Here is a 56,854-nt window from a genome sequence, read left to right as displayed (position 1 = left end):
GATCGAAGACCTCGACCTGTCGGTCCGCTCGTACAACTGCCTCAAGCGCGAGGGCATCAACACCGTCTCGGAGCTGGTCGCTCTCTCTGAGACGCAGCTGATGAACATCCGCAACTTCGGTCAGAAGTCGGTCGACGAGGTGCGCGACAAGCTCATCTCGCTCGGTCTGTCGCTGAAGGACTCCGTGCCCGGTTTCGACGGCGCGCACTTCTACGGCGGGTACGACGACGAGCCCGAGAACGACTGATCTTCTTTCACACTGGAGTAACTGAGAATGCCTAAGCCCACGAAGGGTCCCCGCCTCGGAGGCGGCCCCGCACACGAGCGCCTGCTGCTTGCCAACCTGGCCGCCGCGCTGTTCACGCACCGCTCGATCAAGACGACCGAGACCAAGGCCAAGCGCCTGCGTCCGTTCGCCGAGCGCCTGATCACGTTCGCCAAGCGTGGCGACCTGCACGCGCGTCGTCGCGTGCTGTCGGTCATCGGTGACAAGGAAGTCGTGCACGTCCTGTTCACCGAGATCGCGCCGCTGGTCGCCGACCGTGAGGGCGGCTACACCCGCATCACCAAGGTCGGCAACCGCAAGGGCGACAACGCGCCCATGGCCGTGATCGAGCTCGTGCTCGAGCCCGTCACCAAGAAGGCGAGCGCGGCCAAGACCAGCACCAAGAAGGCCGCGCCGAAGGCCGAGGAGGCCCCGGTTGACGAGGCTCCTGCTGAGGCGCCCGTCGAGGACGCTGCTGCCGCTGCTGAGGATGCTGCTGCCGTTGACCCGGCCGCGGCGGATGCTGCGGCTGAGGATGCTGCGACCGTTGACCCGGCCGCGGACGCCGGTGCCGAGTCGCAGGAAGAGGGCGCAGCCGCTGCTGCTGCGGCCGATGACGCCGTCGAGGAGAAGGCCGAGTAGTCTTCGTCCCGATTCGAACGAGACCCGCGAACCATATGGTTCGCGGGTCTCGTCGTTTGTTGCGGTGCGTGCGGTGGCTCTGTGTTGCGTTATGCCGGGAAGGTCACGGCATTGCCGTCCGAAAGCGTCGCTTCGCCCCGGCGAAGCGACCATATGGGCCGGGCACGGCGGGGCGCCCGGCGCTCTGCCGTCTCATCTGGTCGCTTCATGCGCTCGAAGCGACCAGATGGAACGGGAGAACGGATGCTGCAGTGGGGCGCCGCGCAGCGCAGCCCCGCTCACCCGCGCTCGGGCGGGCGCCACGCGCCGTGCCGTCCCACATGGTCGCTTCATGCGCTCGGTGGTGGCGCTCGAAGCGACGAGATGCTGGGCCCCGGGGGTCGTCGCCGTTCAGAACTCAGCCCATCTCCGCGTCGCGCGGGCGCGACCGCGCGTGTGACCGTGCACTTCTGCGGGATGGGATGAGTTTTGAACGCCGGGTGCTCGGTGCCGGGCGCTTGGGCCGGGTGCTCGGTGCCAGGTGGCTCGGGCTGCGCGGCCGTGGAGGGCGGTGGTGGGGCGCAGAGCGCCGGGAGTGTGGCTGCGCGCCCGGCGGGACCGGGGCGTCGCCGTTCAGAACTCAGCCCATCTCCGCGTCGTGCGGGCGCGAGGGCGTGTGTGACCGGGCACATCTGCGGGATGGGATAAGTTTTGAACGCCGCGCGCTCACGCCGGGTGCAGAAACGCCGGATGGCTCGGTGCGGGGTGCTCCAGCGCGCGCTCGAGCCGCGCGCCCGGCGCCCGGTGCCTGGGCCGGGCGGGGCCGGCTGGCACGCGTCGGGTCAGACGCCCGGCGGCGTGGCGACGAGGTCGCCCACGCGCAGGATCAGCCGGGCCCGCTCGCGCACCCGCGCCCGCTGGTCGGCGCTGATCGCGTCGGCGACGGCGTCGGCGTAGTAGCGACCACCGGCCGGGCCCGGGTGGATGTTGTCGCCGGCGAGCAGATCTTTATGCGGCCCGATCGCCCCGGCCCAGTCCGCGACGATGACGTCGGGATGCGCGGCGGCATAGGCGCGCAGCGCCTTGTTCACCCCGGTGATCCACGGGCGGGGCGCGTAGGCGGTCACCAGCACGAGGCGCCGCTCGGGGCCCAGCGCGCGCGTGACGCGGTCGAGCGAGTCGGGGTCGATCGCGCCGTTCGTCCCGAGCCCGACCACGAGATAGGGGCGCAGCGCGCCGTCGCGCGCGAGCCGGTCGACGAGCCCGGGCGCCGCCCACATGGAGCGTGACACCTTCGCATCGATGCGGATTCCCGGATACTTATCCATCAACGCCGGCGCCGAGGCGAGCATGACCGAGTCGCCGATGGCGTCGATCTGGCGTCCGTCGATGGATGCCGTATCCCCGCGCATCGGCGCAGGTGACGCGTCGTCCTCGACCAGCGGAGGCCGCGGCCCGGCCTCTTCGAGAGCCTTGCGCCCCGCTTCGACCACAGCCTGCCCCGACGTCTGCCCGGGCGCCGTGGCGATCGCCGCCGTGGTGCCGCCGATCACCACGACCCCCAACACGAGCGCGGTCACTGCACGGAAGCGCGGCGCGGGGGCTCCAGAGAGGCGGGCCCGCAGCATCCCGAGCGTGCCGCGAAAGCCGTGTCGGCGCACGGGCTGTTCCACCCAGCGGTGTGAGAGGTACGCGCAGACGACGGTGAGTGCGAGCGTCGCGGCGCCGACCCGGGCCGGCGGGGCATCGGCGGTGACCCCGCCTGCGGCGGCCAGCAGCACGAGCAGCGGCCAGTGCCACAGGTAGATGCCGTACGACCGGTCGCCGATCCAGCGCAGCGGGGCGCAGTCCAGCGCGGCGCCGATCCATGAGCCGGGAGCCGTGGCGGCAACGATGGCGACGGCCGTGAGGAGGGATGCCGCAGCCAGCGTGCCGGGGAAGGTCGCGGCATCCTGCGTCTCGGGCAGCGTCGCCACGGCGATCAGCCCGAGCACGCTCAGCAGGCCGACGACCAACCCGGTGGTGCGCGCTGGCCGCTGCCGCATCCACGTGCCGGGAGCGGCGAAGACGTGCTCGAGCCCGACCGCGAGGGCGACGCCCAGCAGCAGCCCGAACGCGTGCGTGTCGGTGCCGAAGTAGGCGCGAGTGGCGTCGCCGCCGGTACCGACCAGGGCAGCCATCCAGCCGGCGGATGCCGCGGCTACGCCGACGGCGACGAGTACGAGCGCCCACCGCCGCCGAAGGAGGAGCAGCAGGGGGAGCAGCAGCGGCCAGACCCAGTAGAACTGCTCCTCGACGGCCAGCGACCAGAGGTTGCGGAACAGCTCGGGGCTGTCGGCCGAGAAGTAGTCGGTGCCGGCGGCGACCGAGACCCAGTTGTATCCGAAGGTGACAGCACCCAGCACTTGGCGCCCGAGGTGTACGAGCACGTCGCCGCCGATGAGCCACGCCCAGGTGGCCGTGACCGTGACGACGAGGCCGAGGGCCGGCAGCAGCCGGCGGGCGCGGCGGCGCCAGAAATCGACCAGGGCGATGCGGCCAGTCGCCGCGCGCTCGCGCAGCAGCAGCGACGTGATGAGAAAACCGCTGATCACGAAGAACACATCGACGCCCACGAAGCCGCTGCGCAGCATCCCCTGCGGGAAGAGATGGTAGATGACCACCAAGGTCACCGCGATGGCTCGCAGCCCGTCCAAACCCGTGAATCGGGCGCGCGCGGGCGAAGAAGAAGAGGGCTGTGTCATCGGTGGAGGGGGCTCGATCGGCTGCCTCCAGTCTATGCGGCGGGCCTGCCCGACTAGGCTGATTGCTGTGCGGATCCGCCTCGACATCGCCTATGACGGCACGCACTTTCGCGGCTGGGCGCGCCAGCCCGGCCTGCGCACCGTGCAGGGCACCCTCGAGCATGCGCTCGGCCGCATCCTCGGCGATGAGCCGCGGCTGGTCGTGGCGGGGCGCACCGATGCCGGCGTGCACGCGCGCGGGCAGGTCGCCCATCTCGACCTCGACGACGCGCAGCGCGAGCGCCTTTTCACGCAGACGCGGCGGGATGCGGCATCCGACCCCGTCGAACGCCTCGCGCATCGCGTGCGCGGCGCGCTGGGCGCTTATCCCGACGTGACCCTACACCGCACCTCGGTGGCGCCCGACGGCTTCGACGCGCGCTTCTCGGCGGTGTGGCGGCGGTACGAGTACCGGGTCGCCGATCTTGTGAGCGGCTACGATCCCCTCGAGCGCGCGCGCACGACGACGGTGCGGGCGTCTCTCGATGTCGAGGCGATGGATGCCGCGGCTCGGTCGCTGATCGGATTGCACGATTTCGCCGCCTACTGCAAGCCGCGCGAGGAGGCGACCACGATCCGCACGCTGCTCGAGTTCGATTGGCATCGCGCCGATGACGGCGTGCTGGTGGCCAACATCCGCGCCGATGCGTTCTGCCACTCCATGGTACGTGCGCTCGTGGGTGCGTGCGTGGCCGTCGGCGAGGGCAGGCTTTCGGTCGCGGATGCCGCGACCCTGCGCGATGCGGGGGAGCGCACGAGTGCCTTCAAGGTGCTGGCCGCGCGGGGCCTGACGCTTGCCGAGGTCGGGTACCCGGCCGACGAGCTGCTGGCCACCCGCGCCCAACAGACGCGCGCGCGGCGCGAGAAGGAGTAGCGCTTCGCACTGCTGCTCATGGGTGGTTGAGAGCCGGCGCTCTGGCCCGACCCAGGCTTTGCGGCCTACCCTGAGATGAACATGAAACTCATCTCGTACAACCTGCGCAAGCATCGCGCGGCGACCGAACTGGCCACACTCGTCGACGCCCACGGGGCCGATCTGCTGTGCCTGCAGGAGTGCGACACCGCCGACATCCCGGCTCAAATCGCCGGGCTGCGGCTGGCCGATGTCACGCACCGCAACCGGCTGGGGTTGGCCGTGTACTACCGCATCAGCATGTACCGCCCGTTGGAGGTGCGCTCGATCGGGTTGAAGAAATCGCTGCACGACCGGGTGCTGAAACCGGCAGAAGAGCGGATGCTGGGGGTCAGACTGCACGACATCGACCAGGGCCGTGACCTGGTCGTAGCATCCTTCCATGCCGCCCCTCTTACAGCGTTGAACTCACTGCGGCGGCACCAGATCCACGCCGCCCTCGACGAGCTGCGCGAGATCGGGCACGGCACGCTGCCGGCGCTCATGGTCGGCGACTACAACTACCCGGTGTTCAAGGAGAACCTCGGCCAGGCCATTCGCGAGCAGGGGTACGAGCTGAACCTCAGTGACACACGCACCTACACGCGGTATCGGTACTTTCGCGGACACTACGACTTCGCCACCTCGACCGGGTTCGACGTTGATCACATCCGCACCCTGCCGCAAGGGCTCAGCGACCACCTGCCGATTCTCGTCACGGCGCGAATGAGCACCCCGTCGGCTCGCACCAGGTCTGCGGACGCGGTAGCCTGAGAGGGCGGTAGCCTGAAGGGGCGCACCGGTTCGCCTGGAAGGAAACGCATGTTCATCCTCTGCTTCGTCTTGTTCGTTGCGGGATTCGCCGCGTTCGGCTACGCCCCGTTCGTGGACGGCTGGCAGTCGATCATCTTCGTTCTGGGTCTGCTGCTTGTTTCGACCGCGATCGGCATTCCGATGCACAAGTCGCGCCACGACCACAAGACGAGCGAACTTCCCTGAACTTCTGACCTCTTGATTCGTTCTTGTGGCACCCAAAGGCGGGTCTCATAAGCGGTCTCAACCTGTTGCCAGAACCGGTCCGTCCTCCGATGACGTGCACGACGTGGACACCCAGAGTCAGGCAACCGCTGAGCGCATAGGCTCGGTGATCTGCTCCTGATCCTCGGCGCTCATAGGAACGAGTGCCACTCGCATGCCCAATGCAGCCGCGATCTCTGTGAGTGTTCCGACTGTCGGGTTGACCGACGCCGAAGAGAACATACGCCGAACGACCGATGGATCGGAACCGATGGCGCGCGCAAGTTGGGCCTTCGACAGCCCTGCGCTCTCGCGCAGTTCATCGAGCTCTCGGACCAACGCGTCGATCGTCGCGATGCGCACTGACTCGGCCGCGTATGCCCGCGCGAAGTCAGGGTCTTTGAGATCGTCATTCAGATCTTTCCAAAACTGGCCGCTCATGGCTCCTCCCCATTGACCGTAACATAAATGCCACACGTTGGCGTGCTTCGACTCGCTGCGGTCGCTCGACGAGCTGAGAGGCGTTTCGACTCGGCGGCTTCGCCGCCTCGCTCAAGGCCCCGCGTCGCCGCGGCGCTCAACGGCCGGCGTGAGCGCGGCATTTGGCCGCGGCATCCGCATGCCGTAGACTCTCCCTTTGGTGCGTTCGCTCTGCTGACGCACACGAACGTGAGCCCTCCACTGGCGTGTTCACCTTCGCGGGTCCGTTTCGATTCGGCGGCTTCGCCGCCTCGCTCAACGACCGCGATGGGGAACCACCCCGGAGTGGGATTCACGAACCTCTCCGTTCGAACAAGAAAGCAGCACTACTGTGACGCGCACTTTCACTCCCAAGGCTGGCGAAGTCCAGCGCGAATGGCTGGTCATCGACGCCACTGACGTCGTGCTCGGCCGCCTGGCCTCGCACGCTGCCGCGCTTCTGCGGGGCAAGCACAAGGCCATCTTCGCAAACCACCTCGACACGGGCGACTTCGTCGTCATCATCAACGCCGGCAAGGTGGCCCTGACCGGCCAGAAGCTGCAGAAGAAGCTGGCCTACCGCCACTCGGGCTACCCGGGCGGGCTCAAGTCGGTCAACTATGCCGAGCTTCTTGAGAAGAACCCGGTTCGCGCGGTGGAGAAGGCCGTTCGCGGCATGCTCCCCAAGAACAGCCTGGGCCGCCAGCAGCTGTCGAAGCTGAAGGTCTATGCCGGCGCCGAGCACCCGCACGCCGCGCAGCAGCCCAAGCCGTACATCTTCGACCAGGTCGCCCAGTAAGCGCCGCAGACACTAAGGACACACTCGTGGCGAACAACGACTCCACCGAACTGACCAACTACTCGACCGAGAGCACGGCCGAGACGGCCGTCGAGACGACCCCCCGCCCCGTGCTCACCGTGCCGGGCGCGGCCGTCGGCCGTCGCAAGCAGGCGATCGCGCGCGTGCGCCTGATCCCCGGCGAAGGCAAGATCACCATCAACGGCCGCGCGTTCGAGGACTATTTCCCGAACAAGCTGCACCAGCAGCTGATCACCGACCCGTTCTCAGTGCTCGACCTCAGCGGCTCGTACGACGTCATCGCGCGCATCCACGGTGGCGGCCCCTCGGGCCAGGCCGGTGCCCTGCGCCTGGGCATCGCCCGTGCGCTCAACGAGATCGACGCCGAGAACAACCGCCCGACCCTGAAGAAGGCCGGCTTCCTCTCCCGCGACGCCCGCGTCAAGGAGCGCAAGAAGGCCGGTCTCAAGAAGGCGCGTAAGGCTCCTCAGTACTCGAAGCGCTGATCGGGCCCATGGCTCTCTTCGGCACCGATGGCGTGCGGGGGCTGGCAAACGGCCCCCTCACCGCCGAATTGGCGCTCACCCTGGCCCAGGCGACCGCGGTCGTTCTGGGCCAGGGTCGTACTGCCGAGGCGCGACGCGCCGCCGGCAAGCGACTCACCGCCGTCGTCGCGCGCGACCCGCGCGTGTCGGGCGAGTTTCTCTCGGCCGCGGTCTCGGCCGGGCTCGCGGCATCCGGAGTCGACGTGCTCGACGCGGGGGTCATCCCCACGCCCGCCGCGGCCTACCTGATCGGCTCGATCGACGCCGACTTCGGCGTGATGGTCTCGGCCTCGCACAACCCCGCGCCCGACAACGGCATCAAGATCTTCGCGCGCGGCGGACGCAAGCTGCCCGACATCGTCGAGCAGCGCATCGAGGCGGCCATGAGCCGGCCCAAGCTGCAGCCGACCGGCGCCGACGTCGGACGCATTCGCCGCTTCGCCGACGCCGAAGACCGGTACGTCGTGCACCTGCTGCAGTCACTGCCGCACCGTCTCGACGGCATCCACGTGGTGCTCGACTGCGCGCACGGCGCGGCCGCGGGCGTCTCGCCCGAGGTGTTCCGCGATGCCGGCGCACAGGTCACCGTGATCGGGGCCGACCCCGACGGGATAAACATCAACGACGGTGTCGGTTCCACGCACATCGACAAGCTCGCCCTCGAGGTCGTGCGGCTGGGTGCCGACGTGGGCATCGCGCACGACGGCGACGCCGACCGGTGTCTGGCTGTGGATGCCGCGGGCAACATCGTCGACGGCGACCAGATCATGGCCATCCTGGCCGTGGCCATGAAGGAGCGCGGCCAGCTGGCAGCGGGCACGCTGGTGGCCACCGTGATGAGCAATCTCGGTCTGCATCGCGCGATGGCTGAGCAGGGCATCCATGTCGAGCAGACGGCCGTGGGCGACCGCTATGTGCTCGAGCGTATGAACGAGGGCGGTTTCTCGCTGGGCGGGGAGCAGTCGGGGCACGTCATCATGAGCAAGTACGCCACCACCGGCGACGGGCTGCTGACCGGACTGCATCTGCTCGCGCGCATGGCCGAAACGGGCCAGCCGTTGTCGTCGTTGGCTTCTGTGATGACGGTGTATCCGCAGGTGCTGGTCAACGTGACCGGTGTCGACCGGACGCAGGTCGGGCATCCGCTTGTCGCCGCGGCTGTCGTGGAGGCCGAGACCAAGCTCGGCGCGACCGGACGCGTGCTTCTGCGCGCATCAGGCACCGAGCAGCTCGTGCGGGTGATGGTCGAGGCGGCCGATGCCGACATCGCGTCGCAGATCGCCGGACGTCTCGCCGACGTCGTGCGCGAGCACCTGGCGCTGTCGGCGTAGGGGGTTCGGGCGCTGGCGCGTGTCGGCGGGGCTGTGTCGGTCGCGCGTGTCACAGAAAGTGTGGGTTGCCGCGGCTGAGGTCGCCGGTTGTGTGACGCGCCGCGGGGGCGTGTCACAGAAGGTGCGGGTTGCCGCGGCTGAGGTCGCCGGTAGTGTGACATGCCTGGCGGTGTGTGACCGTAGACGCGCGGCGCGCACCTGCGGGCTCAGGGGTGTGTCGGTCGCGCGTGTCACAGAATGTGCGGGTTGCCGGTGGTTGAGGTCGCCGGTTGTGTGACGCGGCGCGGGGGTGTGTCACAGAATGTGCGGGTTGTCGGCGGTGAGGTCACCGGTTGTGTGACATGCCGTGGTGGTGTGTGACCGAAGGCGCCCGGGCACACCTGCGGCCGGGGGCGTGTCACAGAAGGTGCGGGTTGTCGGCGGTGAGGTCGCCGGTTGTGTGACATGCCCTGGCGGTGTGTGACCGTAGACGCCCGGTGCGCACCCGCGGCCTGAGGCGTGTCACGGAAGGTGCGGGTCGCCGCGGCTGAGGTCGCCGGTTGCGTGACATGCCCGGGGGAGGTGCGACCGAAGAGGCGCGGCGCGGCTCAGCGGCCGAGGTGGTCCCAGGCCATCGACTCGATGTAGCGCAGCAGCACACCCTCGCGCAGGGCCCAGGGGCTGACTTCGAGCTGGGTGGCGTCCATCATCTCCATCGCGGTGTGCAGCACGACCGCGGCGGCCACGATCTGGAACGTACGATCGGGCGTGATGCCCGGCAGCTCTTGCCGGGCGGATGCCGGAATGTGGGCGAGCCGCGGAATCCACGATGCGAGAGCGGCGCGGGGCAGCAGCATCCGCTCGCTTCCCGTCCACCCCGCTGCGGGATATCCGGCGAGCTTGGCGAGCGAGCGGATCGCCTTCGACGACCCGACGATGTGATCGGGGCGGGGGAAAGACGCGAACTGCTCGGCGACAGGCGCCAGGACCGAGCGCGCATGCGCGCGCAGTGCATCGACGGCAACGTCGCCGGGGGGATCATCGGGCAGGTAGGCGACGGTCATGCGGCCGGCGCCGAGCGGCACGGACGCTGCGATGTCAGGGAGCTCGTCGGCCCCGGCCGCGAGCTCGAGGGATCCGCCGCCGATGTCGAACAGTTGGATGCGCCCCGACGCCCACCCGAACCAGCGCCGCACTGCCAAGAACGTGAAGCGGGCCTCGGTCTCGCCGTCGAGCACCTGCAGGTCGTGTCCGAGCGTGCGCTCGATCTCGGCGATGACCTCGGGGCCGTTGGACGCATCGCGCAGCGCTGAGGTCGCTGTGGCCAGGACTTCGTCGACGTGGTCTTCGGCGATGAGTGCTCGGGCGCGGGCCGCGGCGTCGGTGAGCTGGGCGACGCCCTCGTCGCTGATCGCGCCTTCGGAGGTCAGAAAGCGCATGAGGCGCACGATGGAGCGGTCATGAGTCTCGGCGAGTGGGCGCCCACCCGGGCGCACGTCTGCCAGCAGCAGATGGACGGTGTTCGAACCGATGTCGAGGACTCCGAGGCGCACGGTGACAGCGTAGCGACGTGCGGGGTGGCGCGTCAGGGGCGGGTGTGTGCGCGATGCAGCGGTGGTGCGGGGTGGGTCCCTGGCCAGCCGGTACGCGGCGGCGGGGCGGCAGCCCAGCGTCGGTAGCCCACGTGCGCGCGTGGCAGGCGCTCGGCATCGCGACCGTCGACACCGCCTGCGGGTGAGACCGCATTCACGCGCGCGATTTCCTCGCCAACCTAGCCGTACAGCGCTCAGTCCATGACGCGCTTGGTGAGCGCGGCGATGTCGCGGTCGAGGGTCTCGAATCGCGTGTCCATCTTCTGCTGCATGTGGTCGATGCGCGCGTTGACGGCGTCGAACTTGGCGTCGACGGCATCGAACTTGGCATCGAACTTGGCGTTGACCGCGTCGAACTTGGCGTTGACGGCTTCGAAGCGGGCATTCATCTCACCGCGCAAGCCTCCGATGGCGGCGTTGAACGTGCGCGTGAGAAGAGTGGTCATGAGGGTCATGCCGCCGAGCATGATCGTGGTGAAGATGCCCAGCAGGGCCCACGTCTGCGGTTCGGTCATGATGTCCACCCTTCGATTATCGCGCCATGGCATCCACGATGCCATGGCGGGCCGGGACATCCGGTGCCAGAAGAGCAATCTGTGGACAAGGGCGCCGAACCTGGGCCTGTGCAGGAACCCGGGAGCGGCGGCGGGCCGCGGCATCCACCCCGATACGATGGCCGGGTGGCTACTGAAGACGCATCCGCGCCGGAGCTGTACCGCCAGATCGCCCGGGCCGACTGGGCGCGCCTTGCTGCCGGGATGGCGCAACCGCTGACCGAGACCGAGGTCGTGCAGATCCGCGGGCTCGGCGACCGGCTCGACCTGGCCGAGGTGCGCGATGTGTACCTTCCGCTGAGCCGCCTGCTCAGCCTCTATGCGACCGCGACGAAGCGACTGGGCAGTGCCACCGACACGTTCCTGCAAGAACAGGGGGATTCCACCACCCCGTTCGTGGTCGGAGTGGCCGGATCGGTCGCCGTGGGCAAGTCGACGATCGCCCGTCTGCTGCGCGAGCTCATGAGCCGGTGGTCGGACACGCCCCGGGTCGAGCTTGTCACCACCGACGGATTTCTCTACTCGAACGACGAGCTCGAGCGGCGCGGTCTCATGCACCGCAAGGGCTTTCCCGAGTCGTATGACCGGCGGGCGCTCGTCGAGTTCCTCATCCAGGTCAAGAGCGGGGCGCCCGAGGTGCGGGCTCCGTTCTACTCGCACGTGCGCTACGACATCGTGCCCGATGCGCACGTGACGATCCGCCGCCCCGACGTGCTCATCGTCGAGGGACTCAACGTGCTGCAGCCACCGCCCACCCCGAACGACGTCGCGGTCAGCGACCTTTTCGACTTCTCGATCTATGTCGACGCGGATGCCGCGCACATCGAGCGCTGGTACGTCGACCGGTTCCTCGCCCTGCGGCACGGGGCCTTCAGCAACCCGAACTCGTTCTTCAACGTGTTCGCCGGCATCAGCGACGCCGAAGCCGAGGCGCGGGCGCTCGGATTCTGGAACGACATCAACCTGCCCAACCTCGAGGAGAACGTGCTGCCCACGCGGCACCGTGCCTCGCTGGTGCTGCGCAAGGGACCCGAGCACGCCGTGGAATACGTGCAGCTGCGCAAGCTGTGACGTGGGTGGGATGCCGCGGGCTGCGGCATCCCACCGCTTTGTTCAGATCCCTAGCAATCACCTCTCCGTACGATTGACCCCATGTGTGGAATCGTCGGATACGTCGGCCCGCGCCCCAGCGAGGGCATTCTCATCTCGGGGCTCGCGCGGCTCGAATACCGCGGCTATGACTCGGCCGGCATCGCCGTCATCGACGGCGACGGCACGCTGGGCATGCGCAAGCGCGCCGGCAAGCTCAGTGTGCTGCGCGACGACCTGAAGCGCACGCCGCTGCCCGACGGCACCACCGGCATCGGCCACACCCGCTGGGCGACCCACGGCGGACCCACCGACCAGAACGCCCACCCGCACCTTGCCGACGGCGGCAAGCTCGCCGTCATCCACAACGGCATCATCGAGAACTTCGCCGCGCTCAAGGGCGAGCTCGAAGCAGACGGTGCCACCTTCCTCAGCGAGACCGACACCGAGGTCGCCGCCGTGCTGCTGGCCCGCGAGTACCACGCACACGGCGATGACCTTCAGGCAGCCTTCCGCGCGACGGTGCGCCGGCTCGAAGGCGCCTTCACCCTGCTGGCCATGCACGAAGACCACCCCGGACTCGTCGTGGGCGCGCGTCGCAACTCGCCGCTGGTGATCGGCCTGGGCGAGGGTGAGAACTTCCTCGGATCGGATGTCGCCGCCTTCGTCGAGCACACCCGCCACGCCCTGGCTATCGGCCAGGACCAGATCGTCTCGATCACGCCGGGTGCTGTGCAGGTGACCGACTTCGACGGCAACGAGGTCGAGGTCGAGCCGTTCGACGTGACGTGGGATGCCGCAGCCGCCGAGAAGGGCGGATGGTCGTCGTTCATGGCCAAAGAGGTCTCGGAAGAGCCCGATGCCGTCGCCAACACGGTGCGCGGCCGCATCCACGACGGCGCCGTGGTGATTCCCGAGCTCGATGGGCTCGACGACCTGTTCCGCGGCATCCATCGCATTCTCGTCATCGCCTGCGGCACGGCCGCCTATGCCGGTCAGGTCGGCAAGTACGCGCTCGAGCAGTGGGCGCGGGTGCCGGTCGACGTCGAGCTGGCGCACGAGTTCCGCTACCGCGACCCGGTGTTGGATTCGGGCACGCTCGTGGTCTCGATCAGCCAGTCGGGCGAGACCATGGACACGCTCATGGCGGTCAAGTACGCGCGCGAGCGCGGTGCCAAGACGCTGTCGATCTGCAACACGCAGGGGGCGACGATTCCGCGCGAGTCCGACGCCATCGTCTACACGCACGCCGGACCCGAGGTCGCCGTCGCCTCGACAAAGGCGTTCGTCGCGCAGATCACCGCGCTGTACCTGCTGGCCTTGCATGTCGGACGGGTGCGCGGGGTGCTCTCGGAGGGCGATTCGGCGCAGGCCGTCGCCGAGCTTGAGGGCGTCGCCGACAAGATCGCGTGGATCCTGACGCATGAGCAGGAGCGCACCACGCAGCTTGCGCGTTGGATGGCCGACACCCGCTCGGTGCTGTTCCTGGGCCGGCACGTCGGGTTCCCCATCGCGCTGGAGGGCGCGCTCAAGCTCAAGGAGATCTCGTACATCCATGCCGAGGGCTTCGCCGCCGGCGAGCTCAAGCACGGCCCGATCGCCCTGATCGAGCCCGGGCAGCCGGTGTTCGTCATCGTGCCGTCGCCGGTGTTCTCGCCGCTGCTGCATGACAAGGTGGTCTCGAACATCCAGGAGATCCGCGCGCGCGGCGCTCGCGTCATCGTGATCGCCGAAGAGGGCGATGCCGCGGTGCTGCCGTTCGCCGACGAAGTGCTGCGCATTCCGCTGGCCGGGCCCCTGTTCGAGCCGCTGCTGGCCGTCGTGCCGCTGCACATCTTCGCGATGGGCCTGGCCGAGGCCAAGGGCCTGGATGTCGACCAGCCCCGCAACCTGGCCAAGTCGGTCACGGTCGAGTAGCGCGGTCGGCCCCGGGTGTTTCGGGGCGGGTCGGTGTCGCTCGGCGGGAAATTCCATATGGAATTTCCCAGGCCACATGAATTTTCCGGAAATTTGATGTGGGCTGGGAAAATTGGTGTGGGCGGGCGCGCTGGCATGGTGCAGACGCGGTGGCGAGGTGCAGGCGCGGGATGCCGCGGGCCGGGCGCGGGCCGGGCGCGGGCCGGCCGCGGGCCGGGCGCGGGCCGGGCGCGATCCGGCGACAGCGCGGCAGGGCGGTGCCGCTCCCGCGCGGGTGTCTGAGCCGGGTTGCTCGCCGCCGCGACCGGCGGCCTGATGCGCCGCCGCGACCCGCGGCGCGGGTCAGCCCTGGGCGGCAAGCAGCTGCGCGAGCGCGGGCAGTTGCGCCGGGTCTTCGAGCGCCGAGCCGACGGCGACGACCCGCACGCCCGCCTGCAGGAAGGCCGGCGCGGATGCGGCATCCATTCCTCCGGTGGCCACGAACGTCACCTGCGGGAATGGGCCGCGGATCGCGCCGAACCATCCCGTGCCCAACAGCGACGCGGGAAACGCCTTCAGCCAGCTGAGCCCCTCTTTGACAGCCTGCTGCACCTCGCCGGGCGTGGCGACGCCGGGCAGCGCGGGCATGCCCGCCGCATGCGAGGCGCGCACGATCTCGACGTCGAACCCGGGGCTCACGGTGAAGGCGGCGCCGGCGTCTTTCGCCTGCCGCACGTGCTCGGGGGTGACAACGGTTCCGGCGCCGACCTGCAGACCACGGGATGCCGCAGCCTCGGCGACGACGCGGAGAGCCTCGACGTCGGCCGGGGTCTGCACCGGCACCTCGACGGCGGTGATGCCGAGGTCCCACGCCGTGGTGGCGACGGCGAGGCTGCGCTCGACGCCCATGCCGCGCAGGATCGCCATGAGGCGCACGTCGCCGAAGAGTTCGCTGAACGAGGAGTTGTCGGTCATGGTGGCCTTTCGCTGGGGTGTCTCCGGCGCCGGGCGCGGCGCGCTCGCCGCTGTCGCCGACGCGCATTCGGTTCCCTTCCATCATGGCGGCACGGGGCGGGATCCCGTGCACGCTAAAGTCGAAGGGCGCGAGGGGAGTGCGGATGATCGTCGGGATCGGCGTCGACCTGGTCGACATCCCGCGGTTCGAGCGCACCATCGCGCGCACGCCGCGGCTGCTTCCGCGCCTGTTCGCACCTGCAGAAAGGCCGCTCGCGGCCCGCTCACTCGCGGCGCGTTACGCCGCGAAAGAGGCCCTCATCAAGGCGCTCGGCGGGTCGGACGGCGTGCACTGGACCGAGATCGAGATCGTGCCGGAAGCATCGGGCAGGCCGTGGTTCTCGCTGACCGGCTCGACGGCCGAGGTCGTGGCGGCGCGGGGCATCGAGACGTTGCACCTGTCGATGTCGCACGATGCCGGTCTGGCGATCGCGTACGTCATCGCGGAGACGGGCATATCGGTGGGCGAGGATGCCGCCGGGAGCGTAGGCGGCGTCGCATGAGTCGGCTCGCCCCCGGCGTGCTGCGCGAGGCCATCATCGATACGCGCGCCATCACCGAGAATGTGCGGCACCTGCGCGCGCTGGTCGGGGTCGATGTGATGGCGGTGGTCAAGGCCGACGGCTACGGGCACGGGGCCGTGCGCGCGGCGGCGGCCGCGCTGGCCGGCGGGGCCACCCGGCTCGGCGTCACCGACCTGACCGAGGCGCTGCAGCTGCGCCGCGGCGGTATCGATGCGCCGATTCTCGCCTGGCTGCACGCGCCCGGAACCTCGTTCGATGAGGCGGTCGCCTCCGGCATCGAGCTGGGGATCTCCAGCATGGAGCAGCTGCAGCAGGCCGCGGCCGCGGCATCCGCCGATCGCTCGGTGGGCGTGCACCTGAAGGTCGAGACCGGGCTCGGACGCAATGGGATAGCCCCCGCCGAGTTCGGCCGCGTGTTCGCCGAGGCCGCCCGGCTCGAACGCATCGGCCGGTTGCGGGTGACGGGCCTTTTCAGCCATCTCTCCAACGCGTCGCCCGACGACGACCGGGCGGCGCTGGCGCGGTTCGACGAGGCGCAGGCTGCGGCATCCCACGCTGGACTCGCTCCGCGACTGCGGCACCTCGCCGCCACAGCGGCGGCGATCGACCTGCCCGAGACTCGGCTGGACTGTGTGCGGCTCGGCCTGGGGATCTATGGGCTCTCGCCGTTCGACGATCGCAGCCCCGCCGAGTTGGGGCTGCGCCCGGCGATGACGGTGCGCGCCGCGGTGGCAGCGGTGCGGCGGGTGCCGGCCGGGCACGGGGTGTCATACGGATACGCATACCGCACCGACCGCGAGACGACCCTCGCGCTGGTGCCGGCCGGCTACGCCGACGGCGTGCCGCGTCAGGCGTCGGGGGCGGGCCCGGTCGTGATCACAGGGCGGCGGTTTCGCGTGTCGGGACGTATCGCGATGGACCAGTTCGTGGTCGACGTCGGCAATGCGCCGGTGCAGGTCGGCGACGAGGTCGTGCTGTTCGGCGACCCTAGTATGGGCGTGCCCGGGGCCGAAGAGTGGGCGGATGCGGCATCCACCATCAATTACGAGATCGTGACGCGCATCGGCCCGCGCGTGCATCGGCGGGAGGCGGGGGCATGAGCGGGTGCGGGCGCGGAGGCGTTCAAAACTCAGCCTTTCCGTGCGCTTGCGGCCCGTATTCGGCGCTTATCGGGCGCTGCGGGCACGAATGGGCTGCGTTTTGGGTGGGGGAGAGGCGATGACCGGTCTGGACGCCATGGTCGGACGCTACGAGATCGCCTCGGCGAGCGAGATGGAAGACCTCGGGCGCCGCATGGGCGGGATGCTGCGGGCCGGCGACCTCGTCGTGCTGACCGGTCCGCTCGGAGCGGGAAAAACCACGCTGACCCGGGGAATCGCCGAAGGTCTGGGTGTGCGCGGGCCGGTGCAGAGCCCGACGTTCGTGATCGCGCGGACGCACCCATCGCTGGTCGGCGGCGCGCCGCTCGTGCACGCCGATGCGTACCGGCTCGGTTCGGCGCTCGAACTGGACGACCTCGACATCGACGTTGACCGCTCGGTCGTGGTCGTCGAGTGGGGACGCGGGATGGCCGAAGGGCTGCGGGAGCGATGGTGGGAGGTCGAGCTCGAGCGCGCGACCGGGGGGCACGGCTCCGACTCGGCGTGCGCGCTGCCCGACTGGGACCCCGAAGACCAGGATGCCCCCGACCCGCGCGTGGTGACGGTGTCACGCCGCGGGGCGTGAGGCGGCGCCGCGGGGCGTGAGGCGGCGCCGCGGGGCGTGAGGTCGGCCGGGGCCGCGCCTGCCGACGCCCGGCGCGCTGCCCGAGTGAGGCCGGGCGTGCGCCGCCGCCACCGCCCCTCAGGCTGTTGTCGATCGCTCGCTATTACGCTGGAAGGCGTGATCCTCGGCATCGACACCTCGCTCGGCACCACCGTGGCCGTCATCGAGGATGACGGCGTCGTCTGCGCGCAGGCAGACAGCCCCGACCCGCTCGCCCACGCCGAGGTGATCGGCACGCTGCTGCAGCAGGTCACGGCGGGTGGGTCGCAGCATCCCGTCGGGGCCTCCAGCCCACATCAAACCGCCCAGCCCACATCAAACCGCCGGCAAAATGATGTGGTCTCGCAAATTCCATATGGAATTTCCCACCGGGAGGGCATCTCGCACGTGGCCGCGGGCATGGGCCCGGGCCCCTTCACCGGCCTGCGCATCGGCATCGCCGCCGCGCGCGCGTTCGCGCTGGGCCGCGGCATCCCGGTCGTTCCGGTCATCAGCCACGACGCGATAGCGCTCGAGCACCTGCTGCACGATGCGCTGACGGATGCCGCGCCCGTGCGGTTCGCGATCGTCACCGACGCGCGCCGCCGCGAGTATGCGTACTCCGTCTACGACGGCATCGACGACGACGGGCTTCCGGTGCGCACGAGCGGTCCGGCCCTGGCACACCGCGACGAAATCGACGCCGTGCTCGCCGACGCCGGCGCCGAGCGGCGTGGCGCCCACGCCGTGTCGGGCGCGATTCTCGCGCTCGCCGCCGCACGGGCGCTGGCCGCGGGGCGCGAGATCGGCCCGCACGACGCTCTCTATCTGCGCTCACCCGATGTGGCAGTGCCGGCCCCACGCAAGAAGGTCGGCCTGTGAGCGGGGCGGACGCGCCGAAGAACGAGGCGGCCGTGCCCGTCACACTGCGCACCGCGACACTCGACGACCTCGACGCGATCATGGCGCTCGAGCGCGCATCGTTTCCCACCGACGCCTGGGGCGTGCGCACCATGCGCGACGAACTCGTCTCACCGCACGGTCGCTACCTCGTGCTCGAGCACGATGGCGCCCTCGTCGGCTACGCAGGCCTGCGCGCGGTGGCCGGCTCGCGTGACGGCGACGTGCAGACGATAGCGGTGGCGGCGGCATCCCGAGGCAACGGCTGGGGACGGATGCTGCTTCTCGAGCTGATCGCCGAGGCATATCGCCGCGGGGTGCGCGACCTGTTCCTCGAGGTGCGCGCCGACAACCCGGTCGCGCAGGCGCTGTATGTCTCGGAAGGCTTTCACGAGGTCGGCCGCCGGCCGCGGTATTACCAGCCCGACGACGTCGATGCCATCGTGATGCAGGCCGACTTGCGCCGAAGTGACGTCGCCCCGGCGTTCAAAACTCAGCCAGAATCGACGCAGACGGCCGAAAACAGGTCGGAATCGGCCGTGCGGGCCGAAACTCGAGGAGTTCTGAACGCCGCACGGCCGGACCTGAACGCCGCACGTCCGGAACGGAACGCCGAACGGCCGGAACGGAACGCCGCACGGCCGGAAGGATCGGCGCAATGACCCGCGAACCGCTTGTTCTGGGCATCGAGACCAGCTGTGACGAGACCGGCATCGGCATCGTGCGCGGCCGCACGCTGCTTTCAAACACCATCGCCAGCAGCATGGAGCAGCACGCGCGCTACGGCGGGGTGATCCCCGAGGTCGCCGCGCGTGCGCACCTCGAGGCGCTGCAGCCCTCGATCGAGGCGGCGCTGGCCGAGGCCGGTGCGAACCTCGGGCTGCCCGGCCCGCTGCCGCTGAGCGATCTCGACGCGGTGGCCGTGACCAGCGGCCCAGGCCTTGCCGGAGCCCTCATGGTCGGCGTCGGGGCCGCCAAGGCGCTCGCCGTCTCGCTCGAGAAGCCGCTGTATGCCGTGAACCACCTCGTCGGGCACATCGCCGCCGACATCCTCGACACCGAAGCGGGGCCCCTGGAGTATCCGACCGTCGCGCTGCTCGTCTCGGGTGGGCACACCTCGCTGCTGCTCGTGCGCGATGTGACCACCGACGTCGAACTGCTCGGCGAGACGATGGACGACGCAGCCGGCGAAGCCTTCGACAAGGTCGCCCGCATTCTCGGGCTGCCCTACCCCGGCGGCCCCGAGATCGACCGTGCGGCGGCATCCGGTGATCCGCAGGCCATCCGCTTTCCGCGCGGGCTGTCGCGGGCCTCTGACCTCGATCGCCACCGCTACGACTTCTCGTTCTCGGGGCTGAAGACGGCCGTCGCACGCTGGATCGAACAGCGCGAAGCGGCCGGCGAGGCAGTGCCGACCGGGGATGTGGCAGCGAGCTTCCGCGAGGCGGTCGTCGATGTGCTGGTGACCAAGGCCCTCGACGCCTGTGCGCGGCACGATGTGCCCCGGCTGCTTTTGGGAGGCGGGGTCATCGCCAACCGACGACTGCGGGATGTCGCGCTTGCGCGCGCCGCGGACGCCGGAGTGACGGTGCGCATCCCGCCGCTGTCGCTGTGCACTGACAACGGAGCGATGATCGCCGCACTTGCCGCGCAGCTGATCGCTTCGGGACGCGAGCCGTCCACTCTCGCGTTCGGCGCCGACTCGACCCTGCCGGTCACGCAGATTCAGGTGGCACAGCGATGAGCGACGAGAAGGAACAGGCAGCCCCGCACATCGAGACCTCGCCGGCGTCGCCCGAGATCGAACTCGGTATGGGTGATGCGGCACTTCCCGGTGCCCACAAGGGCGGGTTCCAGCGGCTGCCGACCGCCCCCGTCAACCTGCCGGCGACCGATGTCGGCCCCAGCGAAGACCTTCCCCCGCTGCCCGACGCCGAGTGGGTGGCGCCGGTCCGGGTGCGGCACGGAATGAGCGGCTGGGCGCTGGGTCTTGCCGTCATGGCCCTGGGTGCGTCGTTCTTCGTCGGCTGGACGTTCCCGCTCGGACTCGCCGCGGCCATCGTGTCGATTGTCGCGCTGCGCCGCCCGTGGGACAGCCGGGTCGTCGCCGGCTGGGCGCTGGCGCTGAGCATTCTGTCGGTGCTGTACAGCGCCGGATGGCTGCTGTGGCTTGCGCACCAGCAGCACCTGGTCAGCTGAGCGTCACTGCACCCGGTCGGCGAGGACGGCGAGGTGACGCTGGCCCACCCGGGTCAGGATCAGGGTCGCCGACCCCTCGCCGCGCAGCGCGAGCTTGCGGCGGAACGCCGCCGGGTCGACATCCATGCCGCGCTTCTTTATCTCGACGGTGCCGATGCCCCGCGCGCGCAGCGCGGCACTGACGGTCTTGGCGTGCGCGGGCATCGTCTCGCGCACCCGGAACGACTGCACGAACGGGCTGGTCAGCGCGGCATCCCCGGTGATGTAGGCGATGCGCGGATCGAGCATGCCCCCTTCGAGCTGCCGGGCGAGAGTGCCCACCAGCCGCGCGCGGATGACGGCGCCATCGGGCTCATGCAGGTAGGCGCCCAGCTCGCGCACCTCGGCGTCGGGTGCGTCGTCGGCGGCGGTCAGCTCGTGCACCTTGTCGCCGCGCAGCAGCAGCGCCGCGCGGCGCACGCCGTCGCGCGCGAGGGCGCCGGTCCACACGACGAGCTCGACGACGGTGCCGTCGGCGCTCACCCACTGCGTCTCGGCGTCGGCGGGCAGGGCGTCCCGATCGTGGCCCGGGCCGAGTTTGATGCCGGTGGGCAGCGTCGCGGCGACCTCGAAGGCCCACCCGAGCGGCGGCGAGTAGTCGTCGGGACCCACCCGCCGGGTCTCGCGATGCCCGGCCGCACGTCGCGCCGGATCGAGCCACAGCGCGTCGACGTCGTGGGGGAGGGATGCCTCGGCCCGGCCGTGTCGCACCGTGACGGTGTCGCCGAACACGGCCAGGTTGTACGCGGCGATCGCCGCCGTGACCTCGTCGGCGTCGACGGCCGTAACCTGAAGACCCGCGGCAGCGAAGGCGAGAGCGTCGCCGCCGATGCCACAGCCGAGGTCGGCGACCCGCGTGATTCCGGCGGTGCGCATGCGTGAAGCGTGGTGGGCGGCCACAGTCAGCCGGGTGGCCTGTTCCAGCCCCGCGCGGGTGAACAGCATCCGCCCGGCGAAGTCGCCGAACTTCGCGACCGCCTTCGCGCGCAGGTGCGCCTGGCCGACGACGGCCGAGACGAGGTCGGGGGAATGACCGGCCGCGCGCAGCCGCGAGACGGCGCGCGCGGCATCCGCCGTCGACACGACCGGATCGAGCGTGTCGAGCAGGCTCAGCCCGGTGGGGGTGAGCAGTGCGGTCAGCTCGCTCATCTGCATCGTCCCAGCGTATGGGAGAGGTTCGTTGGCACTCGCGTTGCGAGAGTGCCAATTCATTGCCTAAACTGATGTCAGCACTCTCGATGTCTGAGTGCTAACGAGTCTTCAGTCTCAACGAAGGAAGAGGTAGACCGTGTCGGTTTCCATCAAGCCGCTCGAGGACCGCATCGTCATCAAGCAGGTCGAGGCCGAGCAGACCACCGCGAGTGGCCTGGTCATCCCCGACACCGCCAAGGAGAAGCCCCAGGAGGGCGAAGTCATCGCCGTGGGCCCCGGCCGCATCGATGACAATGGCAACCGCGTTCCGCTCGACGTCGCCGTCGGCGACCGCGTGCTGTACAGCAAGTACGGCGGGACCGAGGTCAAGTTCGGGGCCGACGAGTTCCTCGTGCTGTCGGCCCGCGACGTGCTCGCGGTCGTCGTTCGCTAGCTCGATTCGCCGGGCGAGTGCTCTCGCCCACCCCGTACGAGGACCCCGGATGCTGCGGCATCCGGGGTCCTCGTCGTCTGTCTAGGCTGGTGCAGTGAGGCAGACCAGAAGCGCGGCGACCACGGGCGGGTTCTACGCCTTCGCTGCCTACCTGCTGTGGGGTCTGTTTCCGCTGTACTTTCTGCTGCTGCTGCCCTCGACTCCGTGGGAGGTTGTCGCCTGGCGGGTGCTGCTCTCGCTGGTCTTCTGCGTCGTCGCGCTGAGCGTGACCCGGGGCTGGGGAGCGTTCGCGCGCATCGCGCGGCAGCCGCGACTGTTGGGCTGGACGGCCGCGGCCGGCATCCTCATCTTCGTCAACTGGACCGTCTACCTCGTCGCGACTCTCACCGGACACGTCATCGAGGCGAGCCTGGGCTACTTCATCAATCCGATCGTGACGGTGCTGCTGGGCGTGCTTGTGCTGCGTGAGCGGCTGCGCCGGGCGCAGTGGGTGGCGATAGCGATCGCGGTGGTGGCGGTGGGCGTGATCATCGTCGGATACGGCCAGGTGCCGTGGATCTCGCTGGCACTCGCCTTTTCGTTCGGCCTGTACGGCCTGACCAAGAACCGCGTCGGCGGCACGGTCGACGCGGTGAGCGGGCTGACCCTGGAAACGGCATGGCTGACCCCGGTGGCGGCGGGAATGCTGATCTGGGTCGGCACGGGCTCGGGCCTCACCCTGGGCACCGCCGGGGCCGCCCACGCCGTGCTGCTCCTGCTGGCCGGGGTGGCCACCGCGGTGCCTCTGCTGCTGTTCGCCGCCGCGACTCGGCGCGCCCCGCTCAGCCTCATCGGACTGCTGCAGTTCCTCACCCCGATTCTGCAGTTCGTCACCGGCGCGGTCATTCTGCACGAGGCGATGCCGACCGAACGGTGGATCGGCTTCGGCCTGGTGTGGGTCGCGCTGGTCGTGCTGAGCATCGACTCACTGCGTGCGGCACGCCGCACCCGCGCGGCCGGCGTCGGCAACGACGTCGCCGAGATCGCCTGAGCGGTCGGCTCCCCGGCTCGCTACCGCCAGCGGCCGAGGGCCCACGGCTGCGGGTCTGGCGTGCGGTGTCGAGCAGCGGCATCCGGTTCGATGACCCGGCCGGCTTGCGCATCGCCGAAGCCCGGCTCGGTGACAGCTTCGGGCAGCTGCAGCGCGAACAGCGGGATGCTCACATGCACGAGCGGGCCGATGCACAGTGCGACCGCCAGGGTGCCCCAGCCGACGTTGCCGCCCAGCAGCCAGCCCACCGCCAGCACGGTCGCCTCGATGCCGGTGCGCACGAGCCAGATGGGCAGCCCGGTGCGGGCATGCAGTCCGGTCATGAGTCCGTCGCGGGGGCCCGGGCCGTGCTGGGCTCCGATGTAGAGTCCGGTCGCGGCGGCGATGAGCACCAGGCCGGCGGCGAACAGCAGCACCCGCGCCCAGAGCGCCTGAGGCTGCGGAATCACCCACAAACCGAACTGGGCGGCCGGCCCGATCAGCAGCACATTCAGCACCGTACCGATGCCGGGGCGCTGTCGCAGCGGAATCCACAGCAGCAGCACGAGGGCGCCGACGAGGTTGGTGACGAGTCCGAACGGGATGCCGGTGTGCAGCATGATTCCCTGGGCGAACACATCCCACGGCTCGATGCCGATGGTGGCCTGCATCATCGTGGCGATCGCGATGCCGTAGAAGAACAGCCCGACCAGCAACTGCACGAGTCGACGGCCGCGCGAGGCGGGGCGGCGGCTCAGCGGCTTGGGCTCGAACGCCGGCAGCGCCGGCCAGGCGCGGCGGCGCGATGTCGCAGGAGCGACAGAGTCCGACTGGATTGGCTGCATAAGAGGCATCCAATCGTGAAAATACCCTGGAGAAGTAGAGCCAATCTGACTAAAGTGGCCTGATGGCGATCATGGCTATCGGCGCGCACGCGCTTCTCGACCTGCTCGGCGAGTGGCGGGGCAGCGGCGCGTCGTATGAGGCGCTGGCCGACCGCATCCGGCTGCTGGTCATCGACGGCCGGGTGGGCTCGGGCGTGCGGCTGCCGGCCGAGCGTGAACTTGCCGCCGAGCTCGAGATCAGCCGGACCACCGTCACCGCGGCCTATCAGCGGCTGCGCGAGCAGGGGTTCGCGCTCAGCCGCCAGGGCTCGGGTACGCGCACCGCGCTGCCTGGGGGCGCTGCCTCGCCGACGGTGCCCGAGACGGGGCTGCTCGACTTCTTGAAGGCCGCGCTGCCGGCGCCTTCGATGATGCTGGATGCCGTGGCCGAGGCATCCACTCAGCTCGCGCCTCTGCTGCTCGACTCGGGTTACGAGACGATCGGGCTGCCCGTGCTGCGCGAGGCTGTCGCCCGGCGCTACACCGAGCGCGGGCTGCCCACCGACGCCGACCAGGTGCTCATCACCGTGGGCGCGCAGCAGGCCATCGCCCTCATCGGCCGCGCGCTGGTGCGCCGCGGCGACCGTGCGCTGATCGAGGTGCCGACGTACCCGCATGCTTACGACGCCATCGGCGCGGCGGGGGCGCGGATGGTGACCGCTCCGGTGTCGGTGGACTCGCCCGAGGGGTGGGACGTGGAGGCGTTCGAGTCGGCGATGCGCCGCACGAGCCCCGCCATCGCGTATCTGATGCCCGATTTTCAGAACCCGACCGGGCGCTCGATGTCGCTGGCGGTGCGTCGGCGGCTGCTGGATGCGGCCGCGGCGCAGGGCACGATCCTGGTCGCCGACGAGACTCCCGCCGAGCTCGACATCGACCGGCCCGAGACCTTTCCGCCCCTGGCGGCCACGGCGGGCGGCGGGGCCCGGGTGATCACGATCGGGTCGGCGAGCAAGACGATGTGGGGCGGACTGCGGGTGGGATGGGTGCGTGCCGAGCGGGCGATGATCCGTCGGCTGCACGCGGTGCGGGTGAACATGGACCTGGGCACCCCGATCATCGATCAGCTCGTCGTGGCGTCGCTTTTCACGCGGTTCGACGAGGTGCTCGCCCAGCGTCGGGCAGCTCTGGCGGCCGGTCGTGCGGCGATCGAGCGGATAGTGCCGGCGGCATTCCCCGACTGGACGCTGCCGCATGTGCACGGCGGGCTCGCGGTGTGGGCCCACATCGGCGCGCCGGTGAGCTCGCAGCTGGCGCTGGCCGCGCGCAGCGAGGGTCTGCTGGTCACGGCCGGGCCGCGATTTGGTCTCGACGGCGCGTTCGAGCGGTTCCTGCGGTTGCCGTTGACCTCCACCGGCCCGCAGGTCGAACAGGCCGTCGCGGCACTGCAGCGCGCGTGGCCGGCCGCGGCGCGGCATCCCCTCTCCGATGCGGGGGCGCTCACGGGGGTCGTCTGAGCGGGCGGGCCGGGGGTTCTGCGGGCGGCGGGGTGCCCGCAGGGGCGGTGCGTTCTGCGGGCGGGCACTCACACGCGTGCCAGGCCCGCGCGGGCGGCGCGTTCTGCGGGCGGCGGGCACTCGCACGGGCGGCGGGGTGCCCGCAGGGGCGGGCGGCGTCTGAGCTGCGGCATCCCTCGGTCTCTGCGGGAACAAAGCCGGCTCGCCGACGCTTAGACTTGACAGGGCAGGGAATGCCTCTCTCGCGCCCGGTCGACGACAGCCCGCCCCCGGCTCTCGGGTGGCTTTCAGGAGGAATCAATGGAACAACCCGACCCGTTCGGCTTCGTCGGTCTCACCTATGACGACGTTCTGCTCCTGCCCGGGCATACCGACGTCATCCCGAGCGAGGCCGACACCTCCTCGCGCGTGACCCGGCGCATCACGGTGGCCACTCCGCTGATCTCGGCGGCCATGGATACCGTGACCGAGGCGCGCATGGCCATCGCCATCGCGCGACAGGGCGGGCTCGGCATCCTGCATCGCAACATGTCCATCGCCGATCAGGCGAGCATGGTCGACCAGGTCAAGCGCAGCGAGTCGGGCATGATCACCAACCCGATCACGACCACCCCTGATGCCACGATCGAAGACGTCGACGCGCTGTGCGCGCAATACCGCATCTCGGGTCTGCCGGTCGTCGACGACGGCGGACGACTTGTCGGCATCATCACCAACCGCGACATGCGGTTCGTCTCGGGCTTCGAGCGCCAGACCACGAAGGTGCGCGACGTCATGACCAGCGAGGGGCTGATCACCGGGCCGGTCGGCATCAGTGCGGGCGAGGTCATCGCCACGTTCGCCAAGCACCGCGTCGAGAAGCTGCCGCTCATCGACGACGACGGCAACCTCGCCGGGCTGATCACCATCAAGGACTTCGACAAGAGCGAGAAGTATCCGCTGGCCACGAAAGACGAGCAGGGCCGGCTGCGCGTGGGCGCCGCCATCGGTTTCTTCGGCGATGCCTGGGAGCGCGCCGAAGCGCTGCGCGACGCGGGTGTCGACGTCATCGTCGTCGACACCGCCAACGGACAATCGGCCGGCGTCATCGACATCGTCACGCGGCTTAAGGCCGACCCCTCGTTCGAGCACATCGACATCGTGGGCGGCAACGTCGCCACGCGCGAGGGCGCGCAAGCGCTGATCGACGCGGGAGTGGATGCTGTGAAGGTGGGTGTCGGACCGGGTTCGATCTGCACCACCCGCATCGTCGCCGGCGTCGGGGTTCCCCAGGTGACCGCGGTGTACGAGGCCTACCTCGCCGCCCGTGAGGCGGGCGTGCCCGTGATCGCCGACGGTGGCCTGCAGTACTCCGGCGACATCGCCAAGGCGTTGGTCGCGGGGGCCGACGCGGTGATGATCGGATCGCTGTTCGCGGGCACCGACGAGTCGCCGGGCGAGATCGTCTTCCAGGGCGGCAAACAGTTCAAGCAGTATCGCGGGATGGGATCGCTCGGAGCGCTGCAGACCCGGGGCAAGAAGACGTCGTACTCGAAGGACCGCTACTTCCAGGCCGACGTTCCCAGCGACGACAAGCTGATCCCCGAGGGTATCGAGGGGCAGGTCGCCTATCGCGGGCCGGTCGCAGCCGTCGCATATCAGCTCATCGGCGGGCTGCGTCAGTCGATGTTCTACGTCGGCGCCCGCACTGTCGAAGAGCTCAAGCAGCGTGGCAAGTTCGTGCGGATCACCGCCGCAGGCCTCAAAGAGTCGCACCCGCACGACGTGCAGATCGTCGTCGAGGCGCCCAACTACAAGAAGTAGGGCGCCCGGGCGGGGCCCGTCAGTTCGGGCCCCGATGACGACCGAGGCTGCGGCGTGTGCCGTTGCCCGGGGCGGCTCGGCCTCGCGCTGTTGGTGCGGGGCGGCTCGGCCTCGCGCTGTTGGTGCGGGGCGGCTCGGCCTCGCGCCCTGTGACCTCGGGCGTTGGCTTGTTGGAGCCTGCGGACTCTTCACCCCGCGCTGTCCCGTTCTGCTCGGGCTGTCCCGTTCTGCGTGCGCTGCCCCGTTCTGCGTGCGCTACCCCGTTCTGCGTGCGCTATCCCGATCTGCGTGGCGCCTGGGCTCGCGCTATCCCGTTCTGCGTGCGCTGTCCCGTTCTGCAGGGCCCGTGGGCTTGCGCTATCCCGTTCTGCGTTCGCGTATGCGTTTTTCGTGCGCGTGTGCGGATTCGGGTAGCGCGAGCTTCTTGGCGTTGTGATCGACGTGCTTGGCGAGTGGGTCTGGGCGGCTCGCGCTGTCCCGATCCACGTGCGCTATCCCGACCTGCGTGCGCTGCTCCGATCTGTGGGGCTCGTAGGTTCGCGCTATCCCGTTCTGCGTGCGCTGTCCCGATCTGCGTGCCGCCTGGGTTCGCGCTATCCCGATCTGCGTCCGCGCATGCTTTTTTCATACGCGTGTGCGGATTCGGGTAGCGCGAGCTTCTTGGCGTTGTGATCGACGTGCTTGGCGAGTGGGTCTGGGCGGCTCGCGCTATCCCGTTCTGCGTGCGCTATCCCGATCTGCGTGCGCTGTCCCGATCTGCGTGGCGCCTGGGTTCGCGCTATACCGATCTGCGTCCGCGCATGCTTTTCTCATGCGCGTATGCGGATTCGGGTAGCGCGAGATTTTCGGCGTCGAGGTTGACGTGGATGTCGAGCGGATCTGGATGCCTCGCGCTATCCCGTTCTGCTGGGGCTGTCCCGTTCTGCTCGCGCTGACCCGTTCTGCTGGCGCTGTCCCGATCTGCGTGCGGTGCTCCGATCTGTGGGGCTCGTAGGTTGGCGCGGCCCCGTTCTGCGTGCGCTGCCCTTTCCTGCGGGGCTCCGCGGCTCGCGCTATCCCCATCTGCGTCCGCGCATGCGTTTTTCGTGCGCGTATGCGGATTCGGGTAGCGCGAGCGTGCGGCGGCGTCCTGATCGACGCCGTGACCGACGCGACGCCGTGACCGACGCGGCGCGGCGCGAGGCGCCCGGGTAGGGTGGAGGGGTGAGCATGGACATCGAACTGGGCAGCTCCAAGCGCGCCCGCCGGGCTTATACCTTCGATGACATCGCGGTCGTCCCTTCACGGCGCACGCGCAACCCCGAAGACGTCTCGACCTCGTGGTCGATCGACGCTTTCTCGTTCGACGTGCCGGTGCTCGGTGCGCCGATGGACTCGGTGGTCAGCCCCACGACGGCGATCATGCTCGGGCAGCTCGGCGGCCTGGGTGTGCTCGACCTCGAAGGGCTGTGGACCCGCTACGACGACCCCGACCCGCTGCTGGCCGAGATCTCGCGACTCGACGACACGGAGGCCACCCGGCGCATGCAGGAGCTGTATGCCGAGCCGATCAAGCCAGAGCTCGTGCGCGACCGGCTCGCCCAGGTGCGCGAGGCCGGTGTCACGGTGGCAGGCTCGCTCACCCCGCAGCGCACGCAGGAGCTCTACGAGACCGTCGTGGCCGCCGGCGTCGACCTGTTCGTCATCCGTGGCACGACCGTGTCGGCCGAGCACGTTTCCAGCGTCGCCGAGCCGCTGAACCTCAAGAAGTTCATCTACGATCTCGACGTCCCCGTCATCGTCGGCGGCGCCGCCACCTACACCGCCGCGCTGCACCTCATGCGCACGGGCGCAGCGGGTGTGCTCGTCGGATTCGGCGGGGGAGCGGCATCCACCACCCGTGCCACCCTGGGCATCCACGCGCCGATGGCGACCGCGGTCGCCGACGTGGCCGGCGCGCGCCGCGACTACATGGACGAATCGGGCGGCCGCTATGTGCACGTGATCGCCGACGGCGGCGTGGGCACCTCGGGTGACATCGTGAAGGCGTTGGCGATGGGGGCGGATGCTGTGATGCTGGGTGTCGCGCTGGCGCGGGCGACCGACGCCCCCGGTCGTGGATACCACTGGGGGCCCGAGGCGCATCACCCGCAGCTGCCGCGTGGCCGCCGCGTGAAGGTCGAGCAGGTCGCCTCGCTCGAAGAGATCCTGTACGGCCCGGCGCCGGTGGCCGACGGCACGGCCAACCTCATCGGAGCCCTGCGCAAGTCGATGGCCACCACCGGATACTCCGACCTGAAGGAGTTCCAGCGGGTCGAGGTGGTCGTGGCGCCGTACGGCGTCGAATGACAGAGAACGGCGACCTTCCCGAGGTCTTCCCGCCCACGCTGCGCGAGGTCATGCTGCGCCCGCGCTGGCTGGCGATGCTGGCGCTGTGCCTGGTGGTCGCCGGCGTGTTCGCCTGGCTCGGTCAGTGGCAGCTCGGTCGTGCTCTGGACACCAGCGCGACGACGCCGGGCGAGACCGAGCAGGTGCTGCCCATCGAACAGGTGGTCGAGCCCGGCGCGTACCTCAACTCGCCCCTGGTGGGTCAGAAGGTGCAGGTGTCGGGGCATTTCGTCGCGGGCGACTTCATCGTGGTCTCCGAGCGGATGAACGGCGACGACCAGGGATTCTGGGTGACCGGACAGTTCCGCCTCGATGGCACCGAAAACCCCACCTCGCTGGCGGTGGCCGTGGGCTGGGCGGCGACGCTGGAGAAGGCGCGGGATGCGGCATCCACTCTCAATGCCGGTGGCCAGAGCACCTCGACCATGACCGGGCGCCTGATCTCTGACGAGGGACCGCGGGTGCCGCCGCGCAACGACCCCGACGCGCTGCGGTCGATGTCGCCGGCGGCGTTGCTGAGCCGCTGGCACGACATCGCGGGGCTCGACGTCTACCGGCCCTACTTGGTGGCAGACCAGCCGCTGGGCTCGCTCGTGCGCATCGTCTCGCACGCGCCCGCCGGCGGCGGGGGCCTCAACTGGCTCAATCTCTTCTATGCCGCCGAGTGGGCGGTCTTCGCGGGCTTCGCGTTTTATCTCTGGTACCGGCTGGCCCGGGATGCCTGGGAGAAAGAGGTCGAAGAGCTCGCCGATGCGCAGGGCGGCGAGCTGGCCTGACGCGCGCGCAGATGAGAGCTGGATGAGTTTGCGCCGACGCGATTGAGGATGTCGGCGGCCATCCCTAGGCTCGCAACAGACACGTCGCTGTGTAAACGCCCAGAAGAGGTGATGGCACCGCTGTGAGGGCGCGACGTGTGTTTCGCGACCTCAGGAGGGAAGCCGAATGAACCTCGTCCCCGCTCGTGCGCGCACTCGCACCGCAGCACTCGCCCTCGGCACCATCGCCGCCGTCACCCTCGGGGTGATCGGCGCGGCGCCGGCCTCGGCCGCCGACGATCCCGTCGAGATCGACGTGGTTACCATCAACGACTTCCACGGTCGCATCGAGGCAGACGGCGCCTCGGGCGGTGCGGCCGCGCTGGCGACGGCGGTCAAACAGGTGCGCGCGGCCAACCCGAACACGATCTTCGCCGCCGCGGGCGATTTGATCGGGGCATCCACCTTCACCTCGTTCATCCAAGACGACAACCCCACCATCGACGCCCTCAACGCTGCCGGGCTCGAGGTCAGCTCGACCGGCAACCACGAGTACGACCAGGGCTGGGCCGATCTGCGCGACCGGGTGGTGCCGCGCGCCGACTGGGAGTACATCAACTCCAACGTCGTGCTGAAATCGACCGGCGAGCCGGCCCTGGCGCCCTCGTGGGTGAAAGAGGTCGACGGCGTGCGCGTCGGGTTCATCGGGGCGGTCACCGAGGCGCTGGGGTCGCTGGTCTCGCCCGCCGGCATCGCCGATCTCGAGGTGCGCAATATCGCCGATTCCGTCAACGCCGCTGCCGCCGATCTGAAAGACGGCGACGAGTCGAACGGTGAGGCCGACGTGATCATCCTGCTCGTGCACGAGGGGGCGACCACGACCGACGTGTCCAGTGTCACGCCCGACTCACCGCTGGGGCAGATCGTCTACAACGTCGACGATGATGTGAACGCCATCGTGTCGGCGCACACGCACCTGGCCTACAACTTCACGATCGACGGACGGCCGGTGGTCTCGGCTGGCAAGTACGGCGAGGCCTACGGGCTGATGAAGATCAGCGTTGATCCCACCGACAAGTCGGTGCTGTCGATCAGCGACGAGATAAAGCCGCTGGCGGCCGATGGTGTTCCGCTGTACGCCCCCGATCCCACCGTGCAGGGCATCGTCGACGACGCCGTCACAGCGGCCGAGGGCCCGGGTAACGCGACGGTGGGCGCCGTGACGGCCGACTTCAACCGGGCACGGCAGAGTGACGGCGTCACCGAGAACCGCGGCGGCGAATCGACGCTGGGCAACTTCGTCGCCGATGTGCAGCAGTGGTCGACCGGTGCCGACCTGGCTCTGATGAACCCGGGTGGCCTGCGCACCGACATCACCTATGCCTCCAGCGGCGACGGCGACCCCGACGGCAACGTCACCTATCGCGAGGCGGCCACGGTGCAGCCGTTCGCCAACACGATGATGACTACGACGCTCACCGGAGCCCAGCTGAAGCAGGTGCTCGAAGAGCAGTGGCAGCCCGCCGGGGCGAGCCGGCCCATCCTGAAGCTCGGAGTGTCACAGGCGCTGTCGTACACCTATGACCCGACGGCGGCGGCGGGATCGCACATCACGACCATGACGGTGAACGGGGCCACAGTCTCGCCCACCGATACGTTCACGGTCGCGGTGAACTCGTTCCTGGCAGCCGGCGGCGACAACTTCACGACGCTCGCCGAAGGAGCGAACACCGCCGACACCGGCAAGGTCGATCTGCAGTCGATGGTCGACTGGTTCTCGGCGAACGGGACGGCCACGCCCGACAACGCCCAGCGCGCGGTCGGTGTGGTGCTGAGCCCGCCCGACGCCGACGGATACAGCGCCGGCGACACCGTCACGGCAAACCTGTCGTCGCTCGCGTTCAGCGCGGGCGAGCAGGCTCCCGACGAGGTCACCATCTCGCTGGGAGATGCCGAACTGGCCACGAGCGCGGTCGACCCGACCGTGATCGACGCCTCGGATGAGGCAGGACGAGCCGATCTGACCTTCACGATCCCCGACGGGGTCGAGGGAGCGCAGTCGTTGACGGTGAGCGTGGCCTCCACCGGCACGAGCGTGCAGGTGCCGATCGAGATCGCGGCGCCGGCGTTCGACGGCGCTGTCACCGTGAGCGCGAAGAAGGTCGCAGCCGGCGGCAAGCTCGTCATCCGCGGCACCGGCTTCGAGCCTCGCGAGAAGCTCGCGGTGCATCTGCAGCCCAAGAAGGGCGCCGCGGTATCGCTCGGCTCGGTGACGACCGACCGTGACGGCACCTTCCGCGACACGGTGAGCGTGCCGCGATCCACCAAGGCAGGCACGTACACCCTGGTGGTGCGGCAGGCCGATGGCGATAAGGCGACGGCGGCCGTGCAAGTGACCCGCGCGCCAAGCGGCGGCGGCCATGGCCACGGCAACGGCGGTGGGTCCGGCAACGGCGGTGGTCACGGGCACGGTCACGGGTCTGGTGCCGGACACGGCGGCGGCCATGGGCACGGCGGCGGGTGCCTGCCACGCTTCTGACACGCGCTGGCAGTTGCGAAGGGCGGGGTGCGGATGCCGCATCCCGCCCGCGTCGCGCGGTGCGGATGCCGCATCCCGCCCGGATCGCGCGGTGCGGATGCTGCATCCCGCCCGCGTCGCGCGGTGCGCGCACGTGCGCTGAGGCGCCGCTCACCGGGCGAGGGCGATGAAACGCCCGGGTAGGATGGAGCCATGCCTCTCGCCCCCAAGCTGGCGACCTTCCCCGCCATCCGCGGTGCGCTGAAGTTCTACCAGATCTGCTCGATCATCACCGGAACCTTCCTGCTTCTGCTGGTCGCCGAGATGATCCTGAAATACACGCCGATCCAGCTCGAACTCTTCGCCGGTGGTTCGGGCGGGTTCCTCTGGTTCGCGCCGGTGGTCGATGGCCCGAACGGCCTGGAATCGACCGGCGACGGAGTGAACCTGTCGATGGCGATCCTCATCGTGCACGGCTGGTTCTACGTCGTGTATCTCTTCAGCTGCTTCCGTCTGTGGAGCCTGATGCGCTGGCAGTTCGGCCGCTTCATCATGCTGGCAGCCGGTGGTGTCGTACCGTTCCTGTCCTTCATCATGGAGGGCATCGTCGCCCGGGATGCCAAACGCTACCTCGCCGAGCGGGAGGCAGCCGAGGCATCCGATTCGTCCACCCCCGCCTCTGAAGGAGCCCGGTGACCGAGCAGACAGACACCGCGCAGCGTCCGGTTCTCGTCGTCGACTTCGGCGCGCAGTATGCGCAGCTGATCGCGCGTCGCGTGCGTGAGGCGGGCGTGTACAGCGAGATCGTTCCGCACACCGCATCGTCCGCCGAGATCGCGGCACGCAACCCCGTCGCCCTCATCCTGTCGGGCGGACCGTCGTCGGTCTATGCCGAGGGAGCCCCGCGGCTCGACCCCGCGGTGTTCGACCTGGGGCTGCCGACACTGGGCATCTGCTACGGCTTTCAGGTCATGGCGCAGACCCTCGGCGGCGAGGTGGCCAACACCGGCCTGCGCGAATACGGCGCCACCGACGCCGCCCTCACCGGCGACGGCGGCGTGCTGCTGGGCGGCCAGCCCGCCGACCAGAACGTGTGGATGAGTCACGGCGATCAGGTCGCCGCCGCGCCCGAAGGTTTCGAGGTGCTCGCCTCGACCAGCGCGACCCCGGTGGCCGCGTTCGGCAACGACGCGAAGTGCCTGTACGGCGTGCAGTGGCATCCCGAGGTCAAGCACTCCGACCACGGCCAGCAGGTCATCGAGAACTTCCTGCACAAGGCAGCCGGGCTTGCCGCCGACTGGAACAGCGACAGCGTCATCGCCGAGCAGGTCGAGCGCATTCGCGCGCAGGTCGGCGACGCGCGCGTGATCTCGGCGCTGTCGGGCGGGGTCGACTCGGCCGTGTCGACGGCGCTCGTGCACAAGGCCATCGGCGACCAGCTGATCGCCGTGTTCGTCGACCACGGACTGCTGCGCAAGGGCGAGCGCGAGCAAGTGGAGCAGGACTACGTCGCCTCAACCGGTGTGCGCCTGGTGACGGTGGATGCCGCCGACACGTTCCTCGGCCATCTGCAGGGAGTCACCGACCCCGAAGAGAAGCGCAAGATCATCGGCCGCGAGTTCATTCGCGCCTTCGAGAAGGTGCAGCGCGAGCTGGTCGCCGAGGCGGCGGCCGAGGGCGCGCCCATCAAGTTCCTCGTGCAGGGCACGCTGTATCCCGACGTCGTCGAATCGGGCGGCGGCACCGGCACGGCCAACATCAAGAGTCACCACAACGTGGGCGGCCTGCCGGAAGACCTCGACTTCGAGCTCATCGAGCCGCTGCGCACCCTGTTCAAAGATGAGGTGCGCGCCATCGGCCGAGAGCTCGGAATTCCCGACGCGATCGTCTCGCGCCAGCCGTTCCCGGGCCCGGGCCTGGGCATCCGCATCATCGGTGAGGTCACGCGCGACCGCCTTGAGATCCTGCGCGAGGCCGACGCGATTGCTCGCGAAGAGCTCAGCAACGCGGGCCTGGACGGTGAGATCTGGCAGTGCCCGGTTGTGCTGTTGGCCGACGTGCGCTCGGTGGGCGTGCAGGGTGACGGACGCACCTACGGGCATCCGATCGTGCTGCGCCCCGTCTCGAGCGAAGACGCCATGACCGCCGACTGGACGCGGCTGCCCTACGACGTGCTCGCGAAGATCTCGAACCGCATCACCAACGAGGTGCGCGAGATCAACCGGGTCACCCTCGACGTGACCAGCAAGCCGCCGGCAACCATCGAGTGGGAGTAGCCGGCCGCGCGGGGATGCCCGCGCGCGCCGCAGGGGGCAGGTGTGCGGGGATGCCCGCGCGCGCCGCAGCATCCGGCCGCGAGGTGATGCCCTCCCGGTGATGCCCGCGCGCGCCGCAGCATCCGGCCGCGAGGTGATGCCATCCCGCGCCGCAGGGGGCAGGATGGACCAATGACCTCCCGCTACATCGAACCCACCGGGGCAGACGCCGTCTTCAACGGCGTCGTCGGCTTTCTCACCCGCAGCGGAATACCGCTGGCCGGCAGCCGTGTGCTCGCGGTGCGCGGACGCAGTTCGGGGCAGTGGCGCACCACCCCGGTGAACCCGCTGCGAGTCACCGGGCAGCGCTACCTGGTCGCCCCGCGCGGCCAGACCCAGTGGGTGCGCAATCTGCGCGCCGCAGGCACGGGCGAATTGCGCAAGGGCCGGCGGGCCGAGACGTTCACCGCGACCGAAGTGCCCGACGCCGAGAAGCCGCCGATCCTGCGCGCGTACCTGAAGGCGTGGGCGTGGGAGGTCGGACGCTTCTTCGACGGGGTGGACGCCGCATCTCCCGACGAACGGCTTCTCGAGATAGCGCCCGGGTTCCCCGTCTTCCGGATCGCCGCGTGACCCTGCCCGACGCCGCCTACCTCGTGCTGGCCAGCCGGCTCGCCCCCGCGCTGGACGGCGGATTCGCTGTGGCCGTGCCCTGGCGCGTGCGCCAGCTCGCCGATGCCGGGGCGCGGCATCCTCTTCTTCTCACCCTCGACGCGGCAGATTCCGCCACGCATGCGCGGTGGCGTGACGAGCTGGCCGTGCACGGGTTGGATGCCGCCGCCTGGCGCAATCTCTTCGACGACGCGCTCGCCGACCCGTCGTGGCTGTTCGCGGCCGGGCGCGCGGGTCAGGGGGACCCGGCGCGGGAATACCGAGAGATCACGGATGCCGCGGGGCGGCCGCTCGTCTCTCTTCCCGTGATCGCGAACGACCCGGCGTGGCACCTGACCACCGCGCCGGTGGTCGTGCACGCGCCCGGCGGCGATCGGGTGATCGCGGGCTTTCGCGGCCTGTATCGCGCGTGGCTCGCGCACATCGTCGCCCAGGTGCGCGGCGATGATCCTGGCCGGCTGGTGGTCATCGTGTGCGAGGCGCGCCAGGTCGGGGAACTGCTCGTGGGCTGGGGCGATGACAACCTGCGGATCGTGCACACCGTGCACAACTCACATTTGCCGGCGCCCTACGACGACCCCGACGCCGACCTCGCACCGCCGTGGGCGCGCTGGCTCGCACACGTGCACGAGTTCGACGCGGTGCTGTGGCCGACCCGGGCCCAGCGTGACGACATCGCGGTTCGGTTCGGCCCCGACGACGCGTTCCACATCGTGCCGAACCCGATCGAGCTCGGTCCGGCGCCGCGGGATGCGGCATCCCGTGCCCCTGCACGCCTGGTGATGGTGGGCCGGCTGGCCGCACAGAAGCGGGTCGATCTGGCCATCGAGGCATTCGCGCGCGTGCACGCGGCGGTGCCGGCGGCGACGCTGGACATCTACGGCGACGGCGCACAGCGCGAGGCGCTGCAGGCCCTGATCGATGCACGCGGCCTCGGTGCGGCGGTCCACCTGCGCGGTCCGATCACCCCCGCCGACCGCGACGTCGTGTACGACGAGGCGACGCTGCTGCTGTCGACGGCGGCATTCGAGGGACAAGGGCTGTCGATCGCAGAGGCGCTTGCCCGCGGGCTGCCGGTGGTCGCGTTCGACGCGAAATACGGACCGCGCGAGGTGATCGGCGAGGGGGGCGTGCTCGTCGCGCCCGGCCAGGTCGAGGCGTTCGCCGACGCCGTCGTCGCATTGCTGCGCGACCCGGTGCATCGTGCGGAACTCTCGCGCGCCGCGCGCGAAGCGGCGCGGCGCTTCGCGCCCGAGGCCATTCGGCCGGCGCTTGTGGCTGCGATCACGGCCGCGGTGCGGCATCCCTCCCGCCGCGGGTGAGGCGAGGGGCCGGTGTGTGCGGGGCCGTGGGGCCGTGGGGCGATGTGCGGGGCCGTGGGCGGGGCCCGTGTGTGGGGCCCGTGGGCCGGTGTGCCGTCCGGAAATGCCGGTTCGCGCGGGGAAAGCGGCGTTATCGGACGGGGCTGGTGTGCGGAGTCGGTGTCTGGGGCTGGTGTGCCGTCTGGAAGTGTCGGTTCGCGGGTGGGATGCGGCGATTCGGGCCGGGGGATGCTCACGCGTCGGGGGTAGGTGGCGGTCGGGGTGGAGCGTGGCGGGGGATGCCGTCCGGAAGTGTCGGTTCGGAGGTGGGATGCGACGATTCGGGCCGGGGGATGCTCACGCGTCGGGGGTAGGTGGCGGTCGGGGTGGAGCGTGGCGGGGGATGCCGTCCGGAAGTGTCGGTTCGGAGGTGGGATGCGACGATTCGGGCCGGGGGATGCTCACGCGTCGGGGGTAGGTGGCGGTCGGGGTGGAGCGTGGCGGGTGGATGCCGTCCGAGTGTGTCGGATCGCGGGTGGGATGCGGCGTTATCGGACGGGGCTGGTGTGTGGGGCTGGCGTGCCGTCCGGAAGTGTCGGTTCGGAGGTGGGATGCGGCGATTCGGGCCGGGGGATGCTCACGCGTCGGGGGTGGGTGACGGTCGGGGTGGAGGGTGGCGGGGATGCCGTCCGGAAGTGTCGGTTCGGAGGTGGGAGGCGGCGATTCGGGCCGGGGGATGCGGGTGTGGCGGGCGAATGCCGTCCGGAAGCGTCGGTTCGGAGGCAGGATGCGACGATTCGGGCCGGGGTGTGGCTCGGCGCCGCCGACAGCGGATCCGCCGTGAGCAGGATGCCGCGCACACACGCCGCGCGCCGCTCAGGCTGGGGTCATGACAGAAGACATCAAGGTTCCCGCGTTCGGTGAGGCCGCGCGCCGCGAGCTATACACGCAGCGGGTGCTCGTGCTTGACGGAGCGCTCGACGACGACAACGGCACGTTGCTGGCCACGCAGCTGCTGGCACTGGCGGCCGAGGACGAATCGACCGACATCGCTCTGTGGATCCACTCGCCCGGCGGTTCGGTTCCGGCGATGCTGGCCATTCGCGACGTCATGCGGCTCATCCCGAACGACGTGAGTACGCTCGTGCTGGGGATGGCCGCGAGCGCCGGGCAGTTCCTGCTCTCGAGCGGCACGAAGGGAAAGCGCAGGGCGCTGCCGCACGCACGCATCCTCATGCATCAGGGCTCGAGCGGCATCGGCGGGTCAGCCGTCGAGGTCGAGGCGCAGGCCGACGACCTGCGCCACATGCGTGACACGGTGCTCGGCCTGATCGCCGATGACACCGGGCAGAGCCCGACACGCGTGTTCGAGGACTCGTTGCACGACCGCTGGTACACCGCGTCGCAGGCGCGTGAGTACGGCTTCATCGACGGGATTGTCAGCCGCTTCGACGAAGTGGTGCCGCGGCGGCGCAGACCGGTGGGAATCGGCGTGGAGACAGAAGCGGCATGAGCGGATACAGCATCCCGAACGTCGTCGCGCAGAACCCGCGCGGCGACCGGATCATGGACGTGTACTCGCACCTGCTCGGTGAGCGGATCGTGTACCTCGGCACCGGCATTGACGCGGGCGTGGCCAACGTGCTCATTGCGCAGCTGCTGCACCTGGACTCGGAGAGCCCCGAGCGCGACATCCAGCTCTACATCAATTGTGAGGGCGGTGACCCGTCGGCGATGCTCGCCGTCTACGACACGATGCAGCACGTGCGCCCGGATGTCGCGACCACGTGCATCGGGCAAGCGGTGGGTGTCGGCGCGGTGATGCTTGCGGCCGGGGCCGCGGGCAAGCGTGCCCTGCTGCCGCACGCCCGCGTTGTGCTCGATCAGCCTGCGGGACAGGGCCGCGGCGCCATTCCCGATCTCATCGTGCAGGCCGACGAGCTCGTGCGCGTGCGCGGTGACGTCGAGCAGATCCTGTCACGGCACACCGGGCAGGATGCCGCGCGGCTGCGTGCCGACACAGATCGTGACCGCTTCTTCACGGCCGACGACGCCGTGGCGTACGGGCTGGCCGACCGCGTGCTCGCGGGGAGTTAGGCGGGGAGACGTGGGCGGGTGAGCGGGCTTGCGCGTCGGGGCGGCGAGGCGGCGCCGCGTGTGGATGGGTGGGCTCCCGGGCGGCGCGTCGGGCGGCGCGCCAGGCAGTCAGCAGCAGGGCGCCGGGCTGTGGGGCGTGCGTCGGACGGGGCGGCGGGGCAGATCGGCGGCCTGTAGGGCGCGCGTCGGACGCACTCGCGGCCAGGTGATTGGGCGGAGAGGTGAGCGGCGCGTCAGGCGGCCAGCAGCAGGGCACCGCGGGTCGGCACGGCCTCACGCAGGTCGTCGGCGACGGCCGAGGCAAGGTCGATCAGGCTCAGATCGAGCGCCCCGGCGACGGCGGCGAGCATCTCGCTCGAGGGTTCTTTGAGTCCGCGTTCCATTTCGGAGAGGTACTGGGGTGAGACCCCTGACCGCTCCGCGGTATCGGCGAGGCGCTCGCCGCGCTCATGACGGGTGCGGCGCAGCACGTCGCCGGCGGCTTCGCGCCACAACGGCTCGGGACGGGACGGATGCAGCGGGATGATCTCGGCCATGCGCTCACGATAAGGCGGGGCCGGCGTCGAACGTGCGCCGTTCCGCTCACAGCGGATCCGTGGGGCCGGTCCCAGCGCTGATGCAGGTGTCCCCGCCCGCGGCGGCGGTGCCGTGGTGCTGGCGCCGAAACAAGGGATTCCGCGCGAAACCGGGGGCGAGGCCCTGGGTCTCGGCGGGAATCCCTTGTCTCGGCGTCTTGGTGGGGGTGCCCGGGTCTGGCGGGGGTCCCGGGCCGCCCGGAGGCTCGGGCGCCGTGGTGCTGGCGGCGTGGTGTTGGCGCCGTGGTGCTGGCGCCGAAACAGGGGATTCCGCGCGAAACAAGGGGCGAGGCCGTGGGTCTCGGCGGGAATCCCTTGTCTCGGCGTCTTGGTCGGGGTGCCCGGGGTCTGGCGGGGGTCCCGGGCCGACCGGAGGCTCGGGCGTAGTGGTGCTGGCGTGGTGGGTCGGGCGTGGTGGTGCTGGCGCCGAAACAGGGGATTCCGCGCGAAACAAGGGGCGAGGCCCTGGATCTCGGCGGGAATCCCCTGTCTCGGCGTTTTCGGCGTCTTCGGCGTTTTCGGCGGGCTCCGCGGCCGAGGCGCCTGCGGCGGGCTCGGCGGCCAAGGCGCCCTCGGCGCGTTCGGCTGTCAGGGGGGCGGAGGGCACCGGCCTCACACCCACCGGTACTCGTAGGTGGGGCGGCCCGGCGTGCCGTGACGCGGCTGCTTGACCGCCTGCTTCGTCTCGGCCAGATACTCCAGGTAGCGCCGGGCGGTCACGCGTGAGAGCGCGAGGCGCTCACCGACTTCGGCGGCCGACAGGGCCGCGCCGGCGCCGCGAACTTCGTCGCAGACAGCGGCGAGCGTCTCTTCGAGCAGCCCCTTGGGAAGGCTGTTCTGCGAGACCGAGCGCAGGGCGCTCAGCGCATTGTCCACCTCATGCTGCGTGGCCAGCGTGCCGGTGTGGGTGAGGTTGAGGCGAAAGTCGCGCTGGTTCTCGAGCTTCTCGCGAAACGCCGCGAAGGTGAAGGGCTTGATCAGATACTGCGCCACTCCCGACGAGATCGCCGAGCGCACCACCTGCAGGTCGCGCACGGCGGTGACCGCGATGATGTCGGCGTCGTGCCCCTTCCGGCGCAGGCGATGGGCGACGTCGAGCCCGTGCGCGTCGGTGAGGTTCATGTCGAGCAGCACGATGTCGACGGGCGAGCCGGATGCGGCGGCGGCATCCAATCGCGTGAGCGCATCGGCTGCGGTCAGCGTGACGCCCGCGACGGCGAACCCCGGCACGCGACGAACGTAGTCGGCGTGCGCGTGGGCGGTCACCGGGTCGTCGTCGACGATGAGCACCTGCACCTCGGATTCCTCGGTCATGTGCGACCTCGGCCCGCGTGCTCGGCGTCGCGACGCGACGTGAGGGGAAGGGTGACCGTGAAGATCGCGCCACCGTCGGATTCGATTTCGAGCGTGCCGCCGAGCCGCGATACGGCCTGTCGCACGAGAACGAGCCCGTAGCCGCGGCCGCCGCCGACGGCCGGTGCCGCCTTGCTCGACTCACCCAGGTGGAAGATCGTGTCGATGGTGCCGGTGTCAAGGCCCGGTCCGGAATCGGCGATCGTGATGGTGAGCTCGCCGTCTGACACCGAGAAGTCGGCCCAGACGTGGCGTTCGTCCGACGAGGCGGCGGCGTCGAGGGCGTTGTCGAGCAGGTTGCCGGTGACGGTGACAAGATCGCGCGCATCGAGGGAATCGGGCGGAAGCTCGCCGGCGGCGGTGATGGTCATACGGATGCCGCGCTCATGCGCCTGCGCGGCTTTGCCGATCATCAGCGCGGTGATGAACGGCTCATCCAGCGACTGCACGAACGAGTCGGTGAGACGCTGCGATTCCTGCTGGTCGCGCACCGCGAACTCGAGCGCCTCTTTCTCGCGGCCGAGCTCGATGAGGGTCGCCACGGTGTGCAGCCGGTTCGCGTGCTCGTGGGTCTGGGCGCGCAGAGCCTGCGACAGCGTCGTCATCGTCTCGAGCTCGCCGGTGAGTTCCTGGATGTCGGTGCGGTCGCGCAGCGTCGCGACCGTTCCCATGCTGCCACGCTCGCGGATGCGCGTTCCGGCGGGCTGGCGCGCCTGCTTCTGGTTGACCACGATCACCCGGTCACTGGTCAGGTGGATCTCGTCGTCGGCATCGCGTCCGGACGACAGCAGGGAGCGGATGGATGCCGGCAGCCGCAGCTGCGACACGGCGATAGGCTCGCGCTCGCCGCCGGTGGGCAGTCCCAGCAGCTCAGCCGCCTGATCGTTGTAGAGCACCAATTGGCCCTGGTCGTCGACGAGGATGAGGCCCTCGCGGAGCGAGTGCAGCGCGGAGTCGTAAAAGGCGAAGAGCCTGCGCAGTTGCTCGGGGCCGTAGCCGAGGGTGACTCGGCGAAGGTAGCGGCTGAGAATCCACGAGCCGATGCCGCCGAGGGCCATTGCCACCAGCGCGATGAGGATGATCTGCGGAACCGCGGCCGCCTGCGCGATCGAGATCGTCTGCAGAGTCACCCCGACCGAGACCATCGCCGTGACCTCGCCGGCGGCGTCGAACACCGGCGCAATGGCGCGCACCGACGGGCCGAGAGTGCCTGCGTACTCCTCGATCTGGCTGTGTCCCTCCAACGCGGCCCCGATGCTGCCGATGTACGGCTTGCCTAGCTGCGCGGGATCAGGATGCGTGTACCGCGTGCGGTCGCGGTCCATGATCGTGATGAAGTCGACGTCGGCAGCGGTCATCACCGTGAGAGCGTACGGCTGCAGTGCGGCCGAAGGATCGTCGTGCTGCACGGCGTCGGTGACGAAGGGATCGTTCGCGAGGGTCTCGGCGATGCTGAGCACGCGGTCTGCCGTCGCGGCGCGCATCTGCGCGCGCGTGGAGGCGTAGCTGGTGATGCTGAGGGCGGCGCAGATGATTGCGATGAGCAGCAGCTGTGTGATGAAGACGATGCGCGCAAGCGAGCCGTGCCGCACGTGACGTCGTTGCGCCTGCAGTGCCGCCGTGGCGCCTGAATCGGCCATCAGCACCTCCTTCCGACTCCAGGGTCGCATGCGCGGTCGTTGCCTGCCGAGAACACTATGAACGCAACCGTGATCGCGCCGCGCGATCCGATGATCATGGTGACGCAACATCCCCAACCGGACATTGGAGTCGGCATGGCAATGACGCCACAACACAGTACGACGCACGCAGCGGCCCAGACCGCGCCCGTACGCAAGAAGGACCGCACGCACTGGCTTTACATCTCGGTGATCGTCGCCGTGGTGCTCGGGGCCGCGATCGGCCTCATTTTTCCCGAGGTCGGTATCGCACTCAAGCCCCTCGGCACGGCGTTCGTCGCGTTGATCAAGATGATCATCGCCCCCATCATCTTCTGCACACTTGTGCTCGGTGTCGGATCGGTGGCAAAGGCGGCGACCGTCGGCAAGGTCGGCGGACTCGCCCTGGTCTACTTCCTGATCATGGCGACGGTCGCCCTCATCATCGGACTGCTGGTCGGCAATCTCATCCACCCGGGCACAGGTCTGCACCTGAAGCCGTATGACGCGAGCGGCGGCGGAGACTCCAACGCGACCGTCGACTTTCTGATGAGCCTCATACCGGGCGACATCCCGGTGCTTCCGACGCTGGTGCTCGCCCTTCTCGTGGGCTTCGCGCTGCAATCCATGGGCAAGGCGGGAGAGCCTGTGGTCAACGGCATCCGGCACATCCAGGCGGTGGTCTTCAAGATCATGATGATGATCATGTGGACGGCCCCGGTCGGCGCGTTCGGTGCGATCGCGGCTGTCGTCGGTGCCACCGGCTGGGCGGCGCTGGGCTCGATGGCGATTCTGCTGGGCGCTTTCTATCTGACGTGCGCGCTGTTCATCGTGATCGTGTTGGGCGGCATCCTCAGGGTCGTCACTGGCCTGAACATCTTCCGTCTGATGAAGTACCTCGGCCGTGAGTACCTGCTCATCTTCTCGACCTCGTCGTCGGAGTCGGCGCTGCCGCGGCTGATCGCCAAGATGGAGCACGCGGGTGTCTCGAAGGCGGTCGTGGGCATCACGGTGCCCACCGGATACTCGTTCAACCTCGATGGCACGGCCATCTACCTCACGATGGCGTCGCTGTTCGTCTCGTCGGCGATGGGCATGCCGATGAGTCTGCCTCAGCAGATCTCGCTGCTGGTGTTCATGATCATCGCGTCGAAGGGCGCTGCCGGTGTGACCGGCGCGGGCCTGGCGACCCTGGCCGCCGGACTTCAGGCGCACCGCCCCGAGCTGCTCGACGGGATGGGCGTGATCGTGGGGATCGACAAGTTCATGTCGGAGTGCCGCGCGCTGACCAACTTCACCGGCAATGCCGTGGCGACTCTGCTCGTCGGCCGCTGGACCCACGAGATCGACCTGGTGCAAGCGCGATCCGCGCTCTCGGGCGCCAGTCCGTTCGACGAGCTCGCCCTCGAAGCCGATGGCCACGCCACCGCCGCGGTGCCGGCGGAGGCTGAGGCGGCGGCCGAGCAGCCGAAGGAGCTGACCCCGGTCCACTGAGCCGGGTGCCGCCGCGCCGCGGAGCGGCGGCGCGCGGCGTAGCGCCGCCGAGCGCCGAAACAGGGGATTCCGGGCGAAACCGGGGGCGTGGCCCTGGGTCTCGGGGGGAATCCCTTGTCTCGGCGTCGTGGTGGGGGGCCCGGGGTCGGGTGAGGTCCCCCGGGCCGCCCGGAGGCTCGGGCGTCGTGCTGCTGGCGGCATGGTGCAGCGGCGTGGTGCCGTCGTGGTGGGGGGCCCGGGGTCGGGTGAGGTCCCCCGGGCCGCCCGGAGGCTCGGGCGTCGTGCTGCTGGCGGCATGGTGCAGCGGCGTGGTGCCGGCGCCGAAACAAGGGATTCCGGGCGAAACCGGGGGCGTGGCTCTGGGTCTCGGGGGGAATCCCTTGTTTCGACGTTTCGATGAGCGGGGCGGCGGCCGGGCCGGGGCGGCGGGGCGCGCGCGGGGGCGGGGCGTCAGCGCGCCGGGCGCCAGGGATCGTAGTCGGCCAGGAGCGGCTCGGGCGCCGGGCGCTCGGTCTCGGGCACGTGCTGCAGATTTATCCGCACCCGGTACCACAGCGAGCTCGAGCCGCGCATGCCGTCGACGAGCACGTCGGCGGGATGCAGCATCCTCGCCACCGACGCGTGCGCCGCCTTCCACTGCTCGAGCGCAGCCTCGGCCTCGGGCTTGGTCCGGGTGCGGGCGATCTCGATCAGCGGCATGGTCGACGTGCGCCGTCCGGCCCCGCGCGGCGGTTTGGCGGCCGGGCCGAGCCGCTCGGCCAGCTGCAGCAGCGGCTGCAGCGATCCGGCGGCCTCGTCGATGCCGGCGTGGGCATCGCCTTGCTCGGCGAAACGCTGCGGCACCGTGCCGACGGTGAACTCCTGCGGCCGGCACGCCCGCAGCTCTTCCCAGCCGATCGGCATCGACACCCGGGCATCGGGCAGTGCGCGCACCGAATAGGCGGATGCCACGGTGCGGTCCTTCGCGTTCTGGTTGTAGTCGACGAACACGGCCTCGCCGCGCTCTTCCTTCCACCATTGCGCGGTGGCAAGACCCGGTGCGCGGTCGGCGACCTCGCGGGCGAGCGCCTCGGCGGCCGACCGCACCTGGGCGAAATCCCATTCGGGGCGAATGCGCACGAGAATGTGGATGCCCCGCGATCCGCTGGTCTTCGGCCATCCCACCAGCCCGTGATCATCGAGCACGTCGCGCGCGATGAAGGCGGCATCCACTATCTGCGACCACTCCACGCCCGGCATCGGGTCAAGGTCGACCCGCAGCTCGTCGGGGTGGTCGAGGTCTTCAGCGCGGACCGCGTGCGGGTTCAGGTCGAGGCATCCGAGGTTCACGATCCAGACCAGGCCCGCGGCATCCCGGATCACCGCCTCTTCGGCCGACGTGCCCGACGCATAGTGCAGCGTTGCGGTGTCGATGGAGGGCGGGTGGTTCTCGGGCACGCGCTTCTGGAAGAACGGCTCGGCGTCGATCCCCTTCACGAAACGCTTGAGCACGAGCGGGCGGCCGCCCGCTCCGCGCAGAGCCCCGTCGGCGACGGCGAGGTAGTAGCGCACGAGATCGAGCTTGGTCACGCCGGGCTCGGGGAAGACCACCTTGTCGGGGTGCGAGATGCGCACGTCGACCCCGTCGACGTCGAGATGGGTCTCGTCTTTCGCGGCCATGAACGCCACGGTAGTGACGGCGGGATGCCGCGGCCAGGCCCTTGCGCGAACGGCGAGAGGGACCGCCCAGCGAGACCGCGCGGCCAGACCCTTGCGTGAACGCCGACGGGGACCGCCCAGCTAGACCGCCCGGCCAGGCCCTTGCGCAAACTCTGAAGGGGACCGCCCGGCCGGGCGATCCCCTTCAGAACGCGGTGGTCAGTTGCTGCGCGCGATGGCGATGATCCGCAGGATCTCGACGTAGAGCCAGACGACGGTGACCATGATGCCGAAGCCGCCGAGCCAGCCGTACGTGCGCGGAGCGCGGTTGCGCACGCCCTGCTGGATGAAGTCGAAGTCCTGCACCAGCGAGTATGCAGCCATGATGACGACGAAGACGCCGATGATCAGACCCAGCGGAATGCCGAAGACCTGCTGGCTGAGCATGCCGAACGGACCCGCCGAGTCGGCCGGGAAAGCTCCGAACATCATCATCACGACGTTGATGAGGGAGAAGACCAGATAACCGATCATCGCGATCATCCAGATCTTGGTCGCCCGCTTCGAGGCGCGGATCTTTCCGCTGGCGAACAGGGCCAGGGTGACCCCCACGACCGACAGAGTGCCCAGGGTGGCCTGCAGCACGATGCCCGGCCACATGATCTCGAAGAACGCCGAGATGCCGCCGATGAACAGACCCTCGAACGCCGCATACCCGAAGATGAGCGCGGGGCGCACCTTCTTGGAGAACGAGATGATCATCGCCAGGACGAATCCGACGCCCAGGCCCACGATCCACGGCACGATCGTCGGGGTGGGGTTGGCGACGGTGACGGTCGACATCGACCACACCCAGCCGACGACGGCGGTGACCACCAGCACGGCGAAAAGGCCGAGCGTCTTGAAGACGGTGTCTTCGACGGTCATCCGGTCGGTCTCGATGGCGCCGGCCGGGGGAGCGGCGAACTGCCCCTCGAGCTGGGCGTTCACCGATGCGGCCTGAGCCTGCTGCGCGAAGGTGGTGGACTGCGCTTGTCCACCGATGTTTGCGGCCTGCGCTCCACCGGGGTAGCTCTTGACGGCGCGCTGGTCCTGGAACGCCGGATTGTTGAAGGCGGGGTTTGCCGAGGGCATGCTCGCACTCTCCGAATCTGTGGACAGCTATCTGCTGTGTCTCCACGATAACGGTCAAGTCGCATCGGCGCGCCCTCGCGGGCTGGGATTCCGCCATGAGCGGTGCGTAGCCTGAGAGCGTGAGCATGCTCGTGATCGGCCATCGCGGTGCCCCCGGGTACCGGCCCGAGCACACCCGGTCGTCGTACGAACTCGCTCTGGCGCAGGGGGTGGATGCCGTCGAGCCAGACGTCGTGGCCACGAAAGACGGCGTGCTGGTCGTGCGGCACGAGAACGAGATCTCGGGCACGACCGATGTCGCCGACCACCGGGAGTTCGCCGCACGGCGCACCACCAAGCACATCGACGGACACCGCGTCAGCGGGTGGTTCACCGAGGACTTCACCTGGGACGAGCTGGCCACGCTGCGATGCAGGGAGCGGCTGCCCCGACTGCGCCGTGAGAACACCAGGTTCGACGGTCAGGAGCCGATGCTGCGGCTGCGTGATGTGCTCGACCTGGCTGCGGCGGCGGGCCGCGGGGTGGTGCTGGAGATCAAGCACGCGACCTATTTCGCCGAAATCGGCTGGGATCTGGCCGCGCTGGTCGACAGCGAGCTGCGGGCGGCCGGCTGGGCCGGCGGCATCCATCCCCTCGTCATCGAGTCGTTTGAATCGACCGTGCTCGCGCAGCTGCGTGCGCGCGGCATCCCGGCCCAGTACGTGTATCTGCTCGAGGCGCACGGGCGGCCCGCCGATCTCGTGGCCGCGCAGGGCTCGCACGCGCCGAGCTACGCCTGGACGGCCTCGCCGCCCGGGCTCGATACGCTGACCGACACCGTGGACGGCATCAGCGTGGACAAGAGATTCCTCACCTCGGCGAAGCGGGGCGGTGCCGCGCTGGTGTCCGCCGCGCACGCGCGCGGGCTCGTCGTGTTCACCTGGACGTGCCGGCCTGAGAACCTGTTCCTCGCTCGCCGGTATCGCCGGGGGATCGCGCCGGCCGCGTTCGGCGACTACGTCGCAGAATGGCGGATGCTGCGCGGCACCGGTGTCGACGGGGTGTTCGCCGACCACCCCGACCTGGCCGTGGCCGTCTTTCGCGGCTGACGTTGGTCTGCGCCCCCGGCCACGGGCGCGGCTCACTGCCAGAGCCCCACGTCGGCGAGATCCCGCCGCCCTTCGCCGGCCAGAGCGGTCGAACAGGGTCAGTCGATCCAGAGCACCACGCCCGTCAGGTCGCTGAGGACGGCCGCGGCGCCGGCGCGGATGGCTGCCGCGCAGCGCTCGGGCGTGAACGAGGCAGCGTCGTACGTCGAAGACATGCCGAGCCCGGCACCCCGGAACGAGGCTCCGTTCCAGTCGACCGCGGTGACGTTCTCTGTGGGCTCTGCCAGCTCGGCGCCGACGACGAGAAACGTCTGGTCGAGATGGTTGGCCGACACGAGGGCCAACGGGTCGATGAGGTCGTTACCCGCCACCACGATCAAATCCCCGCCGGCATCCATCGCCTGCGTGATGCCACCTACGTGGTCGTCGTCTGCGTGCACCATGCGCAGGTCGACGTGCTCGGTCGCAGCCCACGCCTGCACGGCGGCAACGAGCGCCCGCGTCGCCGGGTCGTCGCCGGCGGTGAGCAAGACGACCCGGTAGCCTACGGCCGGATGCACCCCCGCCCATGAACCGGCGGCCGGCAGGATAGTCGCCTCAGGGCTGGGCGCCGGTGTCGGGATGAACCCCGCGCCCGGAGTGCCGATCGGGGCGGGTGCTTCCCGGGTGCGGTCCCACGAATCGGCGCAGCCGGTGAGGACGACGCTGGATGCGAGGCAGCCGGCGAGCAGCGACATGATGGGCACGCGTGACGGCACGTTCTGATCCTCCGTTTCGGGGTCTGCTCTCCACTCTCGGCCATACGCGATGCGGCAGGCACCGGTCGCGCACACCGTTCGCCCGCCGTTCCCCAGTCGTTCACCCGCGGCCGCCAGTGTGCTCACCGAACGAAGGAGAACTCCGCATGCCCGATCACCCACATTCCTTCGCCGGCTGTTCGCGCATCGCCGCACTCGTCCGAGCGATCTTGATCACCGTGCTCGCTCTGTGCGCATCGATCTCGGTTGCCGCTTCGGCGTCGGCCCACGGCTTCACCTCGGTCGTCTTCGCCGACATCACGTCGGCCGGGTCGGGCACTGCGCGCGTCGAACTTCAGCTGGAATACGACCTTCTCGTTGTCTCGGCAGCCGATGCCGAGAACGATGATGCGCTGTTCCGGGAGGGGACCGCGGCGTTCGAAGACGAGGATGCCGCGGCACAGTCGGCAGCGCTGGAGGCCCACGCCGACACGGTGCTCCACTATGTCGCCGACCGATTCACGGTGAGCGCCGATGGCACCGCATGCACCCCGGCTCGGGCGGGAGAGATCACGATGACGGTGCAGGAGGGCGTGCCTTATGCAGTGTTCGTGCTGCACGAACAGTGCCCGCCCACGAGCGACGGTCATGTCGTGACCAGCACGCTGTTCGCGGATGAGGAGGGGTACGTGACCGGCACGAAGACGCTTGTGACCTACGCGCTCGACCTGCAGTCGGGCAGTGCGGCACTCGAGGCTGCACACCCCTCGTTCTCGACGCAGCAGTCTGTCCTCGAGCGATTCTGGGAGTTCTTCACCCTGGGCGCCGAGCACCTGCTCACCGGCATCGACCACATTCTGTTCCTGCTCGCACTGATCGCCGGGTCACGGCGCCTGCGTGAAATCGTTCTCGCTGCCACCGCGTTCACCCTCGCGCACTCGGTGACCTTCATCCTGGCGGCGACCGGACTGGTGTCGGCGCCCGCCGCGATCGTCGAACCGGTGATTGCGCTGTCGATCGCGATCGTCGCGGCCTGGTACCTGTGGCGCATCTGGCGACGCGGCGCGGCGGCCACCGAGCTCGACACCCGGACCGGCACGCTCGGCCTGGACCGCGCCGGCTGGCTGCGCCTGGGCGTGGTGTTCCTGTTCGGACTCGTACACGGCCTGGGCTTCGCGTCGGCCCTGGGCATCGACGAGCCGTGGTCGTGGACGTTGCTGTGGTCTCTGCTGGTGTTCAACCTCGGCATCGAGGCCGTGCAGATCGGGATCATCCTCCTCGTCTTCCCCGTCCTGGCACTGCTGCGCCATCGCGCGCCCCGCGCCGAACTCTGGGTCACCGGCCTGCTCGCGCTCGGTGTCACCGCCGTCGGATTGTTCTGGTTTGTGCAGCGCGTGCTCAGCCTATGAATGCGCTGAATTCTTCTTCGCCGAGATACGTGTGTGCCGCGCGGTGTTCACGTTCCGGACACCTGGCACGCGAATCGTGAACAACGCCCGGCGATTGCGCCGCGGCATCCCGTCCCTCCGATAGAAACGGAAACTGCATGTTCTCGCTCTCTGCATCGACCCGGCCGCGTCTGCGCGCCGCCGGGTGGATCTCTGCCGCGGCGCTGAGCGCGTCGTTGGCGTTCAGCGGCGTCGTCGCTGTGCCGGCCATGGCTGCCGACACCGCCGCGAGCCTCACCGGCCTGATTCTGGGTGTCGGGGCCGACGAGTCGCAGCGCATCGTCACTTGGTACTCGTCAGAAGATGTCGACCAGGTGGTGCAGGTCGCCCCCACCAGCGCGCTCGTCGACGGCGACTTTCCGGCATCGGCGGCCAGCTTCACGGCGACCGGCACGGCGAACATCGCCTCCAGCGGCGGGTACAACCGCCACGCCACCATCACCAACCTCGCCGAGAACACGGCGTACTCCTACCGGGTCGGCTCTGCTGGTGACTGGTCGCCGGTGCACAGCTTCGCCACGCAGTCGTTCGAAGGCGACTTCGACTTCCTGTTCTTCGGCGACCCGCAGATCGGTGCGTCCGGCGATGTGGCGAAGGATGGCCAGGGATGGGCTGACACGCTGGATGTCGCACTGGGTGCGAACCCGAACGCTGAGCTGCTGGTCTCGGGAGGTGACCAGGTCGAATCGGCCAATACCGAGTCGCAGTGGGATGCCTTCCTGGCCTCGGACAAGCTGCGCCAGTATCCGTGGGTGGCGACGATCGGCAACCACGACGTTGGTGGCAAGGCCTATGAGCAGCACCTGTACACGCCGAACACCGATCGCAGTGCGGCGTACTACGCCAACGGTGACCCGGGCTCGAACACCTCGGGCGGCGACTACTGGTTCATCTACAAGGACGTGCTGTTCATCGACCTGAACAGCAACAGTTACACGACCTCGGGTGCCAGTGGTGGGGACGACGCGCACGTCGACTACGTCACCGACGTCGTCAAGACGCACGGCGCCGACGCGAAGTACACCGTGCTCGTCTACCATCACTCGATCTATTCGGCGGCCTCGCATGCCAAGGACGCCGACAACAAGGTGCGTCGCGTGGACTTTCCGGCCACGTTCTCGAAGCTGGGCGTCGACCTGGTGCTGCAGGGGCACGACCACGTCTACACACGTAGCTACGAGATCAAGAACGGCGTCAAGGCGAACACCGACGAGCAACCGGGGCAGGAGGACCTCTTCGTCGGACCGGGCGGGGTCATCTACCTGACGGCGAACTCGGCATCGGGGTCAAAGTACTACGACATCACCGCACCCGACGGCAGTGGAACCAGCGGTGCCGGAAACGGCGCCGACCCGCTCAAGCCGAGCGACTATTGGTACAACTCCGTACAGAGCCAGGAGAAGACACGCTCGTACGTCAAGGTGCAGGTCACGAAGGACCAGCTGGTCGTTCAAGACATCCGCAGTCAGGCTTTCGCATCAAATCCGGTCGGCTCGCTCGTCGACGAGGTGGCCATTCACCCGAACCACGGCGACGGGCAGCAGATCCAGGTCGACGTGCCGGATGCCGCACCCGGTGAATTCGGCTGGACGATTGACGGTCACAACGGTCTGGTTGACCTCGGCACGGCCACCGAACACGACAACCAGTACTTCGAGGCGACCGGTCAGATCAACCCGATCACCGTCTCGGACACGCGCAAATCGCTCGCGCCCTGGTCGGTCGCCGCAACGATCAGCGACTTCGAGGACAACGGCACATCGTTCTCGGGCAAATACCTCGGGTGGTCGCCGAAGATCGTCACGGCCGGTGCCGGTGCGGCACCGGGCACGGCGGTGGTCTCAGGGTACGACCGCGGTGACGGCCTCTCCGTCTCGCGCACTCTCGGTGCGGCGAAAAAGGGGCACGAACGCGGTACCGCCACGATCGGAGCCGATCTCCACCTGAAGCTGCCGAATCAGATCGACAAGGGCAGCTATCGCGCCACCCTGACGCTCACCGGCCTCGCGGGCTGACCGTCGTCTCCTGACCGCCGCGGGGAGGAGAGTTCCCTCCCTGCGGCGGTCCCACCACTCTTATTGAGGAAGCCATGCCGATCCGCATCCGTTCACTTTTCTCTGTCCTGGGCGTTGCCGTCGTATCGACGTCGCTTCTGACCGTGGCGTCGCTTCTCGCTCCGCCGGCCGCGCAGGCAGCCGACGACGACGTGACGTGGTCTGTGCGCACGGCGTCGAACCAGCTCGGCGCGGAGCGCACCGACTTCACCTACACACTGAACCCGGGCGGCACCATCGACGACGGACTCGTCGTCGCCAACCGAGGCAGCACGCCCCTTGATCTCAGCGTGTACGTGGCCGACGGCTTCACCACCGATGGCGGACAGTTCGACGTGCTCGCCGCCGGTGAGCAGTCGGTGGGCCTCGGTGACTGGGTGCAGGCCAACGTCGACCACATCACGGTGAAGGCGGGCACGACGGTCACCGTGGGATTCACCCTGACCGTTCCGAAGAACGCCACGCCGGGTGACTATGCGGGCGGAATCGTCACATCGCTGACCCAGCCTGACGACGCATTTGGAGTGAACGTCGACCGGCGGCTCGGCATCCGCATGAACCTGCGCGTGGGCGGCGACCTGGCTCCGGCGCTTGCTGTGGAAGATGTGCAGGTCGCGTGGGACGGCGGCCTGAACCCCTTCATCGGGGGAGATGCCGACGTCAGCTACACCCTGCACAACACCGGGAACACCGTGCTGTCGGCGAAGGACGCGGCATCGGTCGCTGGGCCGTTCGGCTGGATTGCGAAATCAGCCGGCGAGATCGACGTTCTGCCGGCGCTGCTGCCCGGAGAGACCTGGACGCAGCACGTGCGTGTCACCGGGGTCGCCCCGCTGGTCCTTCTCACCGGTACGGCGACGGTCACCCCGATCGTCACGGATGCTTCGGGCACGACGAGCGCGCTCTCACCCGTCACCGGCAGTGCGACCGGATGGGCCGTGCCGTGGGTGCTGCTGGTCGTCCTCGTGCTGGTGGTGGCGGCGATCGTGCTCGCGCCACGGATGGTGCGGTGGCGGCGGCGCACACGACGGGCGCGCGAAGACGCCCGCGTGCAGGCGGCCGTGGCGCAGGCCTTGGCTCACGCGGACACCGCCGCGGAGTAGGCTCCGTTGCGTTCATGTCCCCGACGCAACGGAGCACGAGAGATGACGTACACCGGCCGCGAAGCCACAGAAGCCACCACCGCTGTTCGCGCGGCACGCGATTTTCTGTTCGCGCACGCCACCGACTATCGGGGCGCCGTCGAGGGTTTCGAACCGCCGCGGCCCGCGGAGTTCAACTTCGCGTTGGAGTGGTTCGACGTGATCGCGGGCGAGCGGCCCGACCAGGCCGCGGTGACCATCGTCGAAGCCGATCTCAGCGCGCAGTCGTGGACCTATGGCGAGCTGGCCCGGCGCTCTGACCAGGTCGCGAACTGGCTGGTCTCGCTGGGCGTCGGCCGGGGTGCGCACGTGATCGTCATGCTGAACAACACGATCGAGCTGTGGGAGGTGATGCTCGGCATCGCCAAGGTGGGCGCGGTGTCGATCCCGACCTCGACGCTGCTGTCGGCATCCGACCTCGCCTACCGGGTCGAGAAGGGCGAGGTCGACGCCATAGTTTCGCTCACAGCGCTCGCCGACCGCCTGGCCGACATCGACCAGAACATCCTGCGCGTCGGGGTCGGCGAGAACACCCCCACCGGCTGGCGTGCGTTCGACGCGTCGGCCCACGCCGACGAGTCGTTCGAACCGGATGCCGCGACCCCGGCCGACGACACGAGCCTGCTGTATTTCACCTCGGGCACCACCAATCGGCCCAAGCTCGTCGAGCACACGCAGATCTCTTACCCGATCGGCCATCTGTCCACGATGTGGTGGCTCGGTCTGCGCCCGGGCGATGTGCACCTGAACATTTCGTCGCCCGGCTGGGCCAAGCACGCGTGGAGCAGCTTCTACGCGCCGTTCCTGGCCGAGGCCACGGTGTTCGTGTTCACCTACGACCGGTTCGACGCGGGCGTACTCATGCGCGTCATGGACACGCACCGCGTCAGCACTTTCTGCGCACCGCCGACGGTCTGGCGGATGCTGATCCAGGCCGACCTCACCCAGCTCGCGCATCCGCCGCGCGAGCTGGTGGGGGCGGGCGAGCCGCTCAACCCCGAAGTGATAAGCCGCGTGCGCACCGCCTGGGGGTCGACGATCCGCGATGGCTACGGCCAGACCGAGATGACCTGCTGCGTCGGAAACTCGCCGGGGCAGTCGGTGAAGGACGGCTCGATGGGGCGGCCGACGCCGGGCTATCCGGTCGTGCTGGTCGATCCGGCCACCGGCGAACTCAGTGAGACCGAGGGCGAGGTCTGCCTGGATCTCGCGCAGAATCCGCTCGGGCTGATGAAGGGGTACTACGAGGATGCCGCGGCCACGGCATTCTCGCGATCCGGGGGATACCACCACACCGGTGACATCGCGTCGCGCGATGACGACGGCTACCTCACCTATGTCGGCCGCGCCGACGACGTGTTCAAGGCCTCGGACTACAAGATCTCGCCCTTCGAGCTCGAATCGGTACTGCTCGAGCACGAGTACGTCATCGAGGCCGCCGTGGTGCCCAGCCCCGACCCGGTGCGCCTGGCGGTGCCTAAGGCGTATGTGTGCGTGACCGAGGCAGCGCTTGCCGCGCCCGACGACGCGGCCCGGTCGATCTTCGCGCACGCGCACGAGCGACTGTCGGCCCACCTGTGGGTGCGGATCATCGAGTTCGTGCCCGAGCTGCCCAAGACGATCTCGGGCAAGATCCGCCGTGTCGAGCTGCGCGCCCGCGAGGCCGAACGCATCGCGGCAGGGGATGAGGCCGGTCAGCATCGCGATCGCGACTATCGCTGATGGCGGCGTACTTCGAACGACTCGACGAGACGAGCTTTCGGGCCACGGTGCACGTGCAGGGCGCGTGGAACGACGAGGAGCAGCATGTCGCCCCGGCGCTCGGACTCATGGTGCACGCCCTTGAGCGTGCCCATGCGAGGCGCACGGACACCCCGCTGCAGCTGTCCCGCGTGGCCTTCGACATTCTGGGCGTGATGCCCATCGATGTCGTCGAGCTGACGACGCGCGTGGTGCGCCCCGGTCGCACCATCGAACTCGTCGAGGCCGTGCTCAGCCATGGCGGTCGCCCCGCCGTCATCGGCCGCGCCTGGTTCTTGAGCACCGCCGACACCGCCGCGCTGGCCGGCTCCCGCCTTCCGCCGCCGCCCGGGCGTGACGACCTCGAGCGGTGGGATACCTCCGAGGTGTGGCCCGGACGCTTCGTGAACACCGTCGAGACGCTGCGCCACCAGGTCGAGCCGGGGCGTGCCTGGGCATGGATGCGACCGCTCGTGCCGCTGCTCGAGGGTGAAACGGTCAGCCCGACTGCGCGGCTGATCGGCGTGGTCGACATCGTCAACGGGCTCACCGTGCGCGCTTCTCCTGACGCGGTCCACTTTCCCAACGTCGATCTGACCGCGCATCTGCTGCGCGAGCCGGTCGGCGAGTGGTTCGCCGCCGACACGACCGTCAGTTTCGGCCCGAGTGGGCTGGGGCTCACGCACACGATCCTGCACGACGACGCCGGCCCGCTCGGCACGGTCAGTCAGTCGCTCACCGTGCGCCCGCGCTGAGCGCAACGGTGCGGCGCGCGGCTTCGCGGGCGACTACTTCGCGTCGGAGAAGACGCCCACGCGGTCGCCGTCGAGCACGAACTGCAGGGCGGTGCCTTCGCCGACGGCGTCGAGAAGCTCCGCGGGCATTGTGGTGTCGGCGGTCAGCTGCACGGTGGCGGGAAAAGCACCGGCCGCGCAGCCCGAGAAGAACGGACCCGAGATCGAGTCGTCGGTCGCACTTGCGGTGGGATAAGCGACGAGGCACGGCGACCCCGCCGATCCCAGCCCGAAAAGGTTGGTGTCGGCCTGGACGAGAGAGAGGCCGTGGAACGTGAACCCGACGCTGTCGTCGCCGGCCGCCGATTGCAGCGCATCGATCCACGGGAAGTCCGGATCGGGCGAGAGCGTGGCGATCTGTTGCGCGTCCACATGCCGCATGACGGGCGCGACCCAGAACGCAGCGAAGGCGACGCCCGCCGCGACGGCGCCGACGGCCACGAGCGAGGCGAGCCAGAGCCATGCGAAGCCGCGCGAGAGAAACCAGCGTCGCGGGGCTGGTCCGGCGGCCGGTGCTGTTCGGCGCTGTCGTGCTGACGGGCCCGAGGATGCCGCCGCCGCGCCGCCGGCGACCGTCACGGTGGGTTCGGCGAGGCGCGCGGGCGTGGTCGTGCCGCGCGCGGGTGTGGGAGTGCTGAGACCGGGCGGCAGCGGCGGTGGGGGACCGGGACGGCCGGATGCCGCGCCGCCGAGCGGCGTGGCGGAGACGACCGCCGGCGGGGCCGAGCGCGCTGCCGCTTCCAGCTGGTTCAGCCGGCGCTGCGCGGCAGGATCGGTGCGGATGTCGGCCGACGGTCCGTACGCGCGGGCGCGTAGCATCCGCAGTTCTTCGAGGTCGACATCGTCCATCACGAGCATGTTCCCACACCGCCCGGCCGATGCGGCAATCGGTGCCCTTTTCGGAGCCGTTCGATACCCCGCGCTGTTATCGTCATGCCACGGCGGCGCAACGCCGAATACCCGCAAGGAGGCGGAATGACCACGCTGCGACAGCGCATCACCCGAACTCTCGACGCCCGCTCGCGCCGAGGTGTGACGCTCGGCCCGTACGACGT

Annotated in this window: 52 protein-coding genes (2 of these 52 running past the window's edge); 38 read left to right on the top strand and 14 right to left on the bottom strand. The window is 69.6% G+C overall.

The window, feature by feature from the left end:
- Together ET475_RS02775 and rplQ are read left to right on the top strand one after the other, a co-directional pair.
- Positions 1-247, top strand: the 3' end of a protein-coding gene (locus ET475_RS02775; protein WP_129385803.1) for a DNA-directed RNA polymerase subunit alpha. The gene continues 749 nt to the left of window position 1, outside the view; the window shows 247 of its 996 coding nt (coding positions 750-996); its start codon lies off the left edge, out of view; it ends in the stop codon at positions 245-247.
- Between the two features lie 27 nt (positions 248-274).
- Positions 275-907, top strand: a complete 633-nt coding sequence (rplQ, locus tag ET475_RS02770; protein ID WP_129385801.1) for a 50S ribosomal protein L17 — start codon at positions 275-277, stop codon at positions 905-907.
- A gap of 821 nt (positions 908-1,728) precedes the next feature.
- On the opposite strand, the gene ET475_RS02765 is transcribed toward rplQ, so the two are convergent.
- The gene (locus ET475_RS02765; protein ID WP_129385799.1) at positions 1,729-3,630 is read right to left on the bottom strand and encodes an acyltransferase family protein; all 1,902 of its coding nucleotides are present in this window, start codon (positions 3,628-3,630) and stop codon (positions 1,729-1,731) included.
- Between the two features lie 67 nt (positions 3,631-3,697).
- Here ET475_RS02765 and truA point away from each other — a divergent pair, with 67 nt between their 5' ends.
- The 3 genes from truA to ET475_RS17755 all read left to right on the top strand — a co-directional run bounded on the left by truA (position 3,698) and on the right by ET475_RS17755 (position 5,560).
- Entirely contained in the window at positions 3,698-4,543 is an 846-nt protein-coding gene (truA, locus tag ET475_RS02760; protein WP_129385797.1) for a tRNA pseudouridine(38-40) synthase TruA, read from the top strand.
- Between the two features lie 81 nt (positions 4,544-4,624).
- Positions 4,625-5,335 (top strand): endonuclease/exonuclease/phosphatase family protein, encoded by a 711-nt coding sequence (locus ET475_RS02755; RefSeq protein WP_129385795.1) that lies wholly within the window; start codon positions 4,625-4,627, stop codon positions 5,333-5,335.
- Positions 5,336-5,383: 48 nt separating this feature from the next.
- Positions 5,384-5,560, top strand: coding sequence for a hypothetical protein (locus ET475_RS17755; RefSeq protein WP_165310703.1), 177 nt, complete (start codon positions 5,384-5,386; stop codon positions 5,558-5,560).
- Positions 5,561-5,677: 117 nt separating this feature from the next.
- Here the strand turns inward: ET475_RS17755 and ET475_RS02750 are convergent, their stop codons facing one another.
- Positions 5,678-6,019, bottom strand: a complete 342-nt coding sequence (locus tag ET475_RS02750; RefSeq protein ID WP_129385793.1) for a helix-turn-helix domain-containing transcriptional regulator — start codon at positions 6,017-6,019, stop codon at positions 5,678-5,680.
- A gap of 370 nt (positions 6,020-6,389) precedes the next feature.
- Here ET475_RS02750 and rplM point away from each other — a divergent pair, with 370 nt between their 5' ends.
- Genes rplM through glmM form a run of 3 tightly spaced genes read left to right on the top strand, consistent with a single transcriptional unit; the run spans position 6,390 to position 8,712 of the window.
- Positions 6,390-6,836, top strand: coding sequence for a 50S ribosomal protein L13 (gene rplM / locus ET475_RS02745; RefSeq protein WP_129385791.1), 447 nt, complete (start codon positions 6,390-6,392; stop codon positions 6,834-6,836).
- A gap of 26 nt (positions 6,837-6,862) precedes the next feature.
- Positions 6,863-7,342 (top strand): 30S ribosomal protein S9, encoded by a 480-nt coding sequence (rpsI, locus tag ET475_RS02740; protein WP_129385789.1) that lies wholly within the window; start codon positions 6,863-6,865, stop codon positions 7,340-7,342.
- 8 nt (positions 7,343-7,350) lie between these two features.
- Positions 7,351-8,712 carry a phosphoglucosamine mutase gene (gene glmM / locus ET475_RS02735; protein WP_129385787.1) on the top strand — a complete coding sequence of 454 codons (1,362 nt, stop codon included), beginning with the start codon at positions 7,351-7,353 and terminating at the stop codon, positions 8,710-8,712.
- Positions 8,713-9,299: 587 nt separating this feature from the next.
- Here glmM and ET475_RS02730 read toward each other — a convergent pair.
- Positions 9,300-10,244, bottom strand: a complete 945-nt coding sequence (locus ET475_RS02730) for a Ppx/GppA phosphatase family protein (protein WP_129385785.1) — start codon at positions 10,242-10,244, stop codon at positions 9,300-9,302.
- 233 nt (positions 10,245-10,477) lie between these two features.
- Entirely contained in the window at positions 10,478-10,798 is a 321-nt protein-coding gene (locus ET475_RS02725; protein WP_129385783.1) for a hypothetical protein, read from the bottom strand.
- A gap of 165 nt (positions 10,799-10,963) precedes the next feature.
- Between ET475_RS02725 and coaA the strand changes: the two genes are divergently transcribed.
- A complete protein-coding gene (coaA, locus tag ET475_RS02720; RefSeq protein ID WP_129385781.1) occupies positions 10,964-11,908 on the top strand; it encodes a type I pantothenate kinase in 945 nt (314 codons plus the stop codon).
- An 81-nt stretch (positions 11,909-11,989) separates the two neighbouring features.
- On the top strand, positions 11,990-13,843 hold the full coding sequence (gene glmS, locus ET475_RS02715; RefSeq protein ID WP_129385779.1) for a glutamine--fructose-6-phosphate transaminase (isomerizing): 1,854 nt from the start codon (positions 11,990-11,992) through the stop codon (positions 13,841-13,843).
- 342 nt (positions 13,844-14,185) lie between these two features.
- Here glmS and ET475_RS02710 read toward each other — a convergent pair whose 3' ends face one another.
- Entirely contained in the window at positions 14,186-14,797 is a 612-nt protein-coding gene (locus tag ET475_RS02710) for a bifunctional 4-hydroxy-2-oxoglutarate aldolase/2-dehydro-3-deoxy-phosphogluconate aldolase (RefSeq protein ID WP_129385777.1), read from the bottom strand.
- 143 nt (positions 14,798-14,940) lie between these two features.
- Between ET475_RS02710 and ET475_RS02705 the strand changes: the two genes are divergently transcribed.
- From ET475_RS02705 to ET475_RS02675, 7 genes are all read left to right on the top strand, one after another.
- Positions 14,941-15,339, top strand: coding sequence for a holo-ACP synthase (locus ET475_RS02705; protein WP_129385775.1), 399 nt, complete (start codon positions 14,941-14,943; stop codon positions 15,337-15,339).
- Positions 15,336-16,460, top strand: a complete 1,125-nt coding sequence (gene alr / locus ET475_RS02700; RefSeq protein WP_129385773.1) for an alanine racemase — start codon at positions 15,336-15,338, stop codon at positions 16,458-16,460. The genes ET475_RS02705 and alr overlap by 4 nt, the downstream gene beginning before the upstream one ends.
- Before the next feature lie 118 nt (positions 16,461-16,578).
- On the top strand, positions 16,579-17,085 hold the full coding sequence (gene tsaE / locus ET475_RS02695; RefSeq protein ID WP_129385771.1) for a tRNA (adenosine(37)-N6)-threonylcarbamoyltransferase complex ATPase subunit type 1 TsaE: 507 nt from the start codon (positions 16,579-16,581) through the stop codon (positions 17,083-17,085).
- Between the two features lie 156 nt (positions 17,086-17,241).
- Entirely contained in the window at positions 17,242-17,985 is a 744-nt protein-coding gene (gene tsaB, locus ET475_RS02690; protein WP_129385769.1) for a tRNA (adenosine(37)-N6)-threonylcarbamoyltransferase complex dimerization subunit type 1 TsaB, read from the top strand.
- Positions 17,982-18,665: a ribosomal protein S18-alanine N-acetyltransferase gene (rimI, locus tag ET475_RS02685; protein WP_242497741.1), complete on the top strand. Its 684-nt coding sequence runs from the start codon at positions 17,982-17,984 to the stop codon at positions 18,663-18,665. Before tsaB ends, rimI begins: the two co-directional genes overlap by 4 nt.
- Positions 18,662-19,747 carry a tRNA (adenosine(37)-N6)-threonylcarbamoyltransferase complex transferase subunit TsaD gene (gene tsaD / locus ET475_RS02680; RefSeq protein ID WP_129385767.1) on the top strand — a complete coding sequence of 362 codons (1,086 nt, stop codon included), beginning with the start codon at positions 18,662-18,664 and terminating at the stop codon, positions 19,745-19,747. The genes rimI and tsaD overlap by 4 nt, the downstream gene beginning before the upstream one ends.
- Positions 19,744-20,202 (top strand): hypothetical protein, encoded by a 459-nt coding sequence (locus tag ET475_RS02675; RefSeq protein ID WP_129385765.1) that lies wholly within the window; start codon positions 19,744-19,746, stop codon positions 20,200-20,202. The genes tsaD and ET475_RS02675 overlap by 4 nt, the downstream gene beginning before the upstream one ends.
- A gap of 3 nt (positions 20,203-20,205) precedes the next feature.
- Here the strand turns inward: ET475_RS02675 and ET475_RS02670 are convergent, their stop codons facing one another.
- Positions 20,206-21,396, bottom strand: a complete 1,191-nt coding sequence (locus ET475_RS02670) for a class I SAM-dependent methyltransferase (RefSeq protein ID WP_129385763.1) — start codon at positions 21,394-21,396, stop codon at positions 20,206-20,208.
- A gap of 133 nt (positions 21,397-21,529) precedes the next feature.
- On the opposite strand from ET475_RS02670, the gene groES reads away from it, so the two are divergent.
- On the top strand, positions 21,530-21,826 hold the full coding sequence (gene groES / locus ET475_RS02665) for a co-chaperone GroES (protein ID WP_028497279.1): 297 nt from the start codon (positions 21,530-21,532) through the stop codon (positions 21,824-21,826).
- A 94-nt stretch (positions 21,827-21,920) separates the two neighbouring features.
- A complete protein-coding gene (gene rarD, locus ET475_RS02660) occupies positions 21,921-22,856 on the top strand; it encodes an EamA family transporter RarD (RefSeq protein ID WP_129385761.1) in 936 nt (311 codons plus the stop codon).
- Positions 22,857-22,876: 20 nt separating this feature from the next.
- Here rarD and yczE read toward each other — a convergent pair whose 3' ends face one another.
- Positions 22,877-23,680 (bottom strand): membrane protein YczE, encoded by an 804-nt coding sequence (gene yczE, locus ET475_RS02655; protein WP_207205395.1) that lies wholly within the window; start codon positions 23,678-23,680, stop codon positions 22,877-22,879.
- A gap of 62 nt (positions 23,681-23,742) precedes the next feature.
- Here yczE and yczR point away from each other — a divergent pair, with 62 nt between their 5' ends.
- From yczR to ET475_RS02600, 11 genes are all read left to right on the top strand, one after another.
- On the top strand, positions 23,743-25,176 hold the full coding sequence (gene yczR / locus ET475_RS02650) for a MocR-like transcription factor YczR (RefSeq protein WP_129385759.1): 1,434 nt from the start codon (positions 23,743-23,745) through the stop codon (positions 25,174-25,176).
- A 300-nt stretch (positions 25,177-25,476) separates the two neighbouring features.
- Positions 25,477-26,979, top strand: a complete 1,503-nt coding sequence (gene guaB / locus ET475_RS02645) for an IMP dehydrogenase (protein WP_129385757.1) — start codon at positions 25,477-25,479, stop codon at positions 26,977-26,979.
- A 1,209-nt stretch (positions 26,980-28,188) separates the two neighbouring features.
- Positions 28,189-29,307, top strand: coding sequence for a GuaB3 family IMP dehydrogenase-related protein (locus ET475_RS02640; protein WP_129393583.1), 1,119 nt, complete (start codon positions 28,189-28,191; stop codon positions 29,305-29,307).
- The gene (locus ET475_RS02635) at positions 29,304-30,122 is read left to right on the top strand and encodes an SURF1 family protein (RefSeq protein ID WP_242497740.1); all 819 of its coding nucleotides are present in this window, start codon (positions 29,304-29,306) and stop codon (positions 30,120-30,122) included. The genes ET475_RS02640 and ET475_RS02635 overlap by 4 nt, the downstream gene beginning before the upstream one ends.
- A 166-nt stretch (positions 30,123-30,288) precedes the next feature.
- Positions 30,289-32,640, top strand: a complete 2,352-nt coding sequence (locus tag ET475_RS02630) for a bifunctional metallophosphatase/5'-nucleotidase (protein WP_129385755.1) — start codon at positions 30,289-30,291, stop codon at positions 32,638-32,640.
- Between the two features lie 192 nt (positions 32,641-32,832).
- Positions 32,833-33,315, top strand: a complete 483-nt coding sequence (locus ET475_RS02625) for a DUF3817 domain-containing protein (RefSeq protein WP_129385753.1) — start codon at positions 32,833-32,835, stop codon at positions 33,313-33,315.
- The gene (gene guaA, locus ET475_RS02620) at positions 33,312-34,895 is read left to right on the top strand and encodes a glutamine-hydrolyzing GMP synthase (protein WP_129385751.1); all 1,584 of its coding nucleotides are present in this window, start codon (positions 33,312-33,314) and stop codon (positions 34,893-34,895) included. Before ET475_RS02625 ends, guaA begins: the two co-directional genes overlap by 4 nt.
- Before the next feature lie 171 nt (positions 34,896-35,066).
- A complete protein-coding gene (locus ET475_RS02615) occupies positions 35,067-35,507 on the top strand; it encodes a nitroreductase family deazaflavin-dependent oxidoreductase (protein WP_129385749.1) in 441 nt (146 codons plus the stop codon).
- Positions 35,504-36,868 carry a glycosyltransferase gene (locus ET475_RS02610; protein WP_129385747.1) on the top strand — a complete coding sequence of 455 codons (1,365 nt, stop codon included), beginning with the start codon at positions 35,504-35,506 and terminating at the stop codon, positions 36,866-36,868. The genes ET475_RS02615 and ET475_RS02610 overlap by 4 nt, the downstream gene beginning before the upstream one ends.
- 868 nt (positions 36,869-37,736) lie before the next feature.
- Positions 37,737-38,360 carry a ClpP family protease gene (locus ET475_RS02605; RefSeq protein WP_129385745.1) on the top strand — a complete coding sequence of 208 codons (624 nt, stop codon included), beginning with the start codon at positions 37,737-37,739 and terminating at the stop codon, positions 38,358-38,360.
- Positions 38,357-38,944 carry a ClpP family protease gene (locus tag ET475_RS02600; RefSeq protein ID WP_129385743.1) on the top strand — a complete coding sequence of 196 codons (588 nt, stop codon included), beginning with the start codon at positions 38,357-38,359 and terminating at the stop codon, positions 38,942-38,944. Before ET475_RS02605 ends, ET475_RS02600 begins: the two co-directional genes overlap by 4 nt.
- A 233-nt stretch (positions 38,945-39,177) precedes the next feature.
- Here ET475_RS02600 and ET475_RS02595 read toward each other — a convergent pair whose 3' ends face one another.
- The 3 genes from ET475_RS02595 to ET475_RS02580 form a co-directional block, all read right to left on the bottom strand.
- Positions 39,178-39,480, bottom strand: coding sequence for a helix-turn-helix domain-containing protein (locus ET475_RS02595; RefSeq protein ID WP_129385740.1), 303 nt, complete (start codon positions 39,478-39,480; stop codon positions 39,178-39,180).
- A 651-nt stretch (positions 39,481-40,131) separates the two neighbouring features.
- Positions 40,132-40,833, bottom strand: coding sequence for a response regulator (locus tag ET475_RS02585; RefSeq protein ID WP_129385736.1), 702 nt, complete (start codon positions 40,831-40,833; stop codon positions 40,132-40,134).
- Complete coding sequence (locus ET475_RS02580; protein ID WP_129385734.1) at positions 40,830-42,512, bottom strand: ATP-binding protein; 1,683 nt, start codon at positions 42,510-42,512, stop codon at positions 40,830-40,832. The genes ET475_RS02585 and ET475_RS02580 overlap by 4 nt, the downstream gene beginning before the upstream one ends.
- Before the next feature lie 135 nt (positions 42,513-42,647).
- Here ET475_RS02580 and ET475_RS02575 point away from each other — a divergent pair, with 135 nt between their 5' ends.
- Entirely contained in the window at positions 42,648-44,024 is a 1,377-nt protein-coding gene (locus ET475_RS02575; protein WP_129385732.1) for a cation:dicarboxylate symporter family transporter, read from the top strand.
- A 450-nt stretch (positions 44,025-44,474) separates the two neighbouring features.
- On the opposite strand, the gene ligD is transcribed toward ET475_RS02575, so the two are convergent.
- Both ligD and ET475_RS02565 read right to left on the bottom strand, forming a co-directional pair.
- On the bottom strand, positions 44,475-45,683 hold the full coding sequence (gene ligD, locus ET475_RS02570) for a non-homologous end-joining DNA ligase (RefSeq protein WP_129385730.1): 1,209 nt from the start codon (positions 45,681-45,683) through the stop codon (positions 44,475-44,477).
- Positions 45,684-45,881: 198 nt separating this feature from the next.
- Positions 45,882-46,796 (bottom strand): Bax inhibitor-1/YccA family protein, encoded by a 915-nt coding sequence (locus ET475_RS02565; RefSeq protein ID WP_129385728.1) that lies wholly within the window; start codon positions 46,794-46,796, stop codon positions 45,882-45,884.
- A gap of 125 nt (positions 46,797-46,921) precedes the next feature.
- Here ET475_RS02565 and ET475_RS02560 point away from each other — a divergent pair, with 125 nt between their 5' ends.
- Positions 46,922-47,884, top strand: coding sequence for a glycerophosphodiester phosphodiesterase family protein (locus ET475_RS02560; protein WP_129393579.1), 963 nt, complete (start codon positions 46,922-46,924; stop codon positions 47,882-47,884).
- Between the two features lie 98 nt (positions 47,885-47,982).
- Here ET475_RS02560 and ET475_RS02555 read toward each other — a convergent pair whose 3' ends face one another.
- Positions 47,983-48,642 (bottom strand): type 1 periplasmic-binding domain-containing protein, encoded by a 660-nt coding sequence (locus ET475_RS02555; protein WP_242497739.1) that lies wholly within the window; start codon positions 48,640-48,642, stop codon positions 47,983-47,985.
- Between the two features lie 146 nt (positions 48,643-48,788).
- Here ET475_RS02555 and ET475_RS02550 point away from each other — a divergent pair, with 146 nt between their 5' ends.
- The 5 genes from ET475_RS02550 (at position 48,789) to ET475_RS02530 (ending at position 55,760) form a co-directional block, all read left to right on the top strand.
- Entirely contained in the window at positions 48,789-50,030 is a 1,242-nt protein-coding gene (locus ET475_RS02550) for a HupE/UreJ family protein (protein ID WP_129385726.1), read from the top strand.
- Between the two features lie 137 nt (positions 50,031-50,167).
- Positions 50,168-52,084: a purple acid phosphatase family protein gene (locus tag ET475_RS02545; RefSeq protein ID WP_129385724.1), complete on the top strand. Its 1,917-nt coding sequence runs from the start codon at positions 50,168-50,170 to the stop codon at positions 52,082-52,084.
- A gap of 74 nt (positions 52,085-52,158) precedes the next feature.
- Positions 52,159-53,226, top strand: coding sequence for a WxL protein peptidoglycan domain-containing protein (locus tag ET475_RS02540; RefSeq protein WP_129385722.1), 1,068 nt, complete (start codon positions 52,159-52,161; stop codon positions 53,224-53,226).
- Positions 53,227-53,268: 42 nt separating this feature from the next.
- Complete coding sequence (locus ET475_RS02535; RefSeq protein ID WP_129385720.1) at positions 53,269-54,987, top strand: AMP-binding protein; 1,719 nt, start codon at positions 53,269-53,271, stop codon at positions 54,985-54,987.
- Positions 54,987-55,760 carry a thioesterase family protein gene (locus ET475_RS02530; RefSeq protein WP_129385718.1) on the top strand — a complete coding sequence of 258 codons (774 nt, stop codon included), beginning with the start codon at positions 54,987-54,989 and terminating at the stop codon, positions 55,758-55,760. The genes ET475_RS02535 and ET475_RS02530 overlap by 1 nt, the downstream gene beginning before the upstream one ends.
- A gap of 33 nt (positions 55,761-55,793) precedes the next feature.
- On the opposite strand, the gene ET475_RS02525 is transcribed toward ET475_RS02530, so the two are convergent.
- Complete coding sequence (locus tag ET475_RS02525) at positions 55,794-56,648, bottom strand: hypothetical protein (RefSeq protein ID WP_129385716.1); 855 nt, start codon at positions 56,646-56,648, stop codon at positions 55,794-55,796.
- 126 nt (positions 56,649-56,774) lie between these two features.
- On the opposite strand from ET475_RS02525, the gene ET475_RS02520 reads away from it, so the two are divergent.
- Positions 56,775-56,854, top strand: partial view of a CocE/NonD family hydrolase gene (locus ET475_RS02520; RefSeq protein ID WP_165310701.1) — the beginning only. The gene runs 1,606 nt beyond the window's last position; the window shows 80 of its 1,686 coding nt (coding positions 1-80); the start codon lies at positions 56,775-56,777; its stop codon lies beyond the right edge, outside the window.

It is taken from the genome of Microbacterium protaetiae (genome assembly GCF_004135285.1).
GTDB classification, from domain to species: domain Bacteria; phylum Actinomycetota; class Actinomycetes; order Actinomycetales; family Microbacteriaceae; genus Microbacterium; species Microbacterium protaetiae.
The sequence above is the reverse complement of the archived record's forward strand: the minus strand, read 5'-3'. Positions and strand labels throughout refer to the sequence as shown.

Excerpts from the sequence above, each read along its gene's own strand:
- ET475_RS02750 (WP_129385793.1), bottom strand. The coding sequence starts at position 6,019 with ATGAGCGGCCAGTTTTGGAAAGATCTGAATGACGATCTCAAAGACCCT.
- ET475_RS17755 (WP_165310703.1), top strand. The coding sequence starts at position 5,384 with ATGTTCATCCTCTGCTTCGTCTTGTTCGTTGCGGGATTCGCCGCGTTC.
- glmM (WP_129385787.1), top strand. The coding sequence starts at position 7,351 with ATGGCTCTCTTCGGCACCGATGGCGTGCGGGGGCTGGCAAACGGCCCC.
- ET475_RS02580 (WP_129385734.1), bottom strand. The coding sequence starts at position 42,512 with ATGGCCGATTCAGGCGCCACGGCGGCACTGCAGGCGCAACGACGTCAC.
- tsaD (WP_129385767.1), top strand. The coding sequence starts at position 18,662 with ATGACCCGCGAACCGCTTGTTCTGGGCATCGAGACCAGCTGTGACGAG.
- ET475_RS02625 (WP_129385753.1), top strand. The coding sequence starts at position 32,833 with ATGCCTCTCGCCCCCAAGCTGGCGACCTTCCCCGCCATCCGCGGTGCG.
- ET475_RS02765 (WP_129385799.1), bottom strand. The coding sequence starts at position 3,630 with ATGACACAGCCCTCTTCTTCTTCGCCCGCGCGCGCCCGATTCACGGGT.
- glmS (WP_129385779.1), top strand. The coding sequence starts at position 11,990 with ATGTGTGGAATCGTCGGATACGTCGGCCCGCGCCCCAGCGAGGGCATT.
- ET475_RS02605 (WP_129385745.1), top strand. The coding sequence starts at position 37,737 with ATGACAGAAGACATCAAGGTTCCCGCGTTCGGTGAGGCCGCGCGCCGC.
- ET475_RS02635 (WP_242497740.1), top strand. The coding sequence starts at position 29,304 with ATGACAGAGAACGGCGACCTTCCCGAGGTCTTCCCGCCCACGCTGCGC.
- alr (WP_129385773.1), top strand. The coding sequence starts at position 15,336 with ATGAGTCGGCTCGCCCCCGGCGTGCTGCGCGAGGCCATCATCGATACG.
- ET475_RS02600 (WP_129385743.1), top strand. The coding sequence starts at position 38,357 with ATGAGCGGATACAGCATCCCGAACGTCGTCGCGCAGAACCCGCGCGGC.
- ET475_RS02630 (WP_129385755.1), top strand. The coding sequence starts at position 30,289 with ATGAACCTCGTCCCCGCTCGTGCGCGCACTCGCACCGCAGCACTCGCC.
- ET475_RS02640 (WP_129393583.1), top strand. The coding sequence starts at position 28,189 with ATGGACATCGAACTGGGCAGCTCCAAGCGCGCCCGCCGGGCTTATACC.
- guaB (WP_129385757.1), top strand. The coding sequence starts at position 25,477 with ATGGAACAACCCGACCCGTTCGGCTTCGTCGGTCTCACCTATGACGAC.
- ET475_RS02550 (WP_129385726.1), top strand. The coding sequence starts at position 48,789 with ATGCCCGATCACCCACATTCCTTCGCCGGCTGTTCGCGCATCGCCGCA.
- ET475_RS02560 (WP_129393579.1), top strand. The coding sequence starts at position 46,922 with ATGCTCGTGATCGGCCATCGCGGTGCCCCCGGGTACCGGCCCGAGCAC.
- ET475_RS02725 (WP_129385783.1), bottom strand. The coding sequence starts at position 10,798 with ATGACCGAACCGCAGACGTGGGCCCTGCTGGGCATCTTCACCACGATC.
- ET475_RS02540 (WP_129385722.1), top strand. The coding sequence starts at position 52,159 with ATGCCGATCCGCATCCGTTCACTTTTCTCTGTCCTGGGCGTTGCCGTC.
- ET475_RS02530 (WP_129385718.1), top strand. The coding sequence starts at position 54,987 with ATGGCGGCGTACTTCGAACGACTCGACGAGACGAGCTTTCGGGCCACG.
- ET475_RS02535 (WP_129385720.1), top strand. The coding sequence starts at position 53,269 with ATGACGTACACCGGCCGCGAAGCCACAGAAGCCACCACCGCTGTTCGC.
- ET475_RS02615 (WP_129385749.1), top strand. The coding sequence starts at position 35,067 with ATGACCTCCCGCTACATCGAACCCACCGGGGCAGACGCCGTCTTCAAC.
- yczE (WP_207205395.1), bottom strand. The coding sequence starts at position 23,680 with ATGCAGCCAATCCAGTCGGACTCTGTCGCTCCTGCGACATCGCGCCGC.
- ET475_RS02585 (WP_129385736.1), bottom strand. The coding sequence starts at position 40,833 with ATGACCGAGGAATCCGAGGTGCAGGTGCTCATCGTCGACGACGACCCG.
- ET475_RS02575 (WP_129385732.1), top strand. The coding sequence starts at position 42,648 with ATGGCAATGACGCCACAACACAGTACGACGCACGCAGCGGCCCAGACC.
- tsaE (WP_129385771.1), top strand. The coding sequence starts at position 16,579 with ATGACCGGTCTGGACGCCATGGTCGGACGCTACGAGATCGCCTCGGCG.
- yczR (WP_129385759.1), top strand. The coding sequence starts at position 23,743 with ATGGCGATCATGGCTATCGGCGCGCACGCGCTTCTCGACCTGCTCGGC.
- ET475_RS02525 (WP_129385716.1), bottom strand. The coding sequence starts at position 56,648 with ATGGACGATGTCGACCTCGAAGAACTGCGGATGCTACGCGCCCGCGCG.
- ET475_RS02705 (WP_129385775.1), top strand. The coding sequence starts at position 14,941 with ATGATCGTCGGGATCGGCGTCGACCTGGTCGACATCCCGCGGTTCGAG.
- ET475_RS02565 (WP_129385728.1), bottom strand. The coding sequence starts at position 46,796 with ATGCCCTCGGCAAACCCCGCCTTCAACAATCCGGCGTTCCAGGACCAG.
- rplQ (WP_129385801.1), top strand. The coding sequence starts at position 275 with ATGCCTAAGCCCACGAAGGGTCCCCGCCTCGGAGGCGGCCCCGCACAC.
- ET475_RS02670 (WP_129385763.1), bottom strand. The coding sequence starts at position 21,396 with ATGCAGATGAGCGAGCTGACCGCACTGCTCACCCCCACCGGGCTGAGC.
- ligD (WP_129385730.1), bottom strand. The coding sequence starts at position 45,683 with ATGGCCGCGAAAGACGAGACCCATCTCGACGTCGACGGGGTCGACGTG.
- ET475_RS02755 (WP_129385795.1), top strand. The coding sequence starts at position 4,625 with ATGAAACTCATCTCGTACAACCTGCGCAAGCATCGCGCGGCGACCGAA.
- ET475_RS02675 (WP_129385765.1), top strand. The coding sequence starts at position 19,744 with ATGAGCGACGAGAAGGAACAGGCAGCCCCGCACATCGAGACCTCGCCG.
- ET475_RS02710 (WP_129385777.1), bottom strand. The coding sequence starts at position 14,797 with ATGACCGACAACTCCTCGTTCAGCGAACTCTTCGGCGACGTGCGCCTC.
- ET475_RS02545 (WP_129385724.1), top strand. The coding sequence starts at position 50,168 with ATGTTCTCGCTCTCTGCATCGACCCGGCCGCGTCTGCGCGCCGCCGGG.
- ET475_RS02595 (WP_129385740.1), bottom strand. The coding sequence starts at position 39,480 with ATGGCCGAGATCATCCCGCTGCATCCGTCCCGTCCCGAGCCGTTGTGG.